At 63.3% G+C, this 57,489-nt stretch carries 53 protein-coding genes, 1 tRNA gene and 2 pseudogenes (2 of these 56 running past the window's edge); 33 read left to right on the top strand and 23 right to left on the bottom strand.

Annotation, left to right across the window (positions count from 1 at the left end; translation table 11 throughout):
* From QMK31_RS09030 to QMK31_RS09020, 3 genes are all read left to right on the top strand, one after another.
* Positions 1 to 181, top strand: the final stretch of a protein-coding gene (locus QMK31_RS09030; RefSeq protein ID WP_283500613.1) for a glycosyltransferase. Its footprint begins 626 nt before the window's first position; only the last 181 of its 807 coding nucleotides appear in the window; the start codon falls outside the window, past its left edge; it ends in the stop codon at positions 179 to 181.
* Positions 182 to 387: 206 nt separating this feature from the next.
* Entirely contained in the window at positions 388 to 1,473 is a 1,086-nt protein-coding gene (locus QMK31_RS09025; RefSeq protein WP_283500612.1) for a glycosyltransferase family 4 protein, read from the top strand.
* Positions 1,474 to 1,526: 53 nt separating this feature from the next.
* Positions 1,527 to 2,840: an MATE family efflux transporter gene (locus QMK31_RS09020; protein ID WP_283500611.1), complete on the top strand. Its 1,314-nt coding sequence runs from the start codon at positions 1,527 to 1,529 to the stop codon at positions 2,838 to 2,840.
* 29 nt (positions 2,841 to 2,869) lie between these two features.
* Here QMK31_RS09020 and QMK31_RS09015 read toward each other — a convergent pair whose 3' ends face one another.
* The 3 genes from QMK31_RS09015 to QMK31_RS09000 all read right to left on the bottom strand — a co-directional run bounded on the left by QMK31_RS09015 (position 2,870) and on the right by QMK31_RS09000 (position 6,543).
* A complete protein-coding gene (locus QMK31_RS09015) occupies positions 2,870 to 3,709 on the bottom strand; it encodes a glycosyltransferase family 2 protein (RefSeq protein ID WP_283500610.1) in 840 nt (279 codons plus the stop codon).
* A 13-nt stretch (positions 3,710 to 3,722) separates the two neighbouring features.
* Entirely contained in the window at positions 3,723 to 4,934 is a 1,212-nt protein-coding gene (locus tag QMK31_RS09010) for a glycosyltransferase (protein WP_283500609.1), read from the bottom strand.
* A gap of 937 nt (positions 4,935 to 5,871) precedes the next feature.
* Positions 5,872 to 6,543, bottom strand: coding sequence for an acyltransferase (locus QMK31_RS09000; protein WP_283500607.1), 672 nt, complete (start codon positions 6,541 to 6,543; stop codon positions 5,872 to 5,874).
* 816 nt (positions 6,544 to 7,359) lie between these two features.
* On the opposite strand from QMK31_RS09000, the gene QMK31_RS08995 reads away from it, so the two are divergent.
* The 7 genes from QMK31_RS08995 (at position 7,360) to QMK31_RS08965 (ending at position 15,252) form a co-directional block, all read left to right on the top strand.
* Positions 7,360 to 8,658: a glycosyltransferase family 4 protein gene (locus QMK31_RS08995; RefSeq protein ID WP_283500606.1), complete on the top strand. Its 1,299-nt coding sequence runs from the start codon at positions 7,360 to 7,362 to the stop codon at positions 8,656 to 8,658.
* Between the two features lie 244 nt (positions 8,659 to 8,902).
* Complete coding sequence (gmd, locus tag QMK31_RS08990; protein ID WP_283500605.1) at positions 8,903 to 9,955, top strand: GDP-mannose 4,6-dehydratase; 1,053 nt, start codon at positions 8,903 to 8,905, stop codon at positions 9,953 to 9,955.
* Complete coding sequence (locus QMK31_RS08985; protein WP_283500604.1) at positions 9,952 to 10,938, top strand: GDP-L-fucose synthase family protein; 987 nt, start codon at positions 9,952 to 9,954, stop codon at positions 10,936 to 10,938. Before gmd ends, QMK31_RS08985 begins: the two co-directional genes overlap by 4 nt.
* 796 nt (positions 10,939 to 11,734) lie before the next feature.
* Positions 11,735 to 12,502 (top strand): hypothetical protein, encoded by a 768-nt coding sequence (locus QMK31_RS08980; protein WP_283500603.1) that lies wholly within the window; start codon positions 11,735 to 11,737, stop codon positions 12,500 to 12,502.
* A gap of 464 nt (positions 12,503 to 12,966) precedes the next feature.
* Complete coding sequence (locus QMK31_RS08975; RefSeq protein WP_283500602.1) at positions 12,967 to 13,275, top strand: GIY-YIG nuclease family protein; 309 nt, start codon at positions 12,967 to 12,969, stop codon at positions 13,273 to 13,275.
* Positions 13,276 to 13,357: 82 nt separating this feature from the next.
* The gene (locus tag QMK31_RS08970) at positions 13,358 to 14,275 is read left to right on the top strand and encodes a glycoside hydrolase family protein (RefSeq protein ID WP_283500601.1); all 918 of its coding nucleotides are present in this window, start codon (positions 13,358 to 13,360) and stop codon (positions 14,273 to 14,275) included.
* 110 nt (positions 14,276 to 14,385) lie between these two features.
* Complete coding sequence (locus QMK31_RS08965; RefSeq protein ID WP_283500600.1) at positions 14,386 to 15,252, top strand: hypothetical protein; 867 nt, start codon at positions 14,386 to 14,388, stop codon at positions 15,250 to 15,252.
* A gap of 2 nt (positions 15,253 to 15,254) precedes the next feature.
* On the opposite strand, the gene QMK31_RS08960 is transcribed toward QMK31_RS08965, so the two are convergent.
* From QMK31_RS08960 to QMK31_RS08935, 6 genes are all read right to left on the bottom strand, one after another.
* The gene (locus tag QMK31_RS08960; protein ID WP_283500599.1) at positions 15,255 to 15,638 is read right to left on the bottom strand and encodes a hypothetical protein; all 384 of its coding nucleotides are present in this window, start codon (positions 15,636 to 15,638) and stop codon (positions 15,255 to 15,257) included.
* Between the two features lie 564 nt (positions 15,639 to 16,202).
* On the bottom strand, positions 16,203 to 17,402 hold the full coding sequence (locus QMK31_RS08955) for a sugar transferase (protein ID WP_283500598.1): 1,200 nt from the start codon (positions 17,400 to 17,402) through the stop codon (positions 16,203 to 16,205).
* Entirely contained in the window at positions 17,369 to 17,662 is a 294-nt protein-coding gene (locus tag QMK31_RS08950) for a hypothetical protein (RefSeq protein WP_283500597.1), read from the bottom strand. The genes QMK31_RS08955 and QMK31_RS08950 overlap by 34 nt, the downstream gene beginning before the upstream one ends.
* A gap of 150 nt (positions 17,663 to 17,812) precedes the next feature.
* Positions 17,813 to 18,550: a response regulator transcription factor gene (locus QMK31_RS08945; RefSeq protein WP_283500596.1), complete on the bottom strand. Its 738-nt coding sequence runs from the start codon at positions 18,548 to 18,550 to the stop codon at positions 17,813 to 17,815.
* A gap of 127 nt (positions 18,551 to 18,677) precedes the next feature.
* Positions 18,678 to 19,922, bottom strand: coding sequence for a sensor histidine kinase (locus tag QMK31_RS08940; protein WP_283500595.1), 1,245 nt, complete (start codon positions 19,920 to 19,922; stop codon positions 18,678 to 18,680).
* Between the two features lie 127 nt (positions 19,923 to 20,049).
* Complete coding sequence (locus tag QMK31_RS08935; protein ID WP_283500594.1) at positions 20,050 to 20,583, bottom strand: hypothetical protein; 534 nt, start codon at positions 20,581 to 20,583, stop codon at positions 20,050 to 20,052.
* A gap of 490 nt (positions 20,584 to 21,073) precedes the next feature.
* On the opposite strand from QMK31_RS08935, the gene QMK31_RS08930 reads away from it, so the two are divergent.
* Entirely contained in the window at positions 21,074 to 22,591 is a 1,518-nt protein-coding gene (locus tag QMK31_RS08930) for an amidohydrolase (protein ID WP_283500593.1), read from the top strand.
* A 94-nt stretch (positions 22,592 to 22,685) separates the two neighbouring features.
* Here the strand turns inward: QMK31_RS08930 and pstB are convergent, their stop codons facing one another.
* The 8 genes from pstB to QMK31_RS08890 all read right to left on the bottom strand — a co-directional run bounded on the left by pstB (position 22,686) and on the right by QMK31_RS08890 (position 32,123).
* Positions 22,686 to 23,465, bottom strand: coding sequence for a phosphate ABC transporter ATP-binding protein PstB (pstB, locus tag QMK31_RS08925; RefSeq protein ID WP_283500592.1), 780 nt, complete (start codon positions 23,463 to 23,465; stop codon positions 22,686 to 22,688).
* Between the two features lie 21 nt (positions 23,466 to 23,486).
* Positions 23,487 to 24,575, bottom strand: a complete 1,089-nt coding sequence (gene pstA / locus QMK31_RS08920; protein WP_283500591.1) for a phosphate ABC transporter permease PstA — start codon at positions 24,573 to 24,575, stop codon at positions 23,487 to 23,489.
* Complete coding sequence (gene pstC, locus QMK31_RS08915) at positions 24,575 to 25,516, bottom strand: phosphate ABC transporter permease subunit PstC (RefSeq protein ID WP_283500590.1); 942 nt, start codon at positions 25,514 to 25,516, stop codon at positions 24,575 to 24,577. Before pstC ends, pstA begins: the two co-directional genes overlap by 1 nt.
* Before the next feature lie 157 nt (positions 25,517 to 25,673).
* Positions 25,674 to 26,762, bottom strand: coding sequence for a phosphate ABC transporter substrate-binding protein PstS (gene pstS, locus QMK31_RS08910; RefSeq protein ID WP_283500589.1), 1,089 nt, complete (start codon positions 26,760 to 26,762; stop codon positions 25,674 to 25,676).
* A 235-nt stretch (positions 26,763 to 26,997) separates the two neighbouring features.
* Positions 26,998 to 27,939, bottom strand: coding sequence for an NUDIX hydrolase (locus tag QMK31_RS08905; RefSeq protein WP_283500588.1), 942 nt, complete (start codon positions 27,937 to 27,939; stop codon positions 26,998 to 27,000).
* Positions 27,939 to 30,110: an RNA degradosome polyphosphate kinase gene (locus QMK31_RS08900; RefSeq protein ID WP_283500587.1), complete on the bottom strand. Its 2,172-nt coding sequence runs from the start codon at positions 30,108 to 30,110 to the stop codon at positions 27,939 to 27,941. The genes QMK31_RS08905 and QMK31_RS08900 overlap by 1 nt, the downstream gene beginning before the upstream one ends.
* A 395-nt stretch (positions 30,111 to 30,505) precedes the next feature.
* On the bottom strand, positions 30,506 to 31,462 hold the full coding sequence (locus tag QMK31_RS08895; protein ID WP_283500586.1) for a GNAT family N-acetyltransferase: 957 nt from the start codon (positions 31,460 to 31,462) through the stop codon (positions 30,506 to 30,508).
* Positions 31,431 to 32,123: a response regulator transcription factor gene (locus QMK31_RS08890; RefSeq protein WP_283500585.1), complete on the bottom strand. Its 693-nt coding sequence runs from the start codon at positions 32,121 to 32,123 to the stop codon at positions 31,431 to 31,433. The genes QMK31_RS08895 and QMK31_RS08890 overlap by 32 nt, the downstream gene beginning before the upstream one ends.
* 72 nt (positions 32,124 to 32,195) lie before the next feature.
* Here QMK31_RS08890 and QMK31_RS08885 point away from each other — a divergent pair, with 72 nt between their 5' ends.
* The 5 genes and pseudogenes from QMK31_RS08885 to QMK31_RS08870 all read left to right on the top strand — a co-directional run bounded on the left by QMK31_RS08885 (position 32,196) and on the right by QMK31_RS08870 (position 36,153).
* Entirely contained in the window at positions 32,196 to 32,450 is a 255-nt protein-coding gene (locus QMK31_RS08885; protein WP_283500584.1) for a hypothetical protein, read from the top strand.
* 142 nt (positions 32,451 to 32,592) lie between these two features.
* Positions 32,593 to 32,772: pseudogene (locus QMK31_RS17245) on the top strand (heme-binding beta-barrel domain-containing protein); the annotation flags it as partial.
* Positions 32,773 to 33,174: 402 nt separating this feature from the next.
* Positions 33,175 to 33,576, top strand: a pseudogene (locus QMK31_RS17240) (heme-binding beta-barrel domain-containing protein); the annotation flags it as partial.
* A 314-nt stretch (positions 33,577 to 33,890) separates the two neighbouring features.
* Positions 33,891 to 35,117, top strand: coding sequence for a CAF17-like 4Fe-4S cluster assembly/insertion protein YgfZ (ygfZ, locus tag QMK31_RS08875; RefSeq protein WP_502852841.1), 1,227 nt, complete (start codon positions 33,891 to 33,893; stop codon positions 35,115 to 35,117).
* 283 nt (positions 35,118 to 35,400) lie between these two features.
* Positions 35,401 to 36,153: a phosphoglyceromutase gene (locus QMK31_RS08870; RefSeq protein ID WP_283500581.1), complete on the top strand. Its 753-nt coding sequence runs from the start codon at positions 35,401 to 35,403 to the stop codon at positions 36,151 to 36,153.
* A gap of 217 nt (positions 36,154 to 36,370) precedes the next feature.
* Here QMK31_RS08870 and phoU read toward each other — a convergent pair whose 3' ends face one another.
* On the bottom strand, positions 36,371 to 37,027 hold the full coding sequence (phoU, locus tag QMK31_RS08865; protein ID WP_283500580.1) for a phosphate signaling complex protein PhoU: 657 nt from the start codon (positions 37,025 to 37,027) through the stop codon (positions 36,371 to 36,373).
* A 181-nt stretch (positions 37,028 to 37,208) separates the two neighbouring features.
* Between phoU and QMK31_RS08860 the strand changes: the two genes are divergently transcribed.
* On the top strand, positions 37,209 to 38,399 hold the full coding sequence (locus tag QMK31_RS08860) for a sensor histidine kinase (protein ID WP_283500579.1): 1,191 nt from the start codon (positions 37,209 to 37,211) through the stop codon (positions 38,397 to 38,399).
* Positions 38,396 to 39,079, top strand: a complete 684-nt coding sequence (locus QMK31_RS08855) for a response regulator (protein ID WP_283500578.1) — start codon at positions 38,396 to 38,398, stop codon at positions 39,077 to 39,079. Before QMK31_RS08860 ends, QMK31_RS08855 begins: the two co-directional genes overlap by 4 nt.
* 55 nt (positions 39,080 to 39,134) lie before the next feature.
* On the opposite strand, the gene QMK31_RS08850 is transcribed toward QMK31_RS08855, so the two are convergent.
* Positions 39,135 to 39,686, bottom strand: coding sequence for a hypothetical protein (locus QMK31_RS08850; RefSeq protein WP_283500577.1), 552 nt, complete (start codon positions 39,684 to 39,686; stop codon positions 39,135 to 39,137).
* Between the two features lie 169 nt (positions 39,687 to 39,855).
* On the opposite strand from QMK31_RS08850, the gene QMK31_RS08845 reads away from it, so the two are divergent.
* The 5 genes from QMK31_RS08845 (at position 39,856) to QMK31_RS08825 (ending at position 45,485) form a co-directional block, all read left to right on the top strand.
* The gene (locus QMK31_RS08845; RefSeq protein ID WP_283500576.1) at positions 39,856 to 40,338 is read left to right on the top strand and encodes a CarD family transcriptional regulator; all 483 of its coding nucleotides are present in this window, start codon (positions 39,856 to 39,858) and stop codon (positions 40,336 to 40,338) included.
* Positions 40,339 to 40,430: 92 nt separating this feature from the next.
* Positions 40,431 to 41,735: a 2-C-methyl-D-erythritol 4-phosphate cytidylyltransferase gene (gene ispD, locus QMK31_RS08840; protein ID WP_283500575.1), complete on the top strand. Its 1,305-nt coding sequence runs from the start codon at positions 40,431 to 40,433 to the stop codon at positions 41,733 to 41,735.
* Complete coding sequence (gene cysS / locus QMK31_RS08835) at positions 41,732 to 43,147, top strand: cysteine--tRNA ligase (protein ID WP_283500574.1); 1,416 nt, start codon at positions 41,732 to 41,734, stop codon at positions 43,145 to 43,147. Before ispD ends, cysS begins: the two co-directional genes overlap by 4 nt.
* The gene (gene rlmB / locus QMK31_RS08830; RefSeq protein ID WP_283500573.1) at positions 43,147 to 44,286 is read left to right on the top strand and encodes a 23S rRNA (guanosine(2251)-2'-O)-methyltransferase RlmB; all 1,140 of its coding nucleotides are present in this window, start codon (positions 43,147 to 43,149) and stop codon (positions 44,284 to 44,286) included. Before cysS ends, rlmB begins: the two co-directional genes overlap by 1 nt.
* A 212-nt stretch (positions 44,287 to 44,498) precedes the next feature.
* The gene (locus QMK31_RS08825) at positions 44,499 to 45,485 is read left to right on the top strand and encodes a type IV toxin-antitoxin system AbiEi family antitoxin domain-containing protein (RefSeq protein ID WP_283500572.1); all 987 of its coding nucleotides are present in this window, start codon (positions 44,499 to 44,501) and stop codon (positions 45,483 to 45,485) included.
* A 313-nt stretch (positions 45,486 to 45,798) separates the two neighbouring features.
* Here QMK31_RS08825 and QMK31_RS08820 read toward each other — a convergent pair whose 3' ends face one another.
* Together QMK31_RS08820 and QMK31_RS08815 are read right to left on the bottom strand one after the other, a co-directional pair.
* Positions 45,799 to 47,109: a DUF4032 domain-containing protein gene (locus QMK31_RS08820; RefSeq protein ID WP_283500571.1), complete on the bottom strand. Its 1,311-nt coding sequence runs from the start codon at positions 47,107 to 47,109 to the stop codon at positions 45,799 to 45,801.
* 50 nt (positions 47,110 to 47,159) lie between these two features.
* Entirely contained in the window at positions 47,160 to 48,257 is a 1,098-nt protein-coding gene (locus QMK31_RS08815; protein ID WP_283500570.1) for an ABC transporter ATP-binding protein, read from the bottom strand.
* 272 nt (positions 48,258 to 48,529) lie between these two features.
* Here QMK31_RS08815 and QMK31_RS08810 point away from each other — a divergent pair, with 272 nt between their 5' ends.
* The 5 genes from QMK31_RS08810 (at position 48,530) to QMK31_RS08790 (ending at position 53,100) form a co-directional block, all read left to right on the top strand.
* Positions 48,530 to 49,381, top strand: a complete 852-nt coding sequence (locus QMK31_RS08810) for a DsbA family protein (protein ID WP_283500569.1) — start codon at positions 48,530 to 48,532, stop codon at positions 49,379 to 49,381.
* A 106-nt stretch (positions 49,382 to 49,487) separates the two neighbouring features.
* Positions 49,488 to 49,563: transfer RNA gene (locus QMK31_RS08805), tRNA-Thr, on the top strand.
* A 73-nt stretch (positions 49,564 to 49,636) separates the two neighbouring features.
* The gene (locus tag QMK31_RS08800) at positions 49,637 to 50,137 is read left to right on the top strand and encodes an FBP domain-containing protein (protein ID WP_283500568.1); all 501 of its coding nucleotides are present in this window, start codon (positions 49,637 to 49,639) and stop codon (positions 50,135 to 50,137) included.
* 211 nt (positions 50,138 to 50,348) lie between these two features.
* Positions 50,349 to 51,944: an ABC-F family ATP-binding cassette domain-containing protein gene (locus QMK31_RS08795; RefSeq protein ID WP_283500567.1), complete on the top strand. Its 1,596-nt coding sequence runs from the start codon at positions 50,349 to 50,351 to the stop codon at positions 51,942 to 51,944.
* Positions 51,945 to 52,101: 157 nt separating this feature from the next.
* A complete protein-coding gene (locus QMK31_RS08790) occupies positions 52,102 to 53,100 on the top strand; it encodes a DMT family transporter (RefSeq protein ID WP_283500566.1) in 999 nt (332 codons plus the stop codon).
* Between the two features lie 55 nt (positions 53,101 to 53,155).
* Here QMK31_RS08790 and QMK31_RS08785 read toward each other — a convergent pair whose 3' ends face one another.
* Together QMK31_RS08785 and msrB are read right to left on the bottom strand one after the other, a co-directional pair.
* Entirely contained in the window at positions 53,156 to 53,710 is a 555-nt protein-coding gene (locus tag QMK31_RS08785; protein ID WP_283500565.1) for a nitroreductase family protein, read from the bottom strand.
* Positions 53,711 to 53,714: 4 nt separating this feature from the next.
* Positions 53,715 to 54,116 carry a peptide-methionine (R)-S-oxide reductase MsrB gene (msrB, locus tag QMK31_RS08780; RefSeq protein WP_134503994.1) on the bottom strand — a complete coding sequence of 134 codons (402 nt, stop codon included), beginning with the start codon at positions 54,114 to 54,116 and terminating at the stop codon, positions 53,715 to 53,717.
* A 231-nt stretch (positions 54,117 to 54,347) separates the two neighbouring features.
* Between msrB and QMK31_RS08775 the strand changes: the two genes are divergently transcribed.
* The 5 genes from QMK31_RS08775 to groL all read left to right on the top strand — a co-directional run.
* Positions 54,348 to 54,677, top strand: a complete 330-nt coding sequence (locus QMK31_RS08775; RefSeq protein WP_283500564.1) for a DUF3263 domain-containing protein — start codon at positions 54,348 to 54,350, stop codon at positions 54,675 to 54,677.
* Between the two features lie 81 nt (positions 54,678 to 54,758).
* Positions 54,759 to 55,322, top strand: a complete 564-nt coding sequence (locus QMK31_RS08770) for a LytR C-terminal domain-containing protein (protein WP_283500563.1) — start codon at positions 54,759 to 54,761, stop codon at positions 55,320 to 55,322.
* 281 nt (positions 55,323 to 55,603) lie between these two features.
* Positions 55,604 to 55,807 (top strand): cold-shock protein, encoded by a 204-nt coding sequence (locus QMK31_RS08765; RefSeq protein ID WP_035834941.1) that lies wholly within the window; start codon positions 55,604 to 55,606, stop codon positions 55,805 to 55,807.
* 70 nt (positions 55,808 to 55,877) lie between these two features.
* Positions 55,878 to 56,933: a DUF3048 domain-containing protein gene (locus tag QMK31_RS08760; protein WP_283500562.1), complete on the top strand. Its 1,056-nt coding sequence runs from the start codon at positions 55,878 to 55,880 to the stop codon at positions 56,931 to 56,933.
* 141 nt (positions 56,934 to 57,074) lie between these two features.
* On the top strand, positions 57,075 to 57,489 hold the 5' portion of the coding sequence (groL, locus tag QMK31_RS08755; protein ID WP_283500561.1) for a chaperonin GroEL. Its footprint extends 1,214 nt past the window's final position; the window shows 415 of its 1,629 coding nt (coding positions 1-415); it begins with the start codon at positions 57,075 to 57,077; its stop codon lies off the right edge, out of view.

Genomic DNA, 57,489 nt, shown 5'->3' with positions numbered 1-57,489 from the left:
ATCGGCCCCATGGAGTTTTTTTTGGGAAGCGCGTAAGGCTCGCCGTTCTCTTATCGGAGACCGATGGCTCCTCCTCGCATCCGGCGGCGAGACCTTCAGGCATGCGCTTACGGCGGGAACTCATCGATTGAGACAAACGAAGATGTATCGGGATACACGAAACAGGTTTTCCAATGTATGAGACGAAAGGTAGCATTTGCCCGCCGCGCTTATGTCCGAATGGCTCTGTGCAATAGAATATAAGTGTTACTCAAGGCTCTGGCCCGACGGGTTCAGTGATTGAGTTTTTCGTATGATCACCCCATATACGCCAACTCAATAATCAAAAATCGGATCATGCTATTAGTTGAGGTCAAATATGAACAAGAGTGAGGAGTTCGAGGACTCATGCGCGTCAAATTTGACGATCAGATATTCGTAAGTCAAGTTCGTGGGGGAATTAGTTCTTACTTCGCTTGGTTGGTACGTGAGTTTCGATCCAACGCGTGCTACAACGTAGAAGTTACCGGCTTGCCGGTCTTTTCGAAGACTTCGGGCGCCCACGATGCGCTCGGCTCGAGACCGTTCCCGATCAACATTCTAAATCGACCACGAATATTGTCATTTGCCAATGGTCTCGCGCGGAGTCCGCGCCTGAGACCTGACCTAGTCCATTCCACATACTACAATTCTCGCCATTTGGCTAAGGGCCATAAGAGAGTCATGACGGTCCATGATATGTCACCGGAAATTTTGCCAGACAAGTTTGCACTCGGCGATGCGCATAAGTACAAGGCCCAGCAGGTCACTGAGGCTGATGCAATTTTGTGCGTTTCAGAAACCACGAAGAATGATCTGTTGTCATACTTCCCGAAAATATCCGCTCCAATCTTCGTAACGCCACTCGCCGTGGGAGATCCCTTTCTTGGGGAACTTCCAACTGTTACCTCGATGTTGGAGACCCCACGTACCTTTGTACTCTTTGTGGGCGCGCGATTTTCGTACAAAGGATTCGATGTGTTCCTCAAAGCCTTTGCTCTGCTTCGTGAAGACCTAGATGTTGGATTAGTTCTCGTGGGTGGCAATCCGCTGGATAACTTGGAACGGCAGCAAATTCGTGCTTTGAATCTCGGGAAAAATTTTCTTCACTGCAGCCCCACGGATGCAGATCTTGCGACGATATATCGACGCGCAACAGTGTTTGTCTACCCTTCGTTCTACGAGGGTTTCGGTCTTCCAATCCTTGAAGCGCTCGCGTGCAGTTGTCCAATCGTTATTTCGAACGCCCCAGCGTTGCTCGAGGTTGCCGGTGACGCCGCACGGGTCTTTCCGCGTGGCGACGAGCGTGCCCTAGCAGCGGAAATGTTGTCAGTGGTTGATCACGCTGAACGCACTCAGGTTCTCCAGGCACTCGGGCTGAATCGGGTGGCTGAATTCAGCTGGCAGAAGACGGCCGAACTCACAAGGAATGCGTATCAACAGGTCCTTGGATGATGGCATCTCGACGGTCTATTCGATGCCCGCGTCCCAGTGAAAATATTCGAGATATGGCAATTCGGCGGGCGTTCGTGTCCGGTGCTGGCGCAAAAGTACTAACAATTCTGCTCGGTCTCGCCGCGATTGGGGCTGCGACTAGACACTTGGGCGCTAACGCCTACGGCGTAGTGGCAATCATTGTGGGGCTAACTGGTCTATTTGGGTTTCTTGACTTCGGCATTGGCGGATCTCTCGTGAGTGACCTTGCCCGGTCGTATGCGCGCAGGACGGTCCGCGATATGCGCACTGCGGTCACAAATTCATATGCTGCCTTATCAGTAATTGGTGGACTGGTCGTAGTTTTAGGTTGTCCCATTGTTCTAAACTTGCCGAGTGAACTACTCTTTGACGCTCCAGGCGTGAATGCAACTGAGATCAGACTTTCCCTGTTATTGTACGTGGTTGCGACTGGCGTGACGCTTCCATTCAACGTGGGACCGCGGATAGCTCTGTCCTTACAATTTGGACTATTGACTGGCATAGTAAATCTAGTCAGCGGGGTGATGGTGCTCGTTTTAGTCGCGATAGGTGTCTCGTTCGATCTGTCGCTCAGTTACTTTGTTCTCATATTCGTGGGTGTGCCTGGTATTACCAATTTTGCTGTGACAATCTACCTATTTATTCGGCATAAAAGGTATGTTCTACCGAAGTGGAGTCTGCTAAGTTTTTCGGGGGCTTTGAATATGGTCCTAAGAGGTTTGCCATTTCTCGTTATGGGAATCGCCGGAGCGATTGCTTATCAAACGGATATTCTCGTTGTTGCATACGTTCTGGGCTCAGCGGGTGCCGCTGTCTTTGCTGTTCTGACGCGCATATTTTCGTCCCTTATTCAATTGTTTGCTGGTGGTCTGCAGCAGATGTGGGCATCGGTAGCTCATGCGCTAGCTGAGGATGATAAAGAATGGGTGCGTCGGAAATTTTGGCATACTTTTTCGATAACTATGACGCTGTTTGTTGTTGCAGCTGGCCTGGCCGTGTTATTGGGCCCGTCGCTAGTCCCAATTTGGGTAGGTTCCTCAATTTCCCCATCTTGGGATCTCTTTCTTGCCTTCGCAGTCTGGAACACATACAACTTTGCCATGATGCAGTTTAGTTTTCTGCTGAATGGTGCTGGGAAAGTATGGTCACAGGCGATTCCCGCGTTGATCATGGCGGGGATAAATGTTCCACTCAGCATCTATTTGACCCAGCAGATCGGTCTAGCAGGACCCCTCTACGGCAGCCTGATTTCGCATAGCCTCACGGTTGGATGGTTGACCGTTCTATGGGCGTTGAGGGTCCTCCGTCCTGCGGATAGCCAGGTCAGAATATCCTCTCATGCCTAGACGTCACTATTCGTCTGCCTAAACTTTTCTCAACTAGTAGCGGCGTCTAAATTGGAGTGACTTGAGGCTGCCAGGGTGAGTTCACGACGCTTAACTTCAATTTGCCAATAATAGAAGGACAGCGCCCGGGCGTATTCCCAGCCGGATCGGCCGTCAAGAAATCCACCTCTTAATATATAGGAGTAGATCAAGAACAGAGTGGATTTGGCTGGAAGGTTTGCGGCGATCCTGCCTAGGTATGATCTATTGGAAAGGGACTCCTGATCTTTCTTCGTTAACATCGAAGCCTCCCAATCACTGTATCGATTGTGTCGAGAAAAATAGTCGTAGAGACCATCTTGATCATCGTGCCCAAGGGGTGATGACAATTTTGCTACGTTACCAAGCACTTCTGGCTGGTAGTGTCCTTCGACCTCCCACATGTTCTTTACATCTAAATCATCAGGCCGCGGCCAAGTACTTTGGCTTGTCCTGATCCCGATGCGTTTGCTCACCCGATGCCCGTGTCGAAGTTCCTTACCCAGCCAGAAGTACTTCAAAGGGACTTCGAAGGCGGTAGAAATTTCAGCGCTTATAGTTGATCGTATTTCTGCCACGAGGCTCTCAGTCAGGTATTCATCCGCGTCGAGATATATAACCCAGTCGTAGGCTGCTTTAGTTAAAGCCCATTCTTTCTTTTTTGGATAGGCCCCATTCCAATCGAACTGGATGATCTTTGCTCCTGCATTCTCGGCAAGTCTGCAGGTGTCGTCCGTGCTGCTGGAATCAACTACCAAGACTTCAGCAAAATCGTGGGCGCTGTTAACAGCCCGTTTGATATGCAACGTTTCGTTTTTTGTCAGAATGATAATCGACGCCTGAATCTTCACTAATTGTCTTCTTTCACTGTATATGTGCATGATGTGTTAGTAGTTCCACCATTGGCGTCCAAGTGACATGCGTCTGGGCGTACGTACGTGCCCGCTCACCCGATTGGCTGACGTGAAGTTGATTGGTGAAGGCGGAGTTCAAGGAGGCGGCGAGCGTCACTTCGTTCATGGGAGAAATCACATCGCCGGCGTTGGCTTCGTGAAGTAGGACTGAGGCCGCTACCTCCGGATTGGCGATGACATGGCAGCCAGCGAGCATGGACTCACAAATAGTAAGCCCAAAACTTTCGTGTTCTGAGGAGACTACGAAGGTACCGGCATGCTGATAAAGCCAGGACTTTTCGGGCCCGGCAACGGGGCCAATGAAGACGACGCTATCTTCCACGGCGAGTGATTGAGCTAATTGCCTGAGATCGTCAATCGTAAACGAGCCGTCGGGACCGGCAACTATCAGCAGACCATAGTTGGCGGCGATCGACTTCGACCAAGCCCTTAATAGTAGGTCGGGACGTTTTACGGATGCGAGCCTGCCCAAATACAGGAAACAACTGTTTCGGGGGAGCGCAGCAACCCTAGCTGCGAGATCTATTTGATCGTTGGTTTCGCTACCCACTGGCGCGCAAGGAATGGACAATTCCGCGCCCAGGATCCGAATAGCGGCCTGATCGGCGCGGACAAAACTTGAGGCGCTGGATGCCTCGTTTGCTGAAGCAAAGGCTACGTAACGAGCATGGCGTATCATGGCGTTGCCAATCAGAAGATTGAAGATGCCCTTTTTGCTCATGGACCAATGATCTTGATTTTCTAGGGCCCCGTGTGGTTGGAGACCATATGGTACGCGCCACAGTCGTGCAAATAGGTACCCATATACATTTGGTAGAAGATAGTGACCTTCGATGTGAATAAGGTTGGCGTTGCGAGTATCACGCAACACGCGGTAAAGGAGCTTGAGGCTGTTCTTCATCTTTAACGGCCGCGAGGGAGTTCCGAGCCATATGTTAGTTCCGCGCCCTGTTAGCTCGAGCGCGTCTTGGGACGTCAGACTCTTGCCAGAGTCGTCCTGATACGACGTTGAGAGAAGTCTTGCGTTGACTCCTCTTTTCAGCAGGGCACGATGGAGTGCCACCGAGCTGATCGACGGTCCACCGTATGTTGGTGATATTGCGGCGACAATTTGAACTATTTGGAATGGGCCGGTAAGGGATACGTCCGGTGGATTAGGCACAGGCAATTGATCTGTCGCCAAGTATCTTATTCCGCGGGTGGTGCATCGGTCGTGGTTATCGAAAAGCGAATTTCGCGGTCTAGTCTATTCGGGCCGTGAACGATTACGTTACATGGAATTTTGCCGTTCACCACGCTGTATGGAGCAACGACAGCAGATCGCATGATGTGAGCACCGCCGAGAATAATGCACCTCGCGGTTACCCAAACACCGTCCTCGATTACGATTGGGCGTGTGATTAGAGCCATGTCCTGCCGGTAGGCGTGGCTACCAGTTGTCAGAAATGATTCCTGGGATATTGCGACGTCGTGTCCGACGTAGATATGGTCCTGATTGTGAAACCAAACACCCTCACCGATCCAGGAATCCTGACCAATATGGAGCTTCCACGGGAATTTTACGCGCGTTCTGGGCCGAAATATCACACCGTGGCCTATTTCGGCACCAAACATTCGGAGCACTAAGACCCTGAGTCGTGAACTGATCTGCCACGGGTTCGAGATAAAGAGCAGTTCGAAAATTGCCCACGAATACACCGTGAGTCGAGATCGGTCCCACGCCTCGTGTTGCCCTGGGGCCGACTTTAGGCTCAAGACGGGCACAGAATGATTTGCATTATTTGTGTCTTTCACGGTTCCCCCGATACCTGCCACGTGTTTCAATTCTAGTCAATGGATTGACGGCTAAAGGCCGCCGAGTGCACTTAAATTTCTCTGCCGTAGCGCACCGGTCAGCCCCGGGTCGTTCGGCGCTGACCTAGGTGGTGTATCGCTCGCAGTGATTAGGTTCAACTGGTATTCTTGTACGCTTGTCCCAATTTGGGCGACGACCAACCCACTTAGCGCTCCACCCGACGACGATGTGCAATCGAAAGTCGTTGCTCAACATCCTGTCCGTGTACCGGTCAGCTGTGAGTGGATATTTCGACCGACATGAACTAATGCCACGCAACATTGCGACGGATTACAGTCGCAGGAGATCCCGCAATGAGACAGTTTTCCTCAGAAAAACTTCTTGTGACCGTCGCGTTCCCCGCCACAACGCAGCCATTTGCTATCTGCACACCCTTGAAGATTTTCGCGTGGCTCCCGATCCAGACTCGATTGCCAATTTGGATGGCTTTGCTCGTGGGCCCCGGAAGAGTGCCATTTACACTGAGACTGTGAAAATCATCGTCCAGAATCTGCACGTTCCAGCCGATTGCGCAATTTTTACCAACGGTCAGTCCTATTGACGTAATTATCAGGACAAACGGTGAAAAATGAGTGCCGTCACCGACAGCCATGGTCGAATTCTGTCCAATATCCCAGCGATTTCCGCTGGCGACGGAAACAGTGCCATTCACCTCAAGGCGTCCGCCGATCCGAAGCAGACCTCCCACACGACTGTCAACGAAACCGTAGTACCCGACGCCCAATTTTATGCGAGCGTTTCTCGTCGCGCGGATGTTGTTGCCCCCAACAAGCCGAAACCGTTGGCCGACAACACATCGCCCTTGGTAGGGCAGCGCCCTGAATGTGCGCCACACCGAAGGACGAAATTCGCTGAAGGCTAGTCGAGTCAGTTTAGCAATATTCATTTGAACCTCTTTGCTCGGAACAATGGTCATTTAATCAGGCCTTGAAGCCGTAGGTACACTTCAAAAAGGAGGTGACTTGTCGATGGAAATGCCGCCGAGTAGTCTACATTAGGACTTTTCCACCCACCATTTGAAATGCGAATTGGTCTAACGAGCAAGGCAACGTTTCGCTGTTGTACCTTAATGCGGGAGGCTAGAAAGTTGTCCTGCGAAACAACAACGGCGCTGTCCAAGCGAGTATCGTTTTCATTCTGAAAACTGACGCCATCGCCTATTCGAAAGCGGTCGCTGAAGTGCAGTTTTCACGAAGATTTCACGCGCGTTCGTGGGCAAAGGATCACATCATCGTCACTTTCATCGCCGAAAAATGGTTGAAATCGCACTCGAAGAGAGGAACCTATTTGCCAAGCGTCTGTGACGAACAGAAGTTCGCAAGTTGTCCGCAGATAAATCTCAACCTTTGGTCTGTCCCTTGCGGTGTGCTTCTTTGGAGTGTCGGCGAGGTTTATGACTGGAATCGGAGACGAATACTCAGCCGGATGATTTTCCATGGCCGATGGCCCCGTAATTTTTCGTTCCACAAGCCGCGCCCACCACGCGTCTGAAACCTTGCTTTCAGAGTATACGGCGCTTACGTTTTGTGCTTTCGCGGTTGAATTCTTTCGACAGTAGGATGGCGAGTGGAATAAGCGAGTGCGGGCTATTCATCGAGACAGATCACATCGCGGCCTGACGCGAACTATCGCGACACACATTGGGGGCGTTCGTGGGGCTGACACCTAGTTTTGTTTCGTCCGTGGCCAGTCACGTTCTTGAAAATATTTCTATTGTGAATATGGCTCACGAATGACGCTCATCAAGCCTAGGAAGTCTGGGTCGGCGGTGCCTGGTTCGCGTCCATTCCGCGTGCTCGTTCTCGGCCTCAACTATTTCCCTGAGCAGACAGGAATTGCTCCGTACACTAGCGCCCTTGCGCGGGGCCTTCAGGCGCGTGGAATGCAGATCGACGTCTTTTCGGCGCACCCGCACTACCCGGAGTGGAAGATCCACCCGGGGTTCGGCGTCTGGACAAAACACGACACCGTCGACGGTGTTGCGGTACGGCGGCTGCGCCACTATGTGCCAGCGCAGCCCAGCGGAGTGAAGCGCTTGATCTCCGAGATCTCGTTCGGGCTGCGGCTCGCGTTCTCGCGCTGGGGTACGCCAGATGTGGTGGTTATGGTCTCGCCAGCGTTGTTTGCAAGCGCTATCGCGACCCTGCGCATCCGTTTGGGGTGGCGCAAGCCTGCCGTGAACGTGTGGCTGCAGGACATCTACAGCCTGGGTATCACCGAGACCGGCATGGGCGGCGGTCTGGTTGCTCGCATAATTACGTGGGTTGAAAAGAAGACGCTAAATGCGGCGGCGGGGGTCGTTGTCATCCACTCGCGCTTTGCGGACTACGTGAGTGACAAGCTCGGGGTCGACGCGGATCGCGTCGAGGTCGTGCGCAACTGGACTCACCTCGACGCGGCGCCCGTGGCACACCTGCCGGCAATCCGTATCGCGCACGGTTGGGCCGCTGACGAGACCGTCGTGCTACACGCAGGCAACATGGGTGTGAAGCAGGGGCTTGAAAATGTCGTGAACGCTGCTCGGCTCGCTGACGAACACCAGCTGCCACTGCGGTTCGTGCTTCTGGGTAACGGCAGCCAGCGTGACGAGCTGCGGGACCTGTCCAGCGGCGTCGAGCGTTTGGACTTCATCGACTCGCTCGAGGACGCGGGATTTCAGGGAGCGCTCAGTGCCGCAGACATCTTGTTGGTGAACGAGAAACCTGGGGTGTCAGAGATGGCGGTTCCCAGCAAGCTCACGTCGTACTTCAACGCCGGCCGGCCGGTGCTGGCAGCGACCGACCTGACCGGAATCACGGCAGGCGAGATCGAGGCGGCCCAGGCGGGGCTGGTCGTCGAGGCGGGGGATGCGCAGGCCCTTGTCGATGCGGCCATGCGTTTGGCTGGCGACTCGGTTTCCGCAGCTGAACTTGGTGCCAACGGTCTGCGATATCGGCACGAGGTACTGGGAGAAGATGCGGCGATCGATCGGTATGCGAGTTGGTTGCGGCGTCTGGCCGCGGAGAGTTCGCGTACTCACGCTGCGAGGTAGCTCCTTCGCACAGCTTCCCGCACTGGAGCGTTTTTTGTCCATCTAAGGTTCAGGCGGCTGCCCGGCCGAAAAGCAATTTTCCACCGCGATCTGACGCGAATGCGGTGTCAAGCGCCCCGAAGTGGGGAGTTCCAGTTCACGCAGCGGGTTGGCTGGGCACCCGCTTGAAATATTCGTTCTGTAGGCTGGAAGCCTCGTGGACTGGCTGTCGCCACGAGCGCAGCCACACAGCAGGGGGAACTCCATGACCAAACGCGCTTTTATCACCGGTATTACGGGCCAGGACGGGTCATACCTTGCTGAGCTACTCCTCAGCAAGGGCTACGAGGTGCACGGGCTGATCCGCCGGGCGTCCACTTTCAACACGTTGCGCATCGATCACCTCTATGTGGATCCGCACGACGAGGCCGCGACGTTGTTTCTGCACTACGGCGACCTGAGCGACGGCTCACGTCTGGTCACCCTGCTGGCGCAGATTCAGCCCGATGAGGTGTACAACCTGGCGGCGCAGTCACACGTGCGCGTCTCGTTCGACGAGCCTGAGCACACCGCCGACACCACCGGCATGGGGACCATCCGCCTGCTCGAAGCGGTGCGCATGGCCGGCATCCAGTGCCGGTTCTACCAGGCGTCGTCGTCGGAGATGTTCGGCGCCACCCCACCGCCGCAGAACGAGCAGACCCCGTTCTACCCGCGTTCGCCGTATGGCGCCGCGAAGGTGTACAGCTACTGGATCACCAAGAATTACCGTGAGGCCTACGGCATGTTCGCCGTCAACGGCATTCTGTTCAACCACGAATCGCCCCGCCGCGGTGAGACCTTCGTGACGCGCAAGATCACCCGCGCCGTCGCCGCGATCAAGGCCGGCACGCAAGACCACGTGTACCTGGGCAACCTGGACAGTATTCGTGACTGGGGTTACGCCGCCGAGTATGTCGAGGGCATGTGGCGCATGCTGCAAGCGGATGAGCCCGACGACTTCGTCCTGGCCACGGGCGGTAACTTTTCGGTGCGCGACTTCGTGGCTACCGCGTTCGAGCACGCGGGCTTGGAGTGGGAGAAGCACGTGCGCTTCGACGAACGCTACCTGCGCCCCACCGAGGTGGATGCCCTGGTGGGCGACGCCTCGCACGCGGAAGACAAGCTGGGCTGGAAGGCCACCGTCGACACCGCCGAACTGGCGCGCATCATGGTCGACGCCGACATCGCCGCTCTCGAGTATGCCGGCGGCAAATGGATCGACCAGGTGAAGCTCGCCAGCTGGGGCACGCTCGAACCCGTGGGAGTCGGCGCGTGACTTTCGACGACCGCGACCGGGTGAAGTTCACGCCGGGGCCGTTGGATCGTTCGGCGCGGTTCTATGTGGCTGGGCATCGCGGCCTGGTGGGGTCGGCTATCTGGCGGCGCCTGCAGGGCGAGGGGTTTACCGATCTGGTGGGGCGGGCATCCGCTGAGCTTGATTTGAAGGATCGCGACGCGGTGTTCGCGTTTTTCGCCGAGACCAAGCCGCGGTATGTGGTGTTGGCGGCGGCGAAGGTGGGCGGCATTCTGGCCAACAGCACCTACCCGGTGGAATTTCTCAGCGACAACCTGCGCATTCAGGTGAACGTGCTCGATGCCGCGCTCGAGCACGGGGTGGAGCGCCTGCTGTTTCTGGGATCCTCGTGCATCTACCCCAAGCTGGCCGCGCAGCCCATCACAGAGGATGCCCTGCTCACCGGGCATCTGGAACCCACGAACGACGCGTACGCCATCGCCAAAATCGCGGGCATTCTGCAGATTCAGGCGGTGCGACGCCAGCACGGCCTGGCCTGGATCTCGGCGATGCCGACCAACCTATATGGGCCGGGGGACAACTTCTCGGTTCAAGGCTCGCACGTGCTGCCGGCGTTGATTCGTCGGTATGACGATGCGGTGTCGACTGGCGCTGCGTCGGTGACGAACTGGGGGAGTGGAACGCCGCGGCGAGAGTTTCTGCACGTGGACGACATGGCCGAGGCGTGCCTGCACCTGCTGGAGCACTATGACGGGCCCCAGCAGGTGAACGTGGGCACCGGCCGCGACGTGACGATTGCTGAGATCGCTGCGGTGGTGGCTGACGTGGTCGGGTTCACGGGGACTACTTTGTGGGACACGACGAAGCCCGACGGTACGCCGCAGAAGCTGCTCGATGTGTCGAAGCTGGCCGGTGCGGGGTGGAGGGCCGGTATCGAGCTCGATGCCGGGCTGCGGTCGACGGTGGACTGGTACCACGCGAACGCGGGGTCGCTGCGGGAGTAGCGGCTGGCTCGCAACCGGTTTGCCCCAGACGCCCGATTGGTGGAATTCGCGGCGAGGCGTCCAAGAAGAGGTCTTGGACTTTGGAGTAGTCTGCACAAAACGCAAATGGCTCGGCAGGGGAACAGTGATCGCACGTAAACCGCTTGCTGAAGGGTACCGAAAGCACCTCATAGGAGAATTTCGAGAAGCTGGATGGACGATCTCGGGCGCGGGCGACAGATTGGCAGCGCGATGCGTATGCCTAGACAGACACAAGACATTCATCAGGGCAGGAAATTTAACTCAGAGCTATGTTCGGGAGAAAATCTCCTGGCTCTTTCGCGAAACTTGCTACAGTGAAGACTAGAAGGGTGAGTCCATGAAGATTCGGGTTACATCTCAATTTCAAGTGTCAGGCGACAGCGATCTCGACCTTCAAACGGATCATCTCCAGGACGCGCTGCTACTTTTGGAGAGAGAAACCTCGTGGGCAACAGAGGCTGACCTGTCTGCGGTTCTTTCATCACGCTTGGTCAACATCTCTGTGGTGATAAATGGATCCAGCTGGGCTGATGCTGAACACAAGGCGATCGCCTTTTGCGCCCAAGCGATTGAGAGCGTAGGAGGTCAAGTTATCGCGGACGCCCTAGAGACGGATCGGTCTGATCCAAGTTTGGCGTCTGCTAATTCGTTGTTCGCAAGTGTCCAGACAACCGAACTGGTACCCGCTTAAGTGCAACCGCATGTTCCGCAACGGAGCCGAGCGGATCGCTTGGTTCGTTGGGTAGGCCAGTATTGGCATCATATTTTCAACTACGTGGGCACCGTGCTCCTGGCCGGTGCCGGCGCGGCCAATCTCCTTGAAAAGTTGAACACCTTTTTCGGCGGAGATTTCCCTGTCTGGGCTCTGTGCTCCGGGGGAATATGTGTCCTCGTCGGATTGGTAGGTCGTTTGAGCCAGAAACCCACTTACGGGGAACTGCTCGATAAGCACGACGATGCGGTGGTGATTTCCACTGACAGGGCAAAGGCCATCAACTCGATGATCAAAGTCCTAATTTTTGATATCTCCACAGAACTGGCCGTTTACCAGTCGGGTATGCGGACCAGCTTTTATTGTCACTCAAACGAAGAGTTCATGCTTCTCAGCAGGGTGTCATCTAGTCCTGAGCTCCAGAAGTTCGGGCGATTAACTTACCCCGAGAAGCAGGGCTCTATTTGGAAAGCTTGGGATGAAGGCGAGACGGTCATAACAGGGTTTCCTGAGGCTCGGGAAGCTTGGGAGTCAAAATTAGTAGAGGAACATGGTTTCAGTAGGGCTGAAGTTGCGGGTATGTCCATGCAGAGCAGATCGCTCATGGCGATTCGCGTCGACAAGCTCGATGGAACGCCCATCGGTGTTCTTGTTATCGAATCCGTCAGTGCACGTGGCGTGAACTCCACACACTTGGACCGGATCCGGGGACTTCCCGCGTGGCGCATTCTTGTCGCCTGTCTAGCTACCGCGACCGACCACTTTCCTGCAGTGGCGCACGCGCTCAGGTCTGAAACGACCACGAGGCCTGTTAGACACAGGAGTACATAGTTGCTCTGTAGATTCTGAGGTCGATCGACTAGAGCGCGGCGTAGCCGAGCTTCGTTGTGGCCTAAGCCGTGACCTCGTCGGCCATGGCATCCAGCGGTGACTCGGGAAAAAACCCGGCCATCTCGCATCCGCTTGCGAAACGGGCAGCCCGATACTTGCGTTCCGCAGACAGGCTCGCGTTGGTCGACTGCGATCTCGGCAAGCTCGATCAACGACATTGTCGTCTTTTGCAGGCCGCCTCGCGTTGGTCAACTGCGATCTCGGCAAGCTCGATCAGCGGCTCGGGGCCGGACGTGCAGGCGCCGCCGTCGTCACGCAGCTCGATCGCCCAAACCCGTTGGTCGAGCTTGCCGAGACCACCACCGGAAGTCGCGGGCGGTCTGCGAAACCCGGCCATCCCGCGTCCGCTTGCAGCCTGTGGATAACTTTCACTCGCCGGGGCGTTCGGTGCCAGTCTCTGCGGTATGCCCTACACCTACATGGTCAAGTGCTTTGACGGATCCTTCTACATCGGCAGCACGTGGAACCTCGAACTGCGAATCTGGCAGCACAACCACGGCACGGAGGAGGGCGGCGCCAGCTATACGGCCAAGCGCCGTCCTGTCGTGCTCGTCTACTTCGAGGAGTACGAACTGATGATCGACGCCTACGGCCGCGAAAAGCAGCTGCAGAAGTGGGGCCGCAAGAAGCGCGTCGCGCTGATGGAGCATCGCATCGCAGACCTGGTCAAGCGGATGCCCCCGGACACCGACGAAGTGGACGCATCTTTCTAGGGCGGCTTGATTGACAATTCAAGAGAGTGAGTTGTGGGGACGCGGCCGGCCATCGCGCATCCGCTGTGATGAAATGATCGGTATGACTCTTGAACTTTCTGATCATTGGGTGTGGGACAACTGGGTCGCGCACAACGGCGACGACCAGCACCTGTTCTTTCTGCGGGCGTCGCGGGCGCTCATCGACCCCGATCGACGCCATCACCGGGCCGCCATCGGTCATGCGGTGTCGCAGAACCTGCGCACCTGGACCCTGCTGCCCGATGCCCTCGTGCACTCCGACGGGCCGGCGTTTGATGACCTGGCCACCTGGACCGGGTCGGTGATTCAGGCGCCGGATGGCACCTGGCGGCTCTTCTACACCGGCATCAGCCGGGCCGAGCGGGGGCTCACGCAGCGTATCGGCTGGGCGACGTCGCCCGACCTCATCGAGTGGACGCGCATGACGTCGCCCGCCCTCGAGGCCGACCCGCGCTGGTACGAGACGCTCGGGGAGGGCACCTGGCCCGATGAGGCCTGGCGGGATCCGTTCGTGTTCGAGCACGAGGGCCTCTTTCACATGTTCATCACCGCGCGGTCGAATCTGGGTGACCCTGACGGGCGTGGCGTGGTGGGGCACGCCACGAGCCCCGATCTCGACACCTGGACCGTGCTCGAACCCCTCACGAACCCGGCCGGGTTCGGCCAGATGGAGGTCGTGCAGGCACGCATCGTGAACGGCACGCCGTCGCTGCTGTTTAGCTGCGGCGCAGCGGATGCCTCGGTGTCGGCCGCGTTCGGAGACCGGGCCACGGCTACCTGGGTTGCCCGGGGCGAGACGCTGCTGGGTCCGTGGGATATGGCCGGGGCACGCCCAGTGCAGTTGCCGTCTTTGTACGCGGCCCAGTTCGTGCGCGACCGGGAGGAGTGGGCGCTCATGGGGTTCACCAACGAGGTCGACGGGGTCTTCGTCGGCAGCATCATCGACCCGATTCCGTGGAGCGACGACCTGCTCGGGTAGCGCGGGCCGGGAGGCGCGGCCGGCCGTCCCGCATCCGCTCTGGGCAGTGCCTAGCGGCACCGGCGGTGTGGCGATAGGGTTTCGGCGACCCCCCAACAGAACGGCCGCTGATGCCTCGTTCGTCGCGCAGAGCTGCGGTCACCGCGGCCGACGCGGTGCCACCGCCGAAGGCCCCCGACCCAGACCCGGCGACGAAGCCGGCCGACGGCGATCTTCCCGTCTCGGCGCGGGTCGCCCTCTACGGATCCATCACCCTCGCCCTCGGCGTGCTGGCCGCGATCGGCATTCAGGGTGACGTGCTCGGCCGGCTCATTCGCAACCAGTCCCAGCTGTTTCCGTGGGCGATCGTGGTCGTGCTGCTGGGCGGGGTGCTTCCTTTTATCGGTGCCCTCTGGAAGCGGCCCGTGCTGACCCGCATCGGGGCGGCGCTCGGCGCCCTGCTGCTGCTGATCGGGGTCTCGTGGATGGTCTGGATCGGGTCGGAGAGCCTCGCCCTGCGCGACCAGCCGGTCGTGAATCTCACCGCGACGATCGCAGCCGACGGCAGCGTGCACCTGTCGGCCGACGCCTCGAGCTCCACGCTGAAGGCCAACGAGAAGATGCTGCTCGACGTGAAGACCATCGACGCGGGCGCCGGCGGCACGACACTCGACTGGTGCCGCGACTCGCTCGTCAGTAAGCACGTCGAGGGTGCTGCTGGTCGATCCGTGTACTGGGGCGAGACCGGGCCGTCGGCAACCGGGTCCGCGACGGATTCCATCGAACTGGTTCTCGACCGCGGCACCACGCGCTACCTGTGCGCGCGGGCCGCGCTCTACCTGCGGGCGGCGCCGGCGCAAGATACCAAGACCCTGTCTGCGGAGCAGCAGCAGGCCGCCGACGCACGATACAAGAAGGAGCAGGACCGCCTCTCGCGTGACGCGCGCGACGCCGTGGTCATCATCGACCTGTCGCTGCTGCACCGCGCGGGGTCGTAGCGCTAGCTGTTGACGAGCTGGTGCACTCGTTGGTGCGACAGGCCGAGCACCGACCCGATGTCACGCAACGGAATGTCTTCGGCGACGAGAGCGCGGGCCAGCTCAATGGTGGCTTGCTGGGCCTTACGCTCCAAATCGGCACCGGCGGCGCGTTCGGCCCGGATGCGTTTGAGCGCACCGTCGATGTCTGTGACCTTTCCTGCGGACCCGACCGTGACAACGACGTCGATGTTCTCAAGCGGTTCGTCGAGCGAGACGGCGATGAATTCACGGGCCATCTGATTCGCCTCGCCCAGATGACGCGCCTGGGTGAGGCCGTGCAGTCCGGCCACCCGCACCATCCACCATTTACCCTCGCGGGAGACCGTTGCAATGTAGCTGCTCATTTCGTGTCCTCAATTGCCTTCAGAACCTGACGTACAAGCCCCGGCGACATCATGGTGTGACCGTCAGGGATGGATAGGGTGCGGCCGGTCGGTGAGTACCATTTGGTGTGGCTTCCGACTGTTTTACCGGGAGTTCACCCCGCTTGTCGCAGCACTTTGACCATCTTTCAGGTAGGTTCCGCGCTCTTCATGCACGCAGTCTAGACGAGATAGACAGTATACTTCAAGGGCAACTTGACGGGCTTGGTGGCGCGGGCTGTCGGCGAATCCCTGCCACCCCGTATCCGCTGGCTGAAAGCGGGCTAGCGGCCGTCGCCCTGCAGGTTCGCGTCGATGCGCTCGTACATGGCGTCGAGGGGAGCGCCCAGGTGCCGGTCGAGCCACCGGCGGATGTAGTACAGGGGTGAGCGCATGCGGGTGCACCTTCAAGCCGGCGGGTACGTGCGCTGCGCGGGCGGCGACACACGACGGATTCGCGAGGGTAAGCGCGCTTCCGTAGTGCGAACGTAGCCTAGTCACCGTCGATTAGCGAGGTTTCTTGAGATTTTCTCTGCTTGACGAAAGCTAGAAGGCGCCGTCTCGGGCCAGTACCGCGCGGGCTGTGCGCCAAAGGATGACCAAGTCGCCGGTGAGCGACCAGTTCTCGACGTAATAGAGGTCGAGGCGCACGGTTTCGTCCCAGGAGAGGTTGGAGCGGCCGCTGACCTGCCAGAGTCCGGTGACGCCGGGCTTCACCAGAAAACGGCGGTGCACGTGGTGCGCGTACTCGTTCACCTCGGTCTCGAGCGGCGGGCGGGGTCCGACGAGTGACATGTTTCCGCGCAGCACGTTGAATAGCTGGGGGAGTTCGTCGAGGCTGAACCGGCGCAGCACGCGGCCCACCCGGGTGACGCGGGGGTCGTTCTTCATCTTGAACATCACCGAGTTGCCGGCACTGGCCTTCAGATCGGCGAGGCGGGCTTCGGCGTCGACCACCATCGAGCGAAACTTGATCATGTGAAAGCGGTTGCCGTTGAAGCCGACGCGTTGCTGGGTGAAGAGCACCCGGCCGGCCCCGCTCATGCGCACCGCGAGGGCGATAGCGAGCAGCACGGGCGAGAGCAGCACGAGGAGCAGGGTCGACACGATGATGTCGAACGCGCGCTTGGTGAATTGGGTGCGTCCTTCATAGCGGGGGGTCTCAACGTGGATGAGCGGCAGCCCCGCGACCGGCCGGGTGTGAATGCGCGGACCGCCAACGTCGATGAGGCGCGGCACCATGATGAGGTGGTGGCGGCCGGGTTCGAGGCTCCAGCTGAGTTCGCGCATGCGGGTGGGGGAGATGGAGTCGCTGCTGGTAATGACGACCGTGTCGGCGGCTTGCGAGTCGAGGGCGGTGTGCACGTCGTCGATGCCGCCGAGCACGGGAACGGTGCCCTCCGGCAGATGGGAGCTGACCTCGCCAGCAGTGACGCAGGCGCCGACCACCAGATAGCCGGCTCCGAGGCGGGTGTTCAGTTCGCGGGCGATATGGGTGGACGACGCGAGGGTGCCGACCAGAATGACGCGGGAGGTGAAGTGGCCGCCGGCACGCTGGGAGACCAGCCACTGGCGCCACATCCAGCGCGAGAACACGAGCACGACCGTGCCGAGCGGAAACGCCAGCAGAATGTAGCCGCGGGCCACGTCAATTTTCATGAGATAAGCCACAATGGCCAGCAGACCGAACAGCCGAACGGATGCCCCCGCGATCAGCTTGTACTCGTCAAAACCGGTTCCGAGCACGCGTCGGTGCGGGTTCCGTAGATGCTGAGCACGGCCATCCAGCTCACGATCAGAATCACGGAGACCGTGGTGTAGCTCACGGCTAGGTCGGAGGACCGCACGGCGAGGTTGGCGCTGTCAAACCCGAACCAGGCGATCTGCACGCCGAAGACGACCCAGATGAGCACGAGCAGGTCGGTGAGCGTGAGGCGGGCCGAGTAGATGGCGTGCCAGTCGCGGGTCGGTTTGATCTGTTTTTGTGCGAGCGTCGTGTTCGACACGTCGTGGTCACCCCCCCCGAGTGTGTGTGCGGAATCGTCCGCCGGACCAGTATACCGAAGTGGGTTTTCCCCATTGAGGGGTCGAGGGCTGCCTGCGGAACGTGACTATCCGCATCCGCTTGTTTGAGCGGCGAGGTAGGCGACTGGGGCCTAGATTGTGCCCAGGCGGCGCAGACGGTAGCCCACACCGCGCACCGTTTCGATGCGGTCGGCGGGCCCGATCTTTCTGCGCAGGTTCGCCACGTGCACCTCGAGGGAGCGCTTGTCGGCAAGCGTCACGAGGCCGCTGGCATAGCTGTCGCCGCGCAGTTCGAGAATGAGTTCCCCCTTGCTGTGCACCTGATCGACTCGCTGCAGCAGCCGCGCGAGCAGATCGAATTCACTGCGGGTCAGCAGAACGGATGCCCCATCCACCTCCACCACGCGCCGCGCCGGATCGAGGCGCAGACCGTCGTGGTGCAACCATCCGTTTGGTTCGAGTCTCGGGACCGAGCTGGGCTGTGTGGCGTCGAACACGGTCGGCGCTCGCCGCAGCACCGCGTCGATGCGGGCGCGCAGCTCGCCGGTGCGAAAGGGTTTGGCGACGAAGTCGTCGGCGCCGGCGCTGAGGCCGCGCACGACGTCGACCTCGTCAAAGCGTGCCGAGATCATGATGATGCTGCTCGCGGTGAGTAGGCGAATGCGTTTGAGTGTTTCGAAGCCGTCCATGCCGGGCATGTTCACGTCGAGGGTCGTGAGCGTCGGGGCATGGGCCCGTACGAGTTCGACTCCCTCGGCCCCGGTGCCGGCGAGCTTCACCTCGAAGCCGGCCTCGATGAGAATGGACTCGATCACCTCGCCCACATCGGCGTCGTCTTCGATGACCACCGCGATGCGGTCAGAATTCACGGTGCCCCCTTGCCCTGTCCCCTCACTCTACCCAAGCCCCACAGCCAGGGAGAGTTGAAAAAATGTTGCGCCGAAACCTACCTGCGCCACCGCTCTCGCGCCCAACGGCTGCATCGGCGCAGCAACTTCAGCGCTCAGAAAGCGCGAGCGGTAGGGTCAGCTCAAACCTGCTTCCGCGCGACGACGATGCGACCAGGCGCAGGTCACCACCGTGCCGCCGCGCGATGTCCCGGCTGATGCCAAGGCCCAGCCCCGAGCCCTCCTGCGCAGACCGCCGCGCCGACTCGGTGCGATAGTACGGCTCGAATACCCGCGCGCGTTCGTGCGGGGCGATCCCGCATCCGCTGTCGGTGACGGCGAATGTCACCGTGTCGACCGTGCGGGTCTCGCTCACGACCACCGTGCCGCCGACCCGGTTGTATTTAATGGCATTGGTCAGCATATTGTCGAGCACCTGCCGAATGCGGCCGGGGTCGACGTCGGCGTGAAGCGGGTCAGAAGCGAGCACGTCGAGCGTCACACCGCGCGCATCGGCCGCCGCCCGGCTCGCCGCCAGGCTCGTCTCGATGAGCGCGCGCAGGTCGATGTCTGCGCGGTGCAGCCCGAGCAGCACCGTTCCCGTGCTGCGGGCGAGCAGCAGATCGGTGAGAATGGCTTCCATCTGCTCGGCGTTGCGTAGGATCACTCCGGCCCGCCGCGCCACCGTCTGCGGCTCGCTCGTGCGCAACACCAGCTCGGCATTGCCCAGAATGGAGGTGAGCGGAGTGCGCAACTCGTGGGTGACGGCCTCGATCAGGTCGTCGCGGGCGCGTACCGCCTGCGCGGTCAGCACGGTTTGCGCGGCCAGCTGCACCCTCTTACGACGGATGCGCGCGCCCGACACCCCCGCAGCCCCCGCCAAAATAAGCAGCGTCAGCGGGTATGCCACGATGCGGGTGAAGTTGTCGGGGTCGAGTTCTTCGCTGTACTGGGACAACAATCCCGCGGGGCTCGTGACCAGAATGAGGGCGATGGCGGCCAGCACAGCGCGCAGTCCGTAGGAGTAGGCGATCCAGATGATAGGCAGAATCAGCAGCAGGGCCCCGCCCGACAGCGTCGCTCCCTCCGCGTAGGCGGTCACCCGAATTCCAATTAGGTCGGCGAGCGGCAGCAGTACCGAAAACCGTTGCAGGGTGGGGTGATTGCGCCAGATGCCGGTGATCAGGGTGATCAGGGCAATGAGGCCGGCGCCGACGGCGTAGAGAACAGGGTTGAGGGCATCCGGTTGGCTGAGCAGTACCGCCGTGCCCACGATCACCAGCGCCCCGAACATGACGCCCTGAAAATCGAGCAGGGTTCGGCCCGTGTCGCGGAGTGCCTCACCTGTCACCATGGCCTCAGCCTAGGGTTTTACACGGCCCTCACGACGGTTTAGCCCACTATGGGGGTTATGGAAACTGGACAGAATCCTGCGGTTGGCCAGACCGTGGGCGACAGCACTATCTCGGGCGGTTGGTTGTCTAGTTAGCGGATGCGCGCCGACGCGTCATCGCGCTCGCTGCGGCCAGGGCGAGTCCGAGCACCAGCGCGGCGCCGCCGCCCCAGATCAGCCCGGTCGGTGCCGTATAGCCCGCGGAGGCGAGCCGGGCGGCGGCGGAGTCTGCCACGACCAGGGTGATGACGGCCGAACCCGAGCGGCCGGTCTGGGCTCCGGAGATGGTGGCGGTCTGCGACCCCGCGGCCGTGGCGGGAAGCACCACGGTAAAGCTCACCGAACCGGTGTTGTTCACGGCGCCGGTCGGCGCCTTCACCGCGCCGACGCTGGCCTTGGGGGAGCCGGAGATAGTGATGGCCGCGCTCGAGTCGTCGGGAAAGGAGCCCGGTTCGGCCGTCACCGTCACGGACGCTCCGGGAGTGGGAACCCCCGTCACCGTCACGTTTACGTCGCCCCCGGGAACATAATCGACAGCGGATGCTGCTGCCGCCGGGACCGCAAAGACGGCGAGAGTGGCGAGAGTGGCGAGGGCGGTGATTGCGAAGAACTTCTTTACCATTTGCGAATTCCTGTCAGCATGGTCGATTGGGCGCGGGCCGCGAATTGGCACCGAAGGCCATACCGTAGCGGCCTTCACCGTAGATATCTACGGTTTCTTGACAAATTGTCACCTTTTCGTAATGCCTGTTAGGCTCTCCTCCCTCCTGCCTCCTCCCTCCTGCCACGGCCGGCCCGCTGTCGGTCCGCCCGATGTCGTTGATCGAGCCGCCGGCGCGCCCGTGCTCATTGTCGGTCCCGCCCGGGCCCACCTTATGGCCCCGGGCCCAGTTTCTAAACTGGGCCCGGGGACGGGGCCCGGGCCCCGTCCGCCATGAGGCCCCGCGCGCAGGCCCCGAGCCCGGAGGCATTCACGCCCGGAGGCATTCACGCCTGGAGGCACCGAGCCCGGAGTCACTCACGCCTGGAGGCACCCCGCACGGGCCCCGAACAGTGCCCGAACTCACCCGCCTGTAGGGTGGCAAGAACCCCTCTCGACCGAAAGACGAACCATGCCCGATCTCGTTCTTCGCTCCGTGATGCAGCCCGGCGACACGATGCTCTCCGACGTGCACATCGCTGCGGGCATCATCACCCGCATCACACCGGCTACCACCCAAACGGATGCCCCGACCCTCGACGGCCGCACCGTCATCCCCGGCCTCTGGGACGAACACGTGCACCTGACCCAGTGGGCGCTCGCCGGCGCCCGGTTCGACCTGTCCTCCGCAACCTCGGCCCGCGAGGCTCTCGAACTCATGCGTTCGCACGCGGTCGCGCTCGACCGGGGGACTTCCGTCGACGCGTCGGACCGCCCGGCCTCGCAGCGCGACCCCTCGGCCCGCCCAACCCCGCTGATCGGAGTGCGCTTTCGCGATGCCGTCTGGGCCGACGCACCCACCCTGCGCGGTCTCGATGAGGTGACGCACGGGCATCCGACCGCTTTGATCAGCCACGACCTGCACTGTGTTTGGCTGAACAGCGCGGCGGCCGAGCGATTCAACGTGAAAGTCGATGCATCCGGACTGCTGCGCGAACAAGCCGCCTTCAACGTCACGATCGCGCTCGGCCAGCTGCCCAACGCCGAGGTCGACGCGCTCGCCGCCCAGGCCGCCCAACGTGCCGCCGCCCGCGGCGTGGTCGGCATCGTCGACTTCGAGATGACCTGGAACCGCGACGTCTGGCAACGCCGCATCGCCGCCGGGTTCGACGCACTCCGAGTCGACGTCGGCGTCTACCTGGCCGACCTCGACCGCGCCATAGCCGAGCGCATGCACACCGGCCAGAAGATCGCAGACACCCACGGCCTGCTCACCGTCGGGCCGCTCAAGCTTCTCATCGACGGATCCCTGAACACCCGCACCGCATTCTGTGTCGACGAGTACCCGGTCGGCGGGCACGGCGTGCTCACCGTGAGTGAAGACGAGCTCACCGAGATTCTGCGGAAAGCGCGCGAGGCCGGGCTGCTGCCCGCCGTGCACGCCATCGGCGACGCCGCCAACACGGTCGCCCTGAACGCCTTCGAGCGCTCGAACACCACCGGCCGCATCGAACACGCCCAGTTCTTGCAGTCCGCGGATTTCGCCCGCTTCGCCCGCCTCGGCGTCACGGCGAGCGTGCAGCCGGAGCATGCCCTCGACGACCGCGACGCGGTCGAGCTCAACTGGTCGGCCGGCGCCGACCGCGTCTTCGCCCTGCGTTCCCTGCTCGACGCGGGCGCCACCCTCGCCTTCGGATCCGACGCCCCCGTCGCCCCGCTCGATCCCTTCACCGCCATGAGCGCCGCGTCGTCCCGCGCCCGTAGCGACTCGCGCGAACCCTGGCGCCCCGATCAGGTCATCACCCGCAGTCAGGCCCTCGCCGCATCCGCCCGCGGTCGCACCCGCTTACACGTCGGCGACGTGGCCGACATTGCGGTGCTCGACGGCGATCCGCTCACGGTCTCCGACGCCGTCTTCGAGCGGATGCCCGTGGCCGCCACCCTGCTAGCCGGTCGCCCCACCCACGGCGCCGCTCTGCTGGCCCCCTGACCCGGCTCGCACTCGCTCGCGTCACCGAGGTGTGAATCTTGGGCCATTAAGTCGTTGAAATCGCCTGAAACTCACACCTCGGCACCTGTTACCCCTACCCGAACCGCCCCGACACGTAGTCCTCGGTCGCCTGCACTCTCGGGTTCGAGAAGATGGTGGTTGTGTCGTCGTACTCAATGAGCTTGCCCGGCTTGCCGGTGCCCGCAATGTTGAAGAACGCGGTGCGGTCCGACACCCGCGAGGCCTGCTGCATGTTGTGTGTCACGATCACGATCGTGTATTCGCTCTTCATCTCCTCGATCAGGTCCTCGATGGCGAGCGTCGAGATCGGGTCGAGCGCCGAGCAGGGCTCGTCCATCAAAATCACGTCGGGCTCGACCGCAATCGCCCGCGCGATGCAGAGGCGCTGCTGCTGCCCACCAGACAACCCCGATCCGGGACGCGCCAGGCGGTCCTTGACCTCGTTCCAGAGGTTGGCGCCGCGGAGGGCTTTTTCGGTGAGGTCGTCGGCATCCGTTTTGCTCATGCGACGGTTGTTGAGCTTCACGCCGGCCAGCACGTTGTCCTGAATCGACATGGTCGGAAACGGGTTGGGCCGCTGAAAGACCATGCCCACCTGGCGGCGCACCAGCACCGGGTCAACGCCGGGGCCGTACAGGTTGTTACCGTCGATGAGCACTTCACCCTCAACGCGCGCGCCGGGGATGACTTCGTGCATGCGGTTGAGCGTGCGAATGAAGGTGCTCTTTCCGCAACCACTCGGCCCGATGAACGCGGTCACCGTGCGCGGCTCAATCACGATCGAGACGCCCTCGACGGCCAGAAAATTGCTGTAATACACGTTGAGGTCGTTGACTTCGATGCGCTTAGACATTTAAGTCCTTTCTAAGAAGAGTTAGCGGCCCAGCTTGGGCGAGAACCAGTGGGCGATCAGGCGTGCGAGTCCGTTGAGCAGCATGACGATCACGATCAGGGTGAGCGCTCCGGCCCAGGCCCGGTCGATGTATGCCTGCGAATCTGCGCCCTGGTTGGCGTACTGCGTGTACACGAACACCGGCAGCGTCATCATGCGCTCACCGAAGAGGTCGTAGTTCATGCTCGACGTGAAGCCGGCGATGATCAGCAGCGGAGCGGTCTCGCCGATCACGCGGGCGATCGACAGCATCACACCGGTGACGATTCCGGCAATGGATGTTGGCAGCACCACCTTGAGAATGGTCAGCCACTTCGGCACCCCGAGTGCAAAAGCGGCCTCGCGCAGCTCGTTCGGCACGAGTTTGAGCATCTCTTCGCTCGAGCGCACGACCACCGGAATCATCAGCACCGACAGCGCAATCGACCCACCGAATCCAAAGCGGATGCCCGGGTCGTCAAACAACAGCGCGAACAGTGCGAAGGCGAACAGCCCGGCAACGATCGAGGGGATGCCGGTCATCACGTCGACGAAGAAGGTGATGGCCTTGGCGAGCCGGCCGCGACCGTATTCCACCAGGTAGATCGAGGCGAGCAGGCCGATCGGCACCGAGATGAGCGTGGCCATGCCGGTGACCATGAGCGTGCCCACAATGGCGTGCAGCACGCCGCCGCCCGCGCCCACCACGTTGCGCTGCGATTCGGTGAAGAACGTCGGCGTCAGAAAAGCGGGCAGCCCGTTGACCACCGTGGTGTAGATGATCGAGATGAGCGGCAGCAGGGCAATGATGAACGCTGCGGTGACGAGCGCCGTCATCAGCCGGTCCTTGGCCTTGCGTGAGCCCTCGACCAGGCGGGAGAGCACGTAGATGGCAACGCAGTACAGCACGGTACCGAACACGACCGTGCCGACGATGTTGAAACCGTCGACGCTGCCCGAGAGATAGAGCATGGCGAAGATGGCGGCCGACACGGCCCAGCTGCCCAGCAGAATCCACAGCGATGAACGCCGGGGTAGTTTGCCGGCGGTGAGCGAGTTGGTGAGCGGGGCGGCGTCCAGAACGGATGTCATCAGTTGGCTCCCGAAAATGCCTTACGGCTGTTGATGATGGTGCGGGCCAGCATGTTCACGAGCAGGGTGACCACGAAAAGCATCAGGCCGGTCGCGAGCAAGATGTTGACGCCGACGCCGTGCGCCTCGGGAAAGTTCAGGGCGATGTTCGAGGCGATCGTGTTGGAATTCTGTGAGGTCAGCAGTTGGAAGATGACCTCGCGACTGGGCGAGAGCACCATGGCCACGGCCATGGTCTCGCCGAGGGCTCGGCCGAGGCCGAGCATCGACGCCGAGATGATGCCGGGCAGTCCGAACGGCAGCACGGCCATGCGTATCATCTCCCAGCGGGTGGCACCGAGAGCCAGAGCAGCTTCCTCGTGCAGCAGCGGGGTCTGCAGAAAAATCTCGCGGCAGATGGCGGTGATGATGGGCAAAATCATGACGGCGAGCACGATGGCCACCGTGAAGATGGTGCGCCCGGTGCCCGACACCGGGCCGGCGAACGGGGGGAACCAGCCGAACCAGTCCACGAGGTTGGAGTAGAAGGGCTGCACGAGCGGCGCCAGCACGCCGATGCCCCAGAGGCCGAATACGACCGACGGTACGGCGGCGAGCAGGTCCACCAGGTAACCGAGGCCCTGCGCCAGCTTGCGCGGAGCGAAGTGCGAGATGAACAGCGCGATGCCGATGGCGACCGGAACGGCCATGATCAGGGCCAGAATGGCCGAGTAGATCGTTCCGAAGACGAGCGGACCGACGTAGGACCAGAAGTTCGTCGTGTCTCCGCTGAATTCGCCCGGGTCGGCGATAAAAGCCGGCAGGCTCTCGACCAGCAGAAAGATCGCGACGGCGGCGAGCACGGCCAGAATCAGGCCGCCGGCAATGAGGGTGGCCGAGGAGAAGATGCGGTCGCCCGGGCGTTGCCTGGCCTTGATGGTCGTGGCGGCAGCTGTGGTCATGCCGGTCTCCTAAATAGGGTCGGACTGTAGCGTCGTCTTCGTGAAGTTGTGCGAAAACGGGGTGTGTGACGGCTGGACGCAAATGGCCGTACACCCCAGTCTGCCCGATCCGCCCCCGCAGTTGTGCGAGAACGGACCGGGCAGGTGTGTTCGGGTGCTACTTGACGGTCGCGAGAACCGCGGCGACGTTGGCTTCGAGTTCGGCCGTCAGCGGGGCAACACCGGCAGCTTCTTCAGCGACGGTCTGGCCGGCAGCGCTGGCGATGTACTCGATGTAGGCCTTGACGAGCTCGCCCTGGGCGGGATCGGCGTACTCGTTGCAGACGATCGCGTAGCTCACCAGAACCAGCGGGTATTCCGCCGGGTTGGTGGTCTTGCGGTTCAGGTCGAGCGCGAGGTCATCCGCTGCGCGGCCTTCGACGAGGGGCGATCCGGCGACAACCTCGGCGGCAGCCTCGGGGGTGTATGCAACGAACTCGTCGCCGACCTTGAGCTTGGCGGTGCTGAGTGAGCCGGCCTGCGAAGCGTCGGCGTAGCCGATCATGTTCGTGCCGTTGGTAACAGCGTCAACAACGCCGGAGGTGCCCTTGGCGCCTTCGCCGCCGAACGGGAAGGTGTCAGAGGCCTTTTCGGTCCACACGTCAGCCGCGGCCTGGCCGAGGTAGTCGGTGAAGTTCTTGGTGGTTCCCGAGTCGTCCGAGCGGTGCACGGCGTTGATCGTTTCGGAGGGAAGCGTTGCGTCGGGGTTCAGCGCCACGATGGCCTCGTCGTCCCAGGTGGTGATCGCGCCGGAGAAGATCTTGGCGAGCGTGTCAGCATCCATGTTGAGTTCGTCAACGCCGTCGACGTTGAAGATCACGGCGATGGGAGAGATGTAGACCGGGAGGTCGACGGCCTTGCTGTCGGGAGCGCAGGACGCGAAGGTGCCGGCGAGTTCTTCTTCGCTCATGTAGGAGTCGCTGCCGGCGAAGTCGGTGCCGCCGGCGATGAAGGCTTCACGGCCGCCGCCGGAGCCGGAGGGCTCGTAGTTGATCGTGACGCCGGTGTTGGCCGTCTGGAAGCCGGCGATCCAAGCCTGCTGGGCGGCATCCATCGAGGAGGCGCCGGCGCCGTTGAGCGTGCCGGTGAGCGTTGAGGCCGATGCGTCGTCGGCGGGGGTGGCGCCCTCGTTTGCTGCACAGGACGAGAGTGCGAGGCCTGCGGCAATGGCGATGACCGCGGGGCGGCCGAAACGCTTAAAGTTCACGTGTAGTCCCTTTCGAGGGTTTGACAAGACTGTGTTTGCTGATGCAAGCCAGGTGCTGGCCCATGAAAGAGGCTAGGCACACGAAGTAACGCGCCTCCGTCCTGCTGGTAAACGGAAGGTAAACGCGAGATAACGCTTCCCGCGTTCCGCTGGCGCGCTCGTGCAGAGCCGCGCAGCATCCGCTGGTCGAGTTCGTCGAGACCGCCAGCGCCCTCCCGCGAACGGTCTGCGTAAATTAGGCCGTCGCGGGGTACGTCTCTATGGCCAGGATGCCTGCGGCCGGGTTCTCCGACGACAGGTGCACGATCGAGAACCCGCCGGTGTCCAGATCCGCGGCGTCGAACAGCGCCGTCGACGTCTGACTCCCGGTGGCCAGCGCGATCTCGCGCATGATCTCCGGCAGCACCGGTCCGTGGCTGCACAGCACGGCCGTCTTGCGGGCCCGCACGCGCTTGCCGACGACGGTGCGAACATCCGCTTCGCCGCTTTCAAGGGCGTCCTGGCTGATGAGTTCGGTCTGCTTAATCGGGATGCCCGTGGCGGCAGCCAGCGGAGCTACCGTCGTGACGCACCGGGTTGCCGTGCTGGAAATAATGCGCAGCGGGCGCCACGCGGTGACCGTGTCAACCAGGCTCGCTGCCTGCGACACCCCGCGGGCGGTCAGCGGACGACGCGCGTCGGGCCCGGCGCCGGTGCGCGGCGCAGCCTTGCCGTGCCGCAGTGCGATGACCGCGAACGTGCGGGTCACCCCGGCATCGACCAACGACGAGAACGTCTCGAGAATCCCGACATCCGCTGGGTAGCTCAGATAGGTGCGGGCCTTCTTGATGGTGACCCATTCGATCGCGGCGACCTCGCCGTTGGGCACGAAGGTCGACTTTGCGATCGCCTCCGGGGTGATCTCGGCGGCCCAGTAGTGCACGATCTTGGTGCGACCGTCGGGCATGGCATAGTGCGACACCCCCAGCGGAACCCCGAGCGCCACGGCCAGCCCGGTCTCTTCCTCGACCTCGCGCACTGCTGTGCGGGGCAGCGACTCGCCCGGATCCACCTTGCCCTTGGGAATGGTGACGTCGCCGTGCACGGTGCGGTGAATCAGCAGCACGTGCATGCGGCCGTCGATCAGGCGCCAGCAGACGGCTCCGGCGGCGTACACGTCGGTCGACTTCACAGGCATCAGCGACGCCCGGCGGACCGTTTGCGCGCACTGATCTGCTGCATCAACTTGTTCTGCATGTCGCTCAGGTGCACGCCGTTCTCATCGACGTCATGCCGGGTCCAGTGGCCGGTCTCGTCGAGCCACCAGCTCGACGTGCGATCGTCCATGGCCCGTTCGAACAGCGCCTCAATCTCGACCAGATGTTCCGGATCGACCAGTCGCACGAGCGCCTCGACCCGGCGGTCGAGGTTGCGGTGCATCATGTCGGCGCTGCCGATATACACCTGCGTTTCGCCAAGGTTGTGAAAGGAGAAGATGCGGGAGTGTTCCAGGTAGCGGCCGAGAATCGATCGCACCCTGATGTTTTCACTCATGCCCGCGACGCCCGGCTTGAGGCTGCAGATGCCGCGCACCCAGACGTCGACGTGCACGCCGGCCTGGCTGGCGCGGTACAGCGCGTCGATGATGTCCTCGTCGACCATGGAGTTGACCTTGATGCGGATTCCGCTGGTCTTGCCCTCCAGCGCGTTGGCGGTCTCCATGGCGATCTGCTTGAGCAGGGCCTTTCGCAGGTGCAGCGGAGCCACCAGCAGACGCTTGAACTTCTTCTCAATCGCGTAACCCGACAACTCGTTGAACAGGCGGGTGAGGTCCTTGCCAACCTGGGCATCCGCTGTAAGAAGGCCGAGGTCTTCGTAGATGCGGCTGGTTTTCGGGTTGTAGTTTCCGGTGCCGATGTGGCTGTAGTGGCGCAGCACACCCTTCTCGTAGCGCACCACGAGAGCGAGCTTGCAGTGTGTTTTCAGACCGACCAGCCCGTAGACCACGTGCACACCGGCCTTTTCGAGCTTGCGCGCCCAGGTGATATTGGCCTGCTCGTCGAAGCGGGCCTTAATCTCGACCAGTGCGAGCACCTGCTTGCCGCTGTCGGCGGCGGCGATGAGCGCCTCGACGATGGGGCTGTCGCCACTCGTGCGGTACAACGTCTGCTTGATGGCGAGCACGTTCGGGTCGGCCGCGGCCTGCTCCAGAAACGCCTGCACGCTCGTCGCAAACGACTCGTAGGGGTGGTGCAGCAGCACATCACCGCGAGCGACGGCGGCAAAGATGTCTTGTTCGGCGTTTGGCTCGCTTGGCAGCAGCTGGGCGGCCGTCGTCGGTACGTGCTTGACGAAGTGCAGGTCGGGCCGGTCGATGCGCAGGTCGAACAGCCCGCCGAGGTCGAGCGGCGCCGGCAGGTGGTAGACCTCCTGCTCGGTCACGTCGAGTTCGCGCACCAGCAAGCCGAGGGTGACTTCGTCCATATCCTCGGTAATTTCGAGGCGAATGGGCGGGCCGAACCGGCGGCGCAGCAGCTCCTTCTCGAGCGCTTTAATCAGGTTCTCGGTCTCGTCTTCGTCGATCTCGACGTCTTCGTTGCGGGTGACCCGAAACACGTGGTGTTCCAGAATCTCCATGCCCGGAAACAGGTCGCCGAGCTGGTTTGCGATGAGATCTTCGAGCGCGATATAGCGGATGCGCTCGACGGACTCGCTGCGATCCACCCGCACAAAACGCGGCAGCATCGGCGGCACCTTGAGTCGGGCGAACTCCTGCTTGCCGGTCTTGGTGTTGCGCACACGCACGGCCAGGTTGAGCGACAGGCCAGAGATGTAGGGGAACGGATGCGCCGGGTCGACAGCGAGAGGCATCAGCACCGGAAAGATCTGGTTGGAGAAGTACGTGCGCAGCGAGCGGCGGTCGGCGTCACCGAGGCTCTGCCAGTCGACGACGTCAACGCCGGCCGCGGCGAGTGCGGGGCGCACCAGGTTCTGGAAGGCGAGCGCGTGACGGTCCTGCAGGGCGTGGGCGGCCGCCGAGATGTCGCTCAACACGTCTTGCGGGGCCCGGCCCACGTTGGTCGGTACGGCCAGGCCGGTGAGAATACGACGCTTCAAGCCAGCGACTCGCACCATGAAAAATTCGTCGAGGTTGCTGGCGAAGATGGCGAGAAAGTTGGTGCGTTCGAGCACCGGCAGCGACTCGTCCTCGGCTAGTTCCAAAACCCGCTGGTTGAAGGCGAGCCAGCTCAGCTCGCGGTCGAGGTAGCGGTCGTCTGGCAGGGCCGGGTCGAGTTTCTCGATCAGGGGTTCAAAATCGTCGTCGAAGTCTGTGAGACCCGAGTCTGCTTGGGTAGTTTCGCCGTCCATCTGTCCATCCTGACATCCTTGGTCATGCCACCGCGACGAACCGGGTGAACGTCACACGAAATATTCTCAGTGTCCTTGCTTTTTCGGCGTGGCGGCCCGGAAATTTGCCCCGTGTTACGCCTCCGGAGTCGTCGGTGCGGGCGCGCTGCTGGCTAATTCAGAAAAATTCGGGCGTCGACAGTCGGGATGCCACAGTTTTCGGGCCCCAGGGGCGAGGCAGCCGGCCGATTCTCTGAATTCCCCCCCCTTTGTGGCGCATAACTCCTGCAATTTGCGGCCGTAAAGTTTTTCACCCGCGCAATCACGCGAAACTTGCTGCGGCGTTAGAGAATTTGCAGGAGTTATGCGCCCGTGCCCTGTGTGCTGGCAGCTGGATAGCGCGTCAGCCTCGAATTTCAGAGGCGCCGGTACTGCACATCCACGGTGTGATCGGCGAAACCGAGGTTTCGATACAGGTGCACCGGGCCGAGGCTGTCGGCCTCCACGTAGAGCGCGGCCCCGGTGCAGCCGGCGGCGACCAGACGCTGCAGTCCGGCCTGCATGAGCGCGCGCCCGAGTCCGCGGCCGGCGGCATCCGCATGCACCCCGACCACGTAGATCTCGCCAATCGTTCCCTCGACCTTGAGCCAGTTGTAGCCGATCAGGCGGCCGGCAGCATCGCGCAGCAGCAGAAAATCGTCGGCGTTGAACCACGATTCGGCCTGCCGCGCCGTGAGGTCGGCCGCGGTGATCGCGCCCTGCTCCGGGTGTGTCGCAAACACGAGCGCGTTGAGCGCCACCCATTCGGCGTCGTCGATCCCAACTCGAAACGCCGAAATCGTCTCGCCCCCCGCCAAAGCGGATGCCCCCGCCGCGGTTCCTGTCGGGGTCGTTCCGGTCGTGGTTTGGGCAGTTCCCGCCGCCGTTTCGATGCCGTCCCCGGCCCCGATCATTGCTTCGCCCGCCGCAACCAACGGCTTGCGCAGCTCCAACAATGTGCGGGCGGCGACGAACCGCAGTTCGGTCGCGAGCGCCCGGGCTGCCGGGTGATCGCCGTGCGACCAGGCGGTCAGGCCGTTCGGTTCGGTCGCGGCCAGTTCGCGAAAAGCCTCACGGCCATACCCGCGGCGCCGAAATTCCGGGCTGATCACAAGGTCGATCTCTCCGCGCCCACCGAGCGCAGCCCCAACGACGATCTCCTCCGTCAGAACCAAATAGGCGGTGCGCAAGCCGCTCTGCAGGTCGTACAGCGCCTGCTCATTGAACGGCGCGTACCCGTCGAACGCGAGCGCCGCGGCGGCGACGCGGTGAAAGTCGGCCAGCGCCGCGGCATCCGCTGACTCAAGCGCGGAAAGAATTAGGAACCCGCTCATCGTTCTCCTCATGCACATTAAACCGGTACCCCACGTTACGTACGGTGCCGATGAGTGACTCCTGGTCGCCGAGCTTGGCCCGCAGGCGCCGCACGTGCACGTCGACCGTGCGGGTGCCGCCGAAGTAGTCGTAGCCCCAAACCTCACTTAGCAGCTGTTCGCGGGTGAAAACGCGGGACGGGTGCGCCGCCAGAAAGCGCAGCAGCTCGAATTCCTTATAGGTGAGGTCGAGCGGTTTGCCGTGCACCTTCGCCGAGTAGCTCGCCTCGTCGATGACGACTCCGGCCGCGCGAATCGTGTTCGACGGCTCGGTGCGGGCGAGGCGGCCAGCGTTCAAGCGGATGCGTGCATCCACTTCGGCGGGCCCGGCCGTGTCGAGGATGACATCGTCGACGCCCCAGTCGGGGCTGACCGCGGCGAGGCCGCCTTCGGTGATCACGAGCAGCAGGGGAGTGGAGCTGCCCATGGTGCGCAAAATCTGGCAGAGCGACTTGGCCGCGGCGAGATTGCTGCGCGCATCGACGAGAATGAGGTCCGAATCGGGGGCTTTAATGAGCTGGTCTGCCTGGGCCGGAATGAGCCGTGCGCTGTGCGAAAGCAATGCCAGGGCGGGGAGCACGTCATTGTTGGCCGCCGAGGTCAGGATCAACAACTGCGCCACGGGCGCCCTCCAAGTATCTCGAATTTCATACTAGCGTGCCATGGAATGCGCCCGGTCAGGCACAATAGAGACGTGAACTGGCACTGGAAAACGATTGCAACCGTGTGGATACTCGCGATTGTGGGCGCCGTTCTCACCGCGATTCTGGCCACTGCTGCCTCCGCGATCGGCTGGATCGGCCTCACCCTCGCCGTCTGCACTCTCGTCACGCTCGGCCTGCAGATTGCTACCGGTAGTAAAGAGGGCTACGTGAAGCGGGTCACGATGAGTGTCACCGGGGCACTGGTCATTCTCGTGGTCGCAACCGTCATCGTCGCCCTGGTCTGACCGCTCCCGCTAGACTCGCAGCATGGATCTGTTAGCGCTAGAACTTTTCTTCCTCGGCCTGCTCGGACTGGCCAGCCTGTCGATCGCCTGGGTTTCCGGCATCGTTGTGTTCAAGCTATTCCGGGGGCAGCGGTAAGTCCGCATGTTTGACCTCCCGGTCGGTTTGCCGTCCGAACTTGTTCCACTCTCTTGGCTGATCGGAGTCTGGGAAGGCTCGGGCGTGCTTGAGTACAAGATCGGCGACGAATCGGTCAGCCGCACCTTCGGCCACCGCATCAGCTTCAGCCATGACGGCCTGCCGCACCTGAATTACAGCTCCTACACCTGGCTTGAGCCCGCCGGCCCGTCTGATACCGCCGCCCCAGAAACGGATGCCGCCGGGACGGATGCCGCCGCCGGGATGGATGCCGCGTCCGAAGCGGATGCTTCCCTGCCGACACCCCCTTCCGCCAGGACGGACGCTTCTGCCGGGACGCATGCCGCGTCCGGGACTGCCGCCTCCGGGACTGATGCCTCCGGGACTGATGCCTCCGGGACTGATGCCTCCGGGACGGCCGCCGCCGGGACTGCCGCCTCCGGGACTGACGCCTCCGGGACTGACGCCTCCGGGACGGATGGCACCGCCGGGACTGACGCTTCCGCCGGGACGCATGCCGCGTCCGGAACGCATGCCGCGGCATCCGCTGAAGCACGCGCGTCGATCCTGCCGCCCGAGATGTTGTCGGACGAGAGAATTCCGCTGGTCACCGAAACCGGCTATTGGCGCCTGAGCCGGCACCAGGGGGACGGCGACCCTGGCCCCGGCATGCTGCCCGGCACCGGCGAGCGCCCGTTCACCTCGGCCGCGGCCGTGGAAACGCTGCGCAACCGTGATGGCGGCTTCGATATCGAGGTGACCCTCGTGCACCCCGGCGGTGTCGCTGAGCTCTATCTGGGTCAGGTGAAGGGGCCACGTATCGACCTCGCCACCGACGCCGTACTCCGCACCGCGGGTGCGAAGCCGTACGCGGCCGCTACTCGCCTGTACGGCCTCGTCGACAACCATCTGCTCTGGGCCTGGGACATCGCCGCCCTCGGCCAGGACCTGCGCACGCACGCCTCCGGCCGCCTAGCCCGGGTCGAGTAGTCCGCCCCTCTTTTTCGGACGGGGCCCAGGCCCCGTCCCGGGGCCCAGTTTATAAACTGGGCCCGTGTTCATAAGGTGGGCCCCGTCGCGCGGACACGTCCGCCGCACGCGTTCCGCGGAACCGCCGCGTCCCGCATGCATGTTCCGCCCCACCTTCGGACGGGGCCCAGGCCCCGTCCCGGGGCCCAGTTTATAAACTGGGCCCGTGTTCATATGGTGGGCCCCGACAATCCCGGCCGCCCCGAATAAATCGCGCGGCCGTACTGTTGGTACTGATGAACCACGCAGCCGCCCCTCAACCCGGGCCGGCAGAATTGAGCGACATGACTGACCCGGCACTGATCTCCTCCCCGCTGCTCGAATTGCCAGGCGCGGTTCAGGCCGAAGGAATCGACGCGGGCGTCGCCGCCCACTACGGCAACCCCATGATCGAGCAGCGTTCACTCGCCGCCGGCCGTGCCATCGTCGACCTCTCGCACCGCGGCGTGCTTTCTGTCGCTGGCCCCGACCGCCTCACCTGGCTCAACTCCATCGCCAGCCAGGAACTGAAAAGTGTGAACCCCGGTGAATCCACCGAGATGCTGCTGCTCGACCCCACCGGACACCTCGAATACGCCATCCGTTTGCTCGACGACGGCGTGGAAACCTGGCTCCTGGTTGAAGCCGCCGAGCTCCCCGGCCTGCACAAATTCCTCGACCGCATGAAGTTCATGCTGCGCGTTCAGGTCGTCGACCGCACCCTCGCCTACGCCACAATCGGCGCCATGACGGATGCCCCCGCCACCGTCGGCCTCGCCGCCGCCGCCCCGAACGACGTGCCGCTGACCTGGCTGGATCCCTGGGCAGCCGTCGCCCGCGGTGGCTACCAGTACGCCGAAACCCCGGTGCACCCCGGAACCCTCTGGACCTACACCGAGACCCTCGTACCGCGATCGAGCCTGCCCGCCCTGCGTGACGCCATCGCCTCCGGAACCCTGGCCACAGAGTCCGCACCGGCCCCCGCATCCGCTTCATCCGTGAGAATTACCCCCGCCGGACTGCTCGCGCTCGAAGCCCTGCGCATCGCCGCCTGGCGTCCACGCCAGGCCCGGGAGGTCGACGAGAAGACTCTGCCGCACGAGCTGGACTGGCTGCGAACCGCCGTGCATCTGAACAAGGGGTGCTACCGCGGGCAGGAAACCGTGGCCAAGGTGCACAACCTCGGTCACCCGCCGCGCCGCCTGGTCATGCTGCACCTCGACGGGTCAGAGGGCGTGCTGCCCGCCCCCGGCGACCCGGTGCAGGCCGACCGCGTGCGGCCCGAGCAGGAGGCCGAACGTGTCACGGTCGGCACCATCACGTCGAGCGCCATCCACTACGAGCTCGGTCCCATCGCGCTCGCGGTGATCAAGCGCACCATTCCGGCCGCGTCGACGCTCTACGTGCAGTCCGAGGGCATCGCCATCTCGGCCAGCCAGGAGATCATCGTTCCGCAGTCGGCCGGGTCCGTCGCTGACATCCCCCGCCTGCCACGCCTCGGAATTCGCACCCCCGGGCACTAGCCGGCACGCGGCATTCTCGGCGTGAAGGGGCTCCTCACGGCTGCAAAACTGCCGGGGTACCGGAGGCCGCGTTCAGAACTGCGGAAATTCTGGCGCGGGAGCCCCCGAATTCAGCTATTTCGGCCGACAGCAGTGAAATCTCCGCAGTTCTGCACGCCCCGCGCCGTATGGATGCTGCCGCGCGCGCGAAAACGCGGGCGGCGGCATCCGTTTCGGTCGGTTTTCCTGCATTGGCCTCCGTGCGTGAGCGTGCTTTGCAGACCACCCTCGATAGAGTGGGCACATGTCTGCCCCCTACACACTCGTCCTCCTCCGTCACGGCCAAAGCACGTGGAACCAGCAGAACCTGTTCACCGGCTGGGTCGACGTTCGCCTCAGCGAACAGGGCACGACCGAAGCCGCCCGCGCCGGCGTATTGCTGAAAGACGCTGGCCTGCTGCCCGACGTTCTGCACACCAGCCTGCTCTCCCGCGCTATTCAGACCGCCAACCTCGCGCTCGATGAAGCCGACCGCATGTGGATCCCGGTCAAGCGTTCCTGGCGCCTCAATGAACGCCACTACGGGGGGCTGCAGGGCCTCGACAAGGCCGCCACCCAGGCCAAATTTGGCCAGGAACAGTTCATGCTCTGGCGCCGTTCCTACGACACCCCGCCGCCCGTGCTCGACGACTCGAGCGAGTTCTCGCAGGCGCACGACCCGCGCTACGCCGACCTCGGCCCCGACCTTCCTCGCACCGAATGCCTCAAGGACGTCGTCGAGCGGATGCTGCCCTACTGGCAGTCCGACATCGCACCAGATCTCCGCGCGGGCAAGACGGTACTGGTCACGGCACACGGCAATTCCCTGCGCGCGCTGGTCAAGCACCTCGACGGCATCAGCGACGCCGACATCGCCGAGCTGAACATCCCCACCGGAATCCCGCTGGTCTACCAGCTCGGCGAAGACTTGATGCCGCTTGCCCCCGCCCAGTACCTCGATCCAGAGGCCGCAGCGGCCGGCGCGGCCGCCGTCGCCGCCCAGGGCAACAAGAAGTAGGCCCCGCCACGTGTAAGGCCCCCGGAACTCATTCTCCGGGGGCCTTACACGTCATGTCCGCACCCGCTCAGGCCGCATAACTCCTGCAAATTCTCGAACGTCGATTCAAGTTTCGCGTAGTTCCGGGCCTGAAAAATTATGTGCACGCAAATTGCAGGAGTTATGCGCGCGCGACCGCCGTTAATTCACCCGGGCGCGCGCATCCGCCGTGAAGAACTCAGGCGTTGTCGTCCTGGTGCCAGGCTCCGGTGCCGAGGTATTGCACCTTCTTGGCGATCGAGACCGCGTGGTCGGCGAAACGCTCGTGGTACCGGCTGGCGAGGGTCGCGTCGACGGTGTCGGCGGCGAGACCCTTCCAGGTTTCACCGAGCACGGCGTCGAACACGCTCAGGTGCAGGGCATCCACCTTGTCATCTTCGTTGCGAATGGTCTCGGCAAGCTGCAGGTCCTGGTGGGTGAGCAGTTCGGTGAGCATGTTCGCGATGACGACGTCGAGCGCGCCCATCTCGGCGAAGGTGGCGCGCAGTCCCTTGGGAATGACCTTGTCGGGAAAACGGTAGCGGGCCAGCTGGGCGATGTGGGTGGCGAGGTCGCCCATCCGCTCGAGGGAGGCGCTGATCCGCAAGGCGCTAACCACGATGCGCAGGTCGCGGGCCACCGGCTGCTGACGGGCCAGAATGGTGATGGCGAGCTCGTCGAGTTCCACCGAGAGTTCGTCGATCTTCTCGTCTTCGGTGATGGCCTCTTCGGCGAGGCTGACGTCGCTCTCGTTAAACGCGCGGGTGGCCTTGTCCATCGAGATGGCGACGAGGCGCGAAATGTCGACGAGACGTTGCTGAACTTCAGCGAGTTCTTGTTGGAAAACGTCGCGCATGGGGGTGGTCCTTCCTTGCCGCGCGAACACGCACGAGCTAAGTAGCCAGCCTTGGCTACCGGTTTATGATGTCGAATTCAGGTTAACGGCAGGTGCCGCTCACTTGAACACTTTCTAAAGTACAGGGCGCAGGCGGGCTCCGCTGCAAACGACAACCAAGGACTGTCAGTAATCTGTAGAGATGGAATCGACGTGGCTGGTGTTGCTGTCGCTGGCACTGGGACTCGGTGTCGGTGCCGGGTTCGTGTCGCTGCTGCACGTGGCCGAGCGTCACGGGCGCCGCGCGTCCGAGGTGGTCAATCCGGCCGTGCCCGACGGCATCGATCAGGTGCTCGACGCCCTCGAGACCGCCGGCGTCGTACTCGACCCGTCCAACAACGTCATCAAGACCAGCCCGGGTGCGCTCACCCTCGGCCTGGTCTGGAATCAGCAACTCGTGCACCCGGAACTGCTCGAACTCGCCCGCCAAGTGCGGCAGACCGGCGAACCGATCAGCGAAGACCTCGTGTTGTCCCGCGGCCCGTTCGGCGACGCCAGCATGCGCTTTCGGGTGCGTCTGGCCCGGCTGGGAACCCGCTACGTGCTGCTGCTGGCCGAGGACCGCACCGAGGCCTTCCGCCTCGACGAGGTGCGCCGCGACTTCGTGGCCAACATCAGCCACGAGTTGAAAACCCCCATCGCCTCCGTCGGGCTGCTCGCCGAGGCGCTCGACAAGGCAGCGGATGAGCCGGCGCAGGTTCGCCGTTTCGCCAACCGGTTGACGACAGAGTCGGCACGGCTCGGTCGCCTCACCCAGGAGATCATCGAACTGTCGCGGCTCCAGGCGCAGGACGCCCTGGCCGAGCCGGAGAATCTCAATGTCGACGACATCGTCGCCGCCGCGGTGGACCAGAGCCGGGTCGTCGCCGAGGCCGAACGCATCACCATCGTCATCGGCAAGAAGTCCGGCGCCCGGGTCTTCGGCGACGAAGCCTTACTCACCGTGGCCGTGCACAACCTCGTCGCCAACGCGGTGAACTACTCGGCCGAGGGGTCACGGGTCGGCGTCGGTGTGCGTCTGCAGAAGGGGATCGTCGAGATCACCGTGACCGACCAGGGCGTCGGCATCGCGGAGGCCGACCTCGACCGGGTGTTCGAGCGGTTCTTCCGGGTCGATCAGGCCCGCTCCCGGCACACCGGAGGCACCGGTCTTGGCCTCTCCATCGTCAAGCACGTCGTGCAGAACCACGGCGGCGACATCCGCGTCTGGTCGCAGCCCGGCAGCGGATCCACTTTTACCATCCGCCTCCCCGAGGCGGCAGAGCCCGTTATCGAACCACGTCCGAAAAAAACGCGACCGGTCGCCCGTGCGGCCGCAGGAGACACACTATGACACGCATCCTCTTGGTTGAAGACGAGAGCGCTTTAAGCGAGCCGTTGAGCTTTCTGCTCGAACGTGAGGGCTATGAGGTCGTCGTTGCCGAAGACGGACCGAGCGCGATCAGCGAATTCGACCAGAACGGCACCGACCTGATCCTGCTTGATCTCATGCTGCCGGGTATTCCGGGCACCGAGGTGTGCCGGGAGATTCGCACCCGCGCGGCCGTGCCCATCATCATGCTCACCGCGAAGGATTCCGAAATCGACATCGTCGTGGGGCTCGAACTCGGTGCAGACGACTACGTCACCAAGCCGTATTCCACCCGAGAACTCGTCGCCCGTATCCGCGCGGTGCTGCGCCGGCATGAAGACCAGAGCACGACCGAGGCCGACAGCATGCTTGCCGCCGGCACGGTGCGCATGGACGTGGAGCGGCACGCCGTGACGGTGTCCGGCGAGCTCGTGAACATGCCTTTGAAAGAGTTCGAACTGCTCGAATTTTTGCTGCGCAACGCCGGGCGGGTGCTCACCCGCGGCCAGCTCATCGACCGGGTCTGGGGAACCGACTACTTCGGTGACACGAAAACGCTCGACGTGCACATCAAACGCATCCGCTCACGCATTGAAGCGGCGCCGTCGGAGCCGGTCATGCTGGTCACCGTGCGCGGCCTCGGCTACCGCTTCGAAGCGTAGAAACAACTCAGGCCGCCGTCCCCGAGGGGATGGCGGCCTGATCGGTGCCCGGCGGTTACGCGGCGGGCGTGGCCGTCGGGGTCGGCGTTTCTGAAGGCGTTTCCGAAGGCGCCTCTGAAGGCGCCTCTGACGGCGCGATCGTCGGCAGCAGGGACGAATATTCGTCCTGCGTGCCGGAGAGCACGGGCAGCAGCAGCTCGACGCCGGTCTCCTCGCCGTATTGGAAGAACACCGGGAACAACGAGCCGGGCTGGCTGTCGATATTCTCCAGAACGACCGAGGCCGCGCCGTCGGTTCCGAAGGTCACCGTTGTGTTGGCCTCGACCGGGACGTTTTGCGACACCTTGCCGGTGCTCGACTCGTACTGCACGAGCAGGCTTTGCAGGGTGTCGGTCGGGTTCACGACGGAGACGACGAGGTTGGCCAGTTCACCGTCACTCGAGAGCAGCAGAGCGTTACGAATGTGAATGTCGCCCACGTCGCCGCTGACTCCGTCACTCGCGTTGTACTGAATCAGGGTGGCCTGCGGTGCGAAAAACCCGCACGCGCTCGTGCCCAACAGAATGCCAGCCGCCAATACAACGGATGCAGCGATGCGCGCTCTCACAAGACCTCCACTTACTAAAAGCAGCGCTCGGCGCTGCAGAAATTCTCTTTGTCACTAGCTTAGCGGCGTGTTTGGGCGCGCGATTGTCGTCGGCGGGCCTCGCGGGGGCGCGCGTACTGTAGCACCTCTAAGCTGTGGTATCCTAGAATTTGCTGAAGGGATCACATCCATGCTGTTTGAGGTTGGCGAAACCGTCGTATATCCCCACCACGGCGCTGCGATGATCACCGAGGTGAAAACCCGCATCATCAAGGGCGAAGAGAAGCTGTACCTCAAGCTGAATGTCACCCAGGGCGATCTCACCATTGAGGTTCCCGCCGAAAACGTTGACCTGGTCGGCGTGCGCGATGTGATCGGCAAAGAAGGCCTCGACAAGGTCTTCGAAGTGCTGCGCGCACCATTCACCGAAGAGCCAACCAACTGGTCTCGCCGGTACAAAGCCAATCTTGAGAAGCTGGCCAGCGGTGACGTGATCAAGGTGTCGGAGGTCGTGCGCGACCTGTGGCGCCGCGATCAGGACCGTGGACTGTCAGCCGGCGAGAAGCGCATGCTGGCCAAGGCCCGCCAGATTCTCATCAGCGAGTTGGCCCTCGCCGAGAAGACCGACGAAGAGAAGGCATCCATTGTTCTCGACGAGGTCCTCGCCTCCTGACCACTTCTTTTCGTGAGGGGCGGCGCCGCAAGGTGCCGCCTTTTGCATGTTCGTTTCCCATCGCCTGATCCCCAGATAGATACCCTCAAGTCATGACTGTTTCCCCCGCATTACCCGCAGCGCCCAAGGTCGCCGTCATCGTCGTCGCTGCCGGCAGCGGCAGCCGCCTCGGCCACGCAGAACCCAAAGCATTCGTTTTGCTGCATATGCGCCCGCTGCTCGAGCACGCCTTAGATTCCATTTTCGACATGAACGAACCGGCGCAGATCATCGTCGTCGCCCCCGGCGACCGGGTAGCGGATGCCCGCGCCATCGCCGCCCACGCTGCCGCCCGCCACACTGCCGCCCGCCACGTCACCTTCGCCTCGGCGCTGTCAATCGTCGCCGGCGGACGCACCCGCCAGGAATCGGTCGACCACGGCCTGAGCGCCCTGCTGCCGAGCATTGACGTCGTGCTCGTGCACGATGCCGCTCGCGCCCTCACGCCCGCAGCCCTCTGCGACCAGGTCGTCGCGGCCGTGCGCGCCACCAGGCACGGCATCATTCCCGGGCTGCCCGTGGTCGACACCATCAAGCGCGTCGCCGCCTCCGGTGCCATCCTCGGAACCGTCGACCGATCCGAACTCTCCGCCGTACAGACCCCGCAGGGGTTTCCGCGCGCCATGTTCGAGGCCGCCCGCACCTGGGCTGCGGCGAACGGCCGGTTCGAAGCCCTCACCGACGATGCAGCGCTCGTCGCCGACGCCGGGCACCCGGTGACCGTCATCGCTGGGCATCCGCTCGCCTTCAAGATCACGACGCCCGAAGACCTCGAACGCGCCGACCTGATTCTGCACGCGGCAACGCCGCCGCCCGTGCTGCTGCCGCGCATCGGCACCGGCCTCGACGTGCACGCCTTCGCCGCTGACGACTCGACCGAACTCTGGCTGGCTGGCCTGTTCTGGCCGGGGGAGAAGGGCCTCAGCGGACACAGCGACGGCGATGTCGCCGCCCACGCCATCTGCGACGCCCTGCTCGGCGCGGCCGGACTCGGCGACATCGGCAGCATCTTCGGCACGGCCGACCCCCGATTCAGCGGCGCCCACGGCGACGTCTTTCTCATCGAGACCCTGCGCCTGGTGCGCGCCGCCGGCTACCTCGTCGGCAATGTCTCGGTGCAGATCATCGGCAACCGCCCCAAGTTTTCGCCGCGTCGGGCTGAGGCCGAAGCGCGACTGTCCGGCATCCTCTCGGCTCCGGTCAATCTCGCCGCGACCACAACGGATGCGCTGGGCTTTACCGGGCGCGGCGAAGGCATCGCCGCGACGGCGACCGCGCTGCTCTACCCGGCACCATCTGCTGCGCCATCTGCTGCGCCAGGGACGGGTCAGACCCCTGACCTAAACTGGGAGGCGTGACCATGCAACTGTACGATTCGAAGGCCCAGGCCTTGCGTGATTTTGTGCCCCTCGAAGCGGGACAGGTCTCAATGTACGTGTGTGGACCCACCGTGCAGTCCAGCCCGCACATCGGTCACCTGCGCAGCGCCCTGGTCTACGACCAGTTGCGTCGCTGGCTCAGCTACCGCGGCCTCAACGTCACCTTCGTGCGCAACGTCACCGACATCGACGACAAGATCCTGATCAACGCGCAGGGCTCGAGCGAGCAGTGGTGGGCCCTCGCCTATCGCTTCGAGCTCGAGTTCACCGCCGGCTACCAGCGCCTCGGCATTCTTGCTCCCAGCTACGAGCCGCGCGCCACGGCGAGCATCTCCGAGATGCAGACCATCATCGCCACTCTGATCGAGCGCGGTCACGCTTACGTTGCCCCCGACGCGTCCGGCGACGTCTACTTCGACAGCGCGAGCTGGGCGGCCTATGGCGCGCTCACCCACCAGTCGCCCGGCAATATGGAGGCGGCAACGGATGCCTCCCCGCGCGCCAAACGCGACCCGCGCGACTTCGCCCTGTGGAAGGGCGCGAAGGAGGGCGAACCGGCCTCGGCCGCCTGGCCCTCGCCGTGGGGCCGGGGCCGCCCCGGCTGGCACATCGAGTGCTCGGCCATGGCCGCCCGCTACCTCGGCGACCACTTCGACATTCACGGTGGCGGACTCGACCTGCGGTTTCCGCACCACGAGAACGAACTCGCGCAGTCGAACGCGGCCGGCAGCGACTTCGCGAACTATTGGGTGCACAACGGCCTGGTCAACGTGAACGGGCAGAAAATGTCCAAGTCGCTCGGCAACTCGGTCTTCGCGGCCGAACTTCTCGACCAGGCCCGCGCCATCGTCGTGCGCTATTTTCTCGGCGCCGCGCACTATCGCTCGACCATCGACTACAACGACGGATCGCTCGCCGAGGCTGAAGCAGCCCTCGAGCGTGTCGAAAGCTTTCTCGACCGCGCGGACCGCCGGTTAACCGGCACCCGGTTCGCCGGGAGCGGCGTCGAGGTTGTGCCCGAGGATTTCGCCACGGCCATGGACGACGACCTCGCCGTTCCGCAGGCGCTCGGCGTGCTTCACGACACCGTGCGTGCCGGCAACGCCGCGCTGGATGCCGAAGACCTTCACGCTGCAGCATCCGCTCGCAGTGAAGTACTCGCGATGAGCGAAGTGCTGGGAATCAACCCTTTGTCGCCCGGCTGGGCCGTGGCAACAGACGAACCGGCCATGGTGGCCCTGAGCGCGTTGGTCGAGCGACTGCTCGGCGACCGCACCCGCGCCAGGGACAACCGCGACTACGCGGCCGCAGACCGAATCCGGGACGAACTCGTCGCCGCCGGAATCACCATCGAAGACACCCCGTCGGGTGCCCATTGGAGCTTTGACTGATGAAGAATCTAGACCGCAAATCGCGTACCGGAGCGGTGCGCAAGGGCAGCCGCGGGGCCCAGGTCGGCTCTGGCGGCCAGGGCCGCCAGGCGCTCGAGGGCAAAAAGCCCACCCCCAAGGCTGAAGACCGTCCGTATCACCCCGCCGGCAAGCGTAAGGCGGCGGCCGAGCGGTTCACCGCCGCCGGTGGTTTCAACTCCCGCCCCGCAGCGGATGCCTCCGCCAACCGTGGCGGTTCGGCCGGCGGTCGTGGCGGCACGCCTCGCGGCGGCGCCCGCGGAGCCTCGCAGGCCCCCCAGCGCGGCACCGGCAACAGCGGCGGCGGCGGATCCTCAACCCGTCGCGCGAAGCAGATCGACGAGCACGAGATCGTCACCGGGCGCAACTCGGTGCTCGAGGCGCTGCGCGCGAAGATTCCCGCGCTGACTCTCTACATTGCCGCGCGCATCGAAATGGATGAGCGGGTCAAAGAGGTGCTGCTCATGGCGACGAGCCGCAACATCCCCATCCTCGAGGTCATGCGCCCCGAACTCGACCGCCTCGCCGGTCGCGACGCCGTGCACCAGGGACTCGCGCTCAAGGTGCCCGCCTATGAGTACGCGCACCCGATGGAGCTGCTCGAACTCACCATCAGCCGCGGCCACAAGCCGTTGTTCGTGGCCCTGGACGGCATCACCGACCCGCGTAACCTGGGCGCGATCATCCGCTCGACCGCTGCGTTCGGCGGCCACGGAATCATCGTGCCGCAGCGTCGCTCGGTCGGTGTCACCGCTTCGGCCTGGAAGACCAGCGCCGGAGCCGCGGCACGCACGCCCGTTGCCATGGCGAGCAACCTCACCCAGACGCTCAAGGCGCTCAAGGCGCAGGGAGTGTTCGTGCTCGGCCTCGACGGAGACGGCGACGTGTCGCTGCCCGATCTCGGCACCGGCTTCGCCGAGCGCCCCATCGTGATCGTTGTTGGCAGTGAGGGCAAGGGCTTGTCCCGCCTCGTCACCGAGACCTGCGACGCAATAGTCTCGATTCCCATCAGCGCGGCGACCGAGTCGCTCAACGCCGGAATCGCCGCCGGAGTCACCCTCTACGAGGTGGCCCGTCTCCGCGCCCAGATCAAGCAGGCCAAGGCCGCCGCCAAGCTCTAGCCTCCGCCGCTCTTTCTTTGGACGGGGCCCGGGCCCCGTCCACGGGCCCAGTTTATAGACTGGGCCCGTGGTCATAGGGTGGGCCCGGCGGCCACCACGATTGCGTGAATGTTCCGACCAGTGCCCGTCCTCCACAGCGGATGCTTCCGCCCGTTTTCCCCAGATCCGTCGACGTCCCAGCATCCCCCTCTCGAGCATGGCGACAATTGGCCATGCTTGAGATTCTGGATGTTCCCAGCGCCCCCAACGGCGGTCTGATTCTTGCCGAGTCCCTGTGGGCTGCGGGTCTGAACACCCGTGCCGTGCGCGCGCTACTTGCGAATGGTGAGCTGGTGCGCATCCGCCGCGGAGTTTATACCTTGGGGGACACCTGGCGCAGGGCCGAGAGCGCCGACCACTATCGACTATTCGTTCGCGCCGCCGTGGTCACGGCCGAGCAACCGCTTCTGCTCTCTCACCTGTCTGCGGCAGCGCTGCACAATCTGCCCATTATCGGACCCTGGCCGAAAGTCGTGCACGCGATCAACAACGACACAGCCGGGGGTAGCAGCGCCCGATTCACCACGAGCCATCGAAGCGTGGTCGAGCCGGAGCCGGTCACGATAAACGGATGCGCCGCCACCACCCTCAGGCGCACGCTCATCGATGTGGCGGCCACCTCCAGCTTTCTCGTCGGGGTCACTATGATGGACCACGCCCTGCGGGTGGAGCAGGAGCGCGCGCAGCGGGAGTGTTGGCAGGGTGGTCTCATTGCGCCCGCACTTTCCAAAGACGATCTCTACACGGAACTGGCGATGGTGCATCCGCGCCGTGGAAGTCCGAAGGTGCGTCGGGTCATCGACTTCGCAAATGGTCTGTCTGCCAATCCTGGCGAGTCGTTGAGCCGGGTGCGCATGGCCGAGTTGGGCTTCGAGATTCCCGAACTTCAGGTGCGCTTCGTCGTGCAGGGCCGGGAGTACTGGGTCAACTTCTTCTGGCGCGGTGTGCGTAAAATCGGCGAATTCGACGGCAAAATCAAGTACTCCCGGGGCGTGATACTGGGCGACCGGCATCCGGGCGATGTGGTCATCGCCGAGAAGGATCGAGAAAACGTACTGCGTCCAGAAGTCACCAGCTTCGACCGCTGGGACTGGGACACGGCTTACTCTCCCCGCCTATTCTACGAATTCATGATCCAGCACGACGTTCCGCGCGCCTAACCAGGCAGCGGATGCGTCCCGTGCGCACTCCGACCACGCCGTTTCCGTCGCCTCGGCTACTGGGCCCACCTTGTGGCCCGGGGCCCAGTTTGTAAGCTGGGCCCGTGGACGGGGCCCGGGCCCCGTCCGCATACACTGCGCGTGAGGGCCACCGCTCCGCACCGGTGAGCGGATGCCCGAGCGGATGCCGACCGCGCGCGACCGGCTTGGGCCCACCTTGTGGCCCGGGGCCCAGTTTATAAGCTGGGCCCGTGGACGGGGCCCGGGCCCCGTCCGAAAGGGAAGTGCCCCGGGGAAGCGCAGGGGATGGAGGCTAGACCTTGAGCTTCCAGTCGTCGGCATCGTCGGGGTCGGCCGACGTGTTATCGCCGAGCTGCACCCGAATCGGCAGGGTGATGGCTCCGGTGAGAGGATCGATCACGGTCGCCTCGTCGCGGCGGTGCCGCAGCACATCCTGCACGTAGGAGGTTACGGCCTCGGCGAGCGGAATATCCCGCGACTGGTTTTGGGCCATGTACCAGCGGTGATCGAGCAGCTGATGGAACACCTGTGCCCGCTCAAGCTTGCCCTGTAGTTCCTCGGGAATTGCCCGCACCACCGGCTCGAACACCCGCACGAGCCACTCGTGCGCGACCATTTCTTCGTCAGCCCGTGGATCGCCGTAGGCGGCCCGATAGGAGTCGAGGTCATTCAGCAGGCGACGGGCCTGGTTCTCCTCGGCGTCGAGGCCGGTCAGACGCAACAGCCGGCGTTGGTGATGCCCGGCGTCGACGACCTTGGGCTGGATGCGCACGCTCGACCCGGCGCTGTCGGTCTTAATAGCGAGTTCCTCGATGTCGAAACCCAGGTCGTTGAGGCGCTGCACACGCTGGGTGATGCGCCAGCGTTCGGAATTGGAGAACGACTCCGAACCGGTGAGTTCCTTCCACAGCAGCCGGTATGCGGCAACGATCCCGTTGCTGACTCGAATCGGGTCGAGTTCGTCGGCGACCCGGCCGCCGGCCTCGAGGTCCATCAGCTCGCCGGCGATGTTCACCCTGGCAATTTCGAGGTCATTTTCACGCTGGCCGTTCGACAGCCCGCCGGAGTACAACTGCCCCGTTTCCGCATCGACGAGGTAAGCGGCAAACGCCCCGGCGTCGCGCCGGAACAGGGTGTTCGAGAGCGACACATCGCCCCAAAAAAAGCCGATCATATGCAGCCGCACGAGCAGCACGGCGAGGGCGTCGACCAGCCGGGTGGCGGTATCCGGGCGCAGGGCATGCGAATACAGGGCCCGGTAGGGGAGGGAGAACTTGAGGTGACGCGTGACCAGAACCGAATTGAGCGGCTCCTCAGAGGCGTCCGTTCTGTTGGTGATGACGGCGACCGGCTCGACGCAGGGAATCTCCAGGTGGGCCAGGGTGCGCAGCATGTCGTACTCACGCTTGGCCATCTCGCTCGTGGTCTCCTTAATGGCGACCACCCGCCCGCTCAGGTGGGCGAACCGCACGAGGTGACGGGAGATGCCCTTGGGCAGCGAGGCGATGTTCTCATTCGGCCAGGCGTCGAGAGGCAGCTGCCATGGCAGGTCAAGCAGGGCAGGGTCGGCTGTGGCCGACGTGATATTGAGAGAACCGCTCATAGTTTGAGACTAACCGGCTGGAGGGAGCGAACCCCCTCCAACCGAATCGACTAGTCGGTGACGGCGCCGCCGAGGCGCAGTCCGCTTTCGGCGTCGAACACGTGCAGGTGGTTCGGGGTGGCCGTGAGGTACACCGTCTCGCCGGCGTTCGGGTGCGAGCGGCCGTCGACGCGAGCGACGATGTCGGTGCGCTTGCCCTCGATCGTGGAGTGGCCGTAGAGGTAACCGTCAGCGCCGAGTTCTTCGACCAGGTCGACCTCGATCTGCAGGCCCTCACCGGCGGTGGACGACATCTGGATGTCCTCAGGGCGAATTCCTACGGTGACCTTCTTGCCGGTCGAGCTGGCGAGTGTCTCGCGCTGAACGGGAACGGTCGCGGTCCCGAACTTGATGCCGCCGTCGACGGTGTCAGCGAGGAACAGGTTCATCGCGGGGCTTCCGATGAACCCGGCCACGAACACGTTCTGCGGCTTGGCGTACAGGTCGCGAGGCGAACCGACCTGCTGCAGGATGCCGTCCTTCAGCACCGCAATCCGGTCACCCATGGTAAGTGCCTCGGTCTGGTCGTGGGTCACGTAGACGGTCGTGACGCCGAGTCGGCGCTGCAGCGACGCGATCTGCGTACGCGTCTGCACGCGCAGCTTGGCGTCGAGGTTCGAGAGCGGCTCATCCATCAGGAACACCTGCGGCTGACGCACGATCGCGCGACCCATGGCCACGCGCTGACGCTGACCTCCCGAGAGCGCTTTCGGTTTGCGACTGAGGTACGGCTCCAGGTCGAGCAGCTTGGCGGCTTCGAGCACGCGCGCGGCGCGCTCATCCTTGTTGATTCCGGCGATCTTGAGCGCGAAGCCCATGTTCTCGGCGACGGTCATGTGCGGGTACAGCGCGTAGTTCTGAAAGACCATGGCAATGTCGCGGTCCTTCGGCGGAACATCGGTCACGTTGCGCTCACCGATGAAGATGTCGCCCTCGTTGACCTCTTCGAGGCCGGCGAGCATACGCAACGAGGTGGACTTGCCGCAGCCGGACGGGCCAACCAGAACCAGGAATTCGCCATCAGCGACCTGCAGGTCGAGCTTGTCAACAGCCGGTCGGGTGGAACCCGGATAGAGCCGGGTTGCCTTGTCAAAGGTCACTGAAGCCATGATTTTTACTCCTTCACCGGCAGGAACGTGCCGGACGATCCGTTGTGAATAGGATTTGTGCGTCGCGTGCCGAAGCGCACGACCTCTCCATTATTACACGACGGATGCCCCGGCACAGGTCTGCGCCCGTTTGGTCGTTTCCCAGTCAGGGGACCTAATATTCCAAAGGTGCCTTTACGCGCCCCCTTCCTTCTCGAAAGCGATTCTTTATGACTATTGGCGGACCAAGCGACAGCAGTCCATCAAGGAACCGCCGGCGTGATGCCGCCAGGGTGAAGGCGAAGCAGCTTCGGGTCAGCCAGAAAAAGAAGGATCGCCGCAACAAGGTCTTCCTGCAGGGTGGCATCGGCATCGCCGCCATTGCGATCGTCGTTCTGGTCTCCGTCATCATTGTGAATTCGATCAAGCCTGCCGGCCCGGGCCCAAAAAATATGGCCAGCGACGGCGCACTGATCGGCGAGGGCATGATCACCGTACTGACTCCGGCGCTGCAGCCCGACGCCAAGCCGCGTTCCTCCGAACCCGACCCGACCGGCGCCGTTGCGAATATCCGCATCTACGTCGACTATCTGTGCCCCCTCTGCGGCGATTTCGAAGACGCCAACACCGAGCAGATCGCCCAGTGGGTCGACTCCGGCGCGGCGACGGTAGAAATTCACCCGGTAGCCATCCTCACGAGTAAGTCTGCCGGCACCAAATACTCCTTGCGGGCAGCCAACGCGGCGGCCTGCGTCGCCAACTATTCGCCCGATGATTTCTTCGACTTCAGCTCCGCACTGTTCGTCGACCAGCCGGACGAGACCTCGCCCGGCCGCAGCAACAATGAGATCAAGGCTGTCGTCAGCGACGCGGGCGTCAGCACGGCCCGCTCCAGCATCAATTCCTGCATCGACGATGGCACCTACGAATCGTGGGTCAAGGCGGCCACCGACCGCGCGCTCGACGGCCCCATTCCCAACTCGTCAGTGGAATCGATCACCGGCACCCCCACCATCCTGGTCAACGGCAAGCCCTACATCGGTTCGCTCGAAGACCCCAAAGAATTCGCCTCCTTCGTGCAGCAGGCCCTCGGCGAGACCTATTCCACGTCGACACCGACACCCACCCCGACCCCCGGCGGCTAGTACCTGCAGAACGGATGCGCCGGCTCAGCCGTGCGCATCCGCTTCGCTGTTGCCCGAGGTGGCGTGGAAATCATTTAGGATGGTCTTTCGAGGCCTACGGTCTCATGCCGGCCTGGCGCAATTGGTAGCGCACCACTCTTGTAAAGTGGGGGTTACGGGTTCAAGTCCCGTGGCCGGCCCCACAACCCTTGTAAACACTGGGATCTTGTGACGCTGCGCCATCGGCGCACTCAGGCAGAGTTAGGCAGCGAGAGAATGCTCCCGGTCAGCGAAGATAAGGTTCGAGCCTCGTTCGTGAACGCGTCGCTGCGCGAGCGGCAGAACGTCACCTTGCCCGACGGATTTGCATCCTTGGCCTGGGACAAATTGGACTATCTCGGCTGGCGTGACCGCAAGATTCCCGACCTCGGCTACGTCGTTATCGATCTTGGTAGTGGTCCGGTCGGCATTCTCGTGCGCCAGGGCAAGGGTCGAATGCGGACGCGGCCGCAGTGTTCCTGGTGTGAGGATGTGCTTTTGCCCAACGACGTTGTCTTCTACAGCGTGAAGCGTTCCGGAACGGCAGGGCGCAACGGCGACACCGTGGGAACCCTGGCCTGCGCCAACTTCGAGTGCTCGGCGAACGTGCGCAAACGGCCCTCTGTGGCCTACATCGGCTTCGATGTCGAGGCCGCACGCCGGCATCGCATCGAGTCACTGCAGCAGCACGTGCGAAACTTCGTGCGCGACGTGCGTGACGGTCCCGCACCGAGCTGATCGTCGTGCACACGGGGCCTGCTCAGCGCGCCGTTTGCTGCACGAGCGGGCTGCGGTTGCTGGCGCGTCCGGAGGCCAAGCGCGTGTGCAGCACGAGGAGTTTGTGGCCGCACCGGGGGCCGTGCCGGGCCGCCACGTACACTAATGGCTGGGGTTTTTACGAGCGGATGCCCGCTCACGCGCGCGGGGCGCGCCACGAGAGGAAACACGCATGAGCCTGATCCGGCTGAACGATGTCAGCATCCGCTTTGAAAGTACGCAGATTCTGCGCGAAGCGTTCTTTCGCCTCGAACCGGGCGACCGGGTTGGCCTGATCGGTAGAAACGGCTCGGGCAAGTCCACCATTCTGAAGCTCATCCTCGAGCAGGTTTCGCCCGATACCGGCGAGGTCACGCTCGAAGACGGCATCAAGGTCGGCTACTTTTCCCAGTTCTCCGAGCTCAACGGCGCACAGACCATCACCGAGGTTCTCGACGAGCTGTTCGGGGCCGTGAAAGCCGTTGAGGCTGAACTCGCCGCGATCGACGCGGCGATTGCCCGTGATTCCTCGGCCAGCGCCGAACTCGACCGGCTGATCAGTCGCCAGGGCGAACTGTTCGAGGAGATGGACCGTCTGGACGGCTGGGATTACAAACGCCATATCGATACCGCCCTGACCACCCTCGGTTTCAACGAGGCACACCGCGTTCTGGCCATCGACGAGCTCTCCGGCGGCTGGCGCAACCGCGCGGCCCTGGCCAAGATCGTGCTCGAGGCACCCGACGTGCTGCTACTCGACGAGCCAACCAACTACCTCGACGTGGCCGGCGTGGAGTGGCTGGAGGCCTGGTTCAAGAGCTTCAAGGGCGCCGCCATGGTGGTCTCGCACGACCGCAAGTTTCTTGACGCCGTGGTCACCCGCATCATCGAGGTCGAGAATTTTCACCTGCACGAGTACCCCGGCAACTTCGGCGAGTACATCGTGCAGAAGCAGTTTCGTCTCAAGAGCCTTCAGGCCCAGTTCGTGCATGAATCCGAACTGCTCGCCTTCGAGGCCGAAGGGATCGCTGACCGCCGCGAAGCCGCCAAGGCCGAGAGCCGCCAGCTCGGCAACCAGCTCGCGCACATTAAGAAGTCGCGCACACCCCGCCCGGTTGACCAGATCATCACAGAGATTTACGGCAACCTGCACGTCAAAGACGTTCTCTGCCGGGTCGACGGCCTCGCCAAAAGCTACGGGGACAAGCTGCTGTTCGAGAACCTGAGCTTTGAGGTGCGCCGCGGCAACCGCATCGTCGTGCTCGGCAGTAATGGCAGCGGTAAAACCACCCTGCTGCGCGTGCTCACCGGCGAGGAGAGCGCTGACCACGGCGACGTCGCCTGGGCCAGTGGCGCCGGTGTCGTCTCGTACAACCAGATTCTGGCCGAACTCGACGTGACCGACACGGTCAGCCACGCCGTCAATGCCATGCCAGGTAGCCTCGCGCTGACCGCGACGAAGAAATCCGTCAACCGTTTTCTGACCATGTTCCAATTCAGCGAGGCCGACCTCAAGCAGAAGATCGGCAACCTCTCGGGCGGCCAGCGTGCCCGGGTGGCCATGGCCCAGTGCCTGCTCTCCGGCGCTTCGGTGCTGCTGCTCGACGAACCCACCAACCACCTCGACATGTCGAGCACCCAGGTGATGGAACGCGCCCTCGTACACTTTCCCGGCGCTGTCGTGGTCGTCAGCCACGACCGGTTCTTCACCGACAAGATCGCCAACCGCCGCCTCGTTTTCGGCAGCGACGGAGCCGCCCCCGGCGAGATCGAGGTGCGCGCCGCCTGACCCGCGCCGCACCCCTCGCGCGCCCCTCTTATGGACGGGGCCCGGGCCCCGTCCACGGGCCCAGTTTATAGACTGGGCCCGTGGTCATAGGGTGGGCCCGGGGGGAGATTGCTGCCCGATCGGGCAGCGCCCGCCCCTCGTCTCGTAGTATTGCCACGTGACCCCCACCCGCGCAGAGACCCGAACGGATACCACGGCCGCTCCGGCCGTATCCGCTGTGCCGGTCTGGCTGGCCCTCGTCTTCTCGGTGCTGATCGGCGCCCTGTACGCCGTGCAATCCCGGGTGAACGGCGAGCTCGGGCACCAGATCGGCGATGGATTCACCGCCGCCGTCATCTCCTTCGGCTCCGGCCTGGTCATTCTCAGCCTGGGCCTCATCGTGTTCCGCCGCGGACGCCGCGGCCTGCAACTCGTCGCCCGCGCCGTTAAAACGAAACACCTGTCCTGGTGGCACCTGCTCGGCGGCCTGGCCGGCGCCCTGTTCGTACTCTCGCAGGGACTCGTCGCCGCTCCCCTCGGCATCGCCCTGTTCACCGTCGCCGTCGTGGCCGGCCAGACCGTGAGCGGCGTACTCATGGACCGGTTCGGCATCGGACCAGGCGGTCGCCGACCGCTGCACGCCTCCAAAATCGTCGGTGCGCTGCTCGCTTTGGTCGCTGTCGGCTTCACGGTGAGCGGCGAACTGCGCGGCAGCGACGCGCTCTGGCTGCTCGCGCTGCCCGTGATCGCCGGCATCGGCCAGGGCTGGCAGCAGGCCGTCAACGGTCAGGTGCGGGTCACAGCGCGGAGCGCGCTCACGGCGACCTTCCTGAATTTTCTCACCGGCAGCATCGCCCTCGTTCTCGCCGCGCTCGTGCACGGACTGCTGGTCGGCTTCGCACTAAACCTTCCGGGCAACCCGTGGCTCTACACCGGCGGCGTGATCGGCTGCATCTTCATCGCCGGCGCCGCGCTCGTCGTGCGCACCACCGGGGTGCTCATGCTGGGCCTGTGCATTGTGGCCGGCCAGCTGGTCTGTGCCCTGGCGCTGGACCTGCTCGCGCCCACCCAGGGGCATCCGCTCGGCGTCACGACCATTGCCGGCACAGCCCTCGCCCTTATGGCCGTCGTCATCGCCGCCGTGCGCTGGCGCCGTCCCGGTCACGCCCGCGCCTGACCTCGCCGTGCGTGCAGGCCACGCCCGGTGCCCAAGGTTGGCCAGCGACGAAAATCTACAGAACCCCTAAGAACTCCCCGGGATCGATCGACAACCGCACGCCCGGCTTGCAATCGGCCGGAATCCCGCCGACATACAACCACCCGAGCAGCTCCTCCTCGTCGCCGAGGCCGTGCAGCTCCCGCACCGCCGCCGAGCGCACAAGCGGGCCGGTGCGCCACATCGCGCCCCAGCCGGCGTCTTCGAGCAGCAACGTGAGCACGTGCGCGACACCAGCCGCGACCGCATCCTGCTCCCAATCGGCCACCTTGAAGCTCACCCGCCGGGAAGCGATGACCGCCAGCAGCAGTGGAGCCCGCAGCGGCTTGCCTGCCAGGTTCAGAGCTTCCACACCCTCACAAGCGGATGCCGCCACAAACGCCGCTCCCAACCGCTCCCGCGTCGCGCCGCGCAGCTCGAGCAGACGCCACGGCCGCAGCGCGCCGTGATCGGCCACCCGAGCTGCTGCCGCCACGAGCGGCAGCAGCTCGGCGCGCGTAGGCGCGAGCGATGTCACCCGCGAGTAGCTGCGCCGGCCGTTGACGGCATGGAAGACCGCCGAAGATGACACCTGCCTACTCGGCGGGCGTGAAATTGAGCGAGATCGAGTTCATGCAGTACCGATCGCCGGTCGGGGTGCCGAATCCGTCGGGAAAAACGTGCCCCAGATGCGAGCCGCAATTCGCGCAGCGTACCTCGGTGCGCACACTGCCGAGCGAGCGGTCTTCGAGCAATTCGACCGCTTCGGGCCGCACCGACTCGTAGAAGCTCGGCCAGCCGCAGCCGGAATCGAACTTGGTGCCGCTCTTGAACAGCTCCGCATTACACGCGCCACAGGTGTAGGTACCGGCACGCTCCTCGTCGAGCAGTTCGCCCGTTCCGGGGCGTTCGGTACCGGCTTCCCGCAGTACCGCGAACTTCTCCGGGCCCAGTTCGGAGCGCCACTCGTCGCTTGACTTTTTGATTGCGTAGTCCATGAAAAACTTTCCCTTCGTTCCGGCTGCTCGTTGCCACGAACAGCGTCTACCCAGCCTAAACTCGCGCGGTCGCACGCGCATTCCGAGCCTGGCCGTTTCGCAGTGTTTGCACGGCCTCCGGCACGCCCGGCTGCGCCGTTCCGGGCGTGCCGGAGGCAACATCCAGCCGCTCCCAAATAGGATGAGCCCGGCGGAGAACCCGTCGAAACTTTCTTGGGGGAGAGATTATCAATGAGCGAGAGAACACCGACGACGGAGCCACCCGTCAGTACGACACCATCCGGTACGGTGCCCGCGTCCGCCGCCGCAGCCCAGTTGAGCGACCGCGACCAGGCAGTTCTGGCCTTCGAGCGGCAGTGGTGGCGGCACGTTGGCGCCAAGGAGGAGGCTATCCGCGCCACTTTCGGCCTCTCGGCCGCCCGGTACTATCAACTATTGGGGGCTCTGGTCGATTCACCGCTTGCATTGGCCTTTGACCCGATACTCGTAAACCGGCTGCAGCGGATGCGTTCCGCGCGATCCGAGGCACGCGCCAGTCGTTCGCTTCCCGCCCCTGACTAGCACCTGACCGCTTTCCGCCAGCACGGGGCCTCGCGTCTCGTCCAATTCCGGCCCGGCCGGCCAACCAAGGATCCAACCAACATGGCGCGAAAATTTGCCAAAGACCGCTTCGACACCCACACGCATGCCCTCGACCGGGTTGGTGCCCACCGCGCACCCGGCAAGAGGGGTCGCGGCTGGATCGGGTTCTGGTGGGCGCTCGGCGCTACCGTGCTGCTGATCGTCGTGGGCGTCGTCGGCATCTTCGCGATCAATAATCGCCTCGACTTCTCCAACCTTCCGGGGTTGTCGTCGGCCAGTTCGACGCCGACCCCCACCGAAAGCGTCATCCCCACCGCCGAGCCGACCGTCGACCCGGAGCTAACCGTGAACGTGCTGAACGGCTCCGCGAATGACGGGGTCGCGGCATCCGTCAGTGACACGCTCGTCGCGGCCGGCTGGGTGGTCAGCGGTACCGGCAACGCGAGTACCAACACCGAGCCGACCACGGTGATCTACTACGCCGATACCAGCCAGGAGGGCGCCGCTCGCGGCCTCGCTGCCTCGCTGCCGGGCTCGAAGATCGTGGTCTCTACCGTCTTCAGCGAATCGGATGCCGCCCTGACCGTCGTCGTGGGCAACGACTACGTTTCGCCCGAGGGCTGACCCACAGTCGAACATTAATATCTACTGGTCATTTTTTGATTCGTCAAGCCCCTTTTCTTCTGCGGTGACTTCAGTAATATCTGGTTTTGGTCACACATTTTGTTCGGGCAATACCCGCCCGGATCAGGAACGCTCGCCCAAGGTAACTTGCACCAGTAGGTAACTTGCAACAGAAGACTTGCTCTCGGGGATTTGCTGCTCGCACGAAATGACGCAGTCTCTGCGGCAGGGCCCGGAACCGCCAATGGGCTGTGCCGTCGAAATTGAGCAAGGAGTAACACATGGCGAACGGAACCGTTAAATGGTTCAACGCTGAAAAGGGTTTCGGCTTCATCACTGTCGATGGGGGAGGGCAAGATGTCTTCGTGCACTATTCCGCCATTGATATGAGCGGGTACAAGGTACTCGAAGAAGGCCAGCAGGTCGTCTTCGAGGTCGGTGCCGGAGCGAAAGGCCCCCAGGCTGAATCGGTTCGACCGGCCTGACCCACCCCGCAATGGGGTCTGTCCCCCGCCTAATGCCGCCCGCTGCAACGGGCGGCATTAGTGTTTGAGGGTGACCAAGAAAAAGACCGCCCGCCCAGCTTTGCCGTTGAAGACAGCGGGACTGCTCGCTCTTATCGTGCCGGCACTGCTGTTGAGCGGATGCACCGGCAGTAGCGCGACGCCCACCAAGACGCCGACGACCGCAGCCTGGGCTTCGGGCTATGTCACCCCCGATGCCACAGAAATCACCCCGTTGACGGGACTCACCGTGGCGGCCGGGTCGTCGGCGCACCCCTCGCTGGCGGCCAAGGTCGACAACCACGTTGCTGCCCGCCCGCAGGTCGGGATCGACCGTACCGACCTCGTGTTCGAAGAGCTGGTCGAGGGCGGAATCACCCGCTACGTCGCGGTGTGGCAATCCAACATTCCCGACCAGGTCGGCCCGGTGCGGTCGATCCGGCCGATGGACCCCGACATCATCGCCCCGTTTGGAGGCCTCGTGGCTTTCTCTGGCGGTCAGCAGCGGTTCGTCGACGCGATGAATGCGACCGGCCAGATCAGCGCCATCTTCGACTACGACACGACCGGCCTGTTCTCCCGATCAAAGGCCACGGCCGCCCCACACAACGTCATCCTCGCCGCGTCCGAGTTCGTTAACCGCAATGCCTCCGTCGCGCCGCCCGCGCAGCAGTATGCCTATGCGGCCACGCTCGCCGGGGCATCCGCTGTGGTGGACGGCGCGCCGATCTCGGTGATCAACACCCGGTTCTCGGACTCCAGCGCCCGCAGCTGGACGTGGAATGCCGAAGCGGCCGCCTACCTGCGCGGGCAGGACGGCGCACCGGACCTGACTGCGGAAGGCTCTCAGCTGGGGGCTACCAACGTCGTCGTGCTGCGGGTGAACGTCACCGTAGACCAGAGCATCCCCAAGACCGAGCTCATCGCCTCCGGTGAAGCGTCGATCTCGACCGGCGGCAAGACACTCGCGGCCACCTGGAGCAAGGACTCCCAGACCTCGCCGATCAGCCTGGTCGACGCCAACGGAGTGACTATTCGGCTGGCACCGGGCAATACCTGGTTTCAGCTCGTGCCCAACGGCACCGGCTCGGTCGACCTCGTTCCCTGACCGTCCGCAGAGAGGCGCAGTCCACCTCGATGCTCGCTTGCACTCTCGACCCCAGAGTGCCAGAATCGTCTTAGCACTCTCGTCATCTGAGTGCTAACCCCCATCATCGTTTGGAACGTCCGGGAGGGACGAGTTACACATATGGCAAAAATCATTGCATTCAATGAAGAGGCCCGTCGTGGGCTTGAGCGCGGCCTGAACATTCTCGCTGACACCGTCAAGGTCACCCTCGGCCCGCGCGGCCGCAACGTCGTTCTGGAGAAGAAGTGGGGCGCCCCCACGATCACCAACGACGGTGTGTCCATCGCCAAGGAGATCGAGCTCGACGACCCGTACGAGAAGATCGGTGCGGAACTCGTCAAAGAGGTCGCCAAGAAGACGGATGACGTAGCCGGCGACGGCACGACCACCGCAACCGTGCTCGCCCAGGCCCTGGTTCGCGAAGGCCTGCGCAACGTCGCAGCCGGCGCCGACCCGATCAGCCTGAAGCGCGGCATCGAGAAGGCGACGGCAGCTGTCATCGCCGAGCTCATCGCCAGCGCCAAGGAGATCGAAA

Source organism: Cryobacterium sp. PH31-O1 (assembly GCF_030063455.1).
In the GTDB taxonomy this organism is placed as follows: domain Bacteria; phylum Actinomycetota; class Actinomycetes; order Actinomycetales; family Microbacteriaceae; genus Cryobacterium.
This window is presented reverse-complemented; position numbering and strand designations above follow the sequence as displayed.

Bases quoted from the DNA above. Each gene is read 5' to 3' on its own strand.
- QMK31_RS09025 (WP_283500612.1), top strand. From the start codon at position 388: ATGCGCGTCAAATTTGACGATCAGATATTCGTAAGTCAAGTTCGTGGG.
- QMK31_RS09020 (WP_283500611.1), top strand. From the start codon at position 1,527: ATGGCAATTCGGCGGGCGTTCGTGTCCGGTGCTGGCGCAAAAGTACTA.
- QMK31_RS09000 (WP_283500607.1), bottom strand. From the start codon at position 6,543: ATGACCATTGTTCCGAGCAAAGAGGTTCAAATGAATATTGCTAAACTG.
- QMK31_RS08995 (WP_283500606.1), top strand. From the start codon at position 7,360: ATGACGCTCATCAAGCCTAGGAAGTCTGGGTCGGCGGTGCCTGGTTCG.
- gmd (WP_283500605.1), top strand. From the start codon at position 8,903: ATGACCAAACGCGCTTTTATCACCGGTATTACGGGCCAGGACGGGTCA.
- QMK31_RS08975 (WP_283500602.1), top strand. From the start codon at position 12,967: ATGCCCTACACCTACATGGTCAAGTGCTTTGACGGATCCTTCTACATC.
- QMK31_RS08970 (WP_283500601.1), top strand. From the start codon at position 13,358: ATGACTCTTGAACTTTCTGATCATTGGGTGTGGGACAACTGGGTCGCG.
- QMK31_RS08965 (WP_283500600.1), top strand. From the start codon at position 14,386: ATGCCTCGTTCGTCGCGCAGAGCTGCGGTCACCGCGGCCGACGCGGTG.
- QMK31_RS08960 (WP_283500599.1), bottom strand. From the start codon at position 15,638: ATGAGCAGCTACATTGCAACGGTCTCCCGCGAGGGTAAATGGTGGATG.
- QMK31_RS08940 (WP_283500595.1), bottom strand. From the start codon at position 19,922: ATGGTGACAGGTGAGGCACTCCGCGACACGGGCCGAACCCTGCTCGAT.
- QMK31_RS08935 (WP_283500594.1), bottom strand. From the start codon at position 20,583: ATGGTAAAGAAGTTCTTCGCAATCACCGCCCTCGCCACTCTCGCCACT.
- QMK31_RS08930 (WP_283500593.1), top strand. From the start codon at position 21,074: ATGCCCGATCTCGTTCTTCGCTCCGTGATGCAGCCCGGCGACACGATG.
- pstB (WP_283500592.1), bottom strand. From the start codon at position 23,465: ATGTCTAAGCGCATCGAAGTCAACGACCTCAACGTGTATTACAGCAAT.
- pstA (WP_283500591.1), bottom strand. From the start codon at position 24,575: ATGACATCCGTTCTGGACGCCGCCCCGCTCACCAACTCGCTCACCGCC.
- pstC (WP_283500590.1), bottom strand. From the start codon at position 25,516: ATGACCACAGCTGCCGCCACGACCATCAAGGCCAGGCAACGCCCGGGC.
- QMK31_RS08905 (WP_283500588.1), bottom strand. From the start codon at position 27,939: ATGCCTGTGAAGTCGACCGACGTGTACGCCGCCGGAGCCGTCTGCTGG.
- QMK31_RS08900 (WP_283500587.1), bottom strand. From the start codon at position 30,110: ATGGACGGCGAAACTACCCAAGCAGACTCGGGTCTCACAGACTTCGAC.
- QMK31_RS08895 (WP_283500586.1), bottom strand. From the start codon at position 31,462: ATGAGCGGGTTCCTAATTCTTTCCGCGCTTGAGTCAGCGGATGCCGCG.
- QMK31_RS08870 (WP_283500581.1), top strand. From the start codon at position 35,401: ATGTCTGCCCCCTACACACTCGTCCTCCTCCGTCACGGCCAAAGCACG.
- phoU (WP_283500580.1), bottom strand. From the start codon at position 37,027: ATGCGCGACGTTTTCCAACAAGAACTCGCTGAAGTTCAGCAACGTCTC.
- QMK31_RS08860 (WP_283500579.1), top strand. From the start codon at position 37,209: ATGGAATCGACGTGGCTGGTGTTGCTGTCGCTGGCACTGGGACTCGGT.
- QMK31_RS08855 (WP_283500578.1), top strand. From the start codon at position 38,396: ATGACACGCATCCTCTTGGTTGAAGACGAGAGCGCTTTAAGCGAGCCG.
- QMK31_RS08845 (WP_283500576.1), top strand. From the start codon at position 39,856: ATGCTGTTTGAGGTTGGCGAAACCGTCGTATATCCCCACCACGGCGCT.
- ispD (WP_283500575.1), top strand. From the start codon at position 40,431: ATGACTGTTTCCCCCGCATTACCCGCAGCGCCCAAGGTCGCCGTCATC.
- rlmB (WP_283500573.1), top strand. From the start codon at position 43,147: ATGAAGAATCTAGACCGCAAATCGCGTACCGGAGCGGTGCGCAAGGGC.
- QMK31_RS08825 (WP_283500572.1), top strand. From the start codon at position 44,499: ATGCTTGAGATTCTGGATGTTCCCAGCGCCCCCAACGGCGGTCTGATT.
- QMK31_RS08820 (WP_283500571.1), bottom strand. From the start codon at position 47,109: ATGAGCGGTTCTCTCAATATCACGTCGGCCACAGCCGACCCTGCCCTG.
- QMK31_RS08815 (WP_283500570.1), bottom strand. From the start codon at position 48,257: ATGGCTTCAGTGACCTTTGACAAGGCAACCCGGCTCTATCCGGGTTCC.
- QMK31_RS08800 (WP_283500568.1), top strand. From the start codon at position 49,637: ATGCTCCCGGTCAGCGAAGATAAGGTTCGAGCCTCGTTCGTGAACGCG.
- QMK31_RS08795 (WP_283500567.1), top strand. From the start codon at position 50,349: ATGAGCCTGATCCGGCTGAACGATGTCAGCATCCGCTTTGAAAGTACG.
- msrB (WP_134503994.1), bottom strand. From the start codon at position 54,116: ATGGACTACGCAATCAAAAAGTCAAGCGACGAGTGGCGCTCCGAACTG.
- QMK31_RS08775 (WP_283500564.1), top strand. From the start codon at position 54,348: ATGAGCGAGAGAACACCGACGACGGAGCCACCCGTCAGTACGACACCA.
- QMK31_RS08770 (WP_283500563.1), top strand. From the start codon at position 54,759: ATGGCGCGAAAATTTGCCAAAGACCGCTTCGACACCCACACGCATGCC.
- QMK31_RS08765 (WP_035834941.1), top strand. From the start codon at position 55,604: ATGGCGAACGGAACCGTTAAATGGTTCAACGCTGAAAAGGGTTTCGGC.